The sequence below is a fragment of the Pseudomonas sp. CAM1A genome, from assembly GCF_047501685.1.
In the GTDB taxonomy this organism is placed as follows: Bacteria; Pseudomonadota; Gammaproteobacteria; order Pseudomonadales; family Pseudomonadaceae; genus Aquipseudomonas.
Genome location: NZ_JBFNXP010000010.1, coordinates 57,672 through 115,342 on the forward strand (window position 1 = coordinate 57,672; position 57,671 = coordinate 115,342).

Genomic DNA, 57,671 nt, shown 5'->3' on the forward strand with positions numbered 1-57,671 from the left:
ATCACCAGGCGCCCGCCGGTGGCCAGCGGCCAGAAGGTTTCCCAGGCCGAGGCGTCGAAACCGAACGGGATCTTGTGCAGCATCGCCCCGGCTTCGCCGCAGACGCCCAGGCACCACAGCAACAGGTTGCCCAGCCCGCGATGCGCGACCATCACGCCCTTGGGCAGGCCGGTGGTGCCCGAGGTGTAGATCACGTAGGCCAGGTGTTCGGGGGTGACGCCCACCTCATGGGTGGCGAGGTTGTCGGCAGCCAGGTGCGCCCAGCACGGCGCATCGGCCAGCAGGTCGAGTACCGGCGCCTCCCAGCCCGAGGCCTGCATGGCCTGGCCGAGGGTGGCGCGGGCCGCGCCCAGGGTCAGCAGTACGGCCGGGGTGCTGTCGCCCAGCATGTGGCCCAGGCGCCCGACCGGGTAGTCCGGGTCCAGCGGCACATAGGCGCCACCGGCCTTGAGCACCGCCAGCAGCGCCACCGGCAGCGCCGCGCAGCGCTCCACGCAGACCGCCACGCGCACATCCGGGCCGACGCCCAGGGTGCGCAGGTGGCGCGCCAGGCGGTTGGCCTGGGCATTGAGTTCGGCATAGCTCAGCGCCTCGCCCTCGAACACCACCGCGCAGGCTTGCGGGTTACGTGCTACCTGCGCCTCGACCAGGCGCTGCACGCAGTCGACCGGCATCGGCAGCGGGGCCGGCCGGTTCCAGCCGTGCAGCACCTGCTCGCGCTCGGCCGCCTCCAGCAGCGACAGCTCGCGCAACGGCCGCTTGGGATCGGCGGCGACCTGGGCAAGCAGATGGCGATAGTGGCCACTGAGGCGCTCGATGGTGCAACGGTCGAACAGGTCGGTGTTGTACTCGACCAGCAACTGCAGGGTACCGTCGCGCTCGCTCCACTCGAACGCCAGGTCGAATTTGGCGGTGGCGCTGCCGGTGCCGTGGTGCGAGAGTTCCAGGCCCGGCAAAGCGACGGCTGCGCCCGGGGTGTTCTGCACCACCATCATCACCTGGAACAGCGGTGAATGGCCGGGGTCGCGGGGTGGGTTGAGCGCCTCGACCACAAGGTCGAACGGCACGTCGTGGTGCGCGTGGATTTGCAGCATGTTGCCGCGCACTTCGCGCAGCAGTTCGGCGAAAGTCTGCGCCGGGTCGAGTTGCTGGCGGATCACCAGGGTGTTGACGAAGTGCCCGACCAGGGGTTCGAGCTCGGCCCTGCCGCGGTTGGCGAACGGCGTGCCCACGCACAGGTCGCGCTGCCCGCTGTAGCGCCACAACAGCACGTCGAGGGCTGCGAGCAGCACATTGAAGCGCGTGCCCTGGGTGTGCCGGGCCAAGGCGTCGAGCTCGGCCAGGGTGTCGGCGCCCAGTGTCGAGCTGAACGTCGCGCCGACGAACCGCTGCACGGCTGGGCGCGGGCGGTCGCCGGGGATTTCCAGCAGGGTCGGCGCGCCGGCCAGGGTGCGCCGCCAGAAGTCGAGCTGGCCCTGCAGCGCCGCACCGTCCAGGCGTTGGCGCTGCCAGCAGGCGTAGTCGGCGTACTGTATCGGCAGCGGCGCCAGGCGCGCCGGCTGGCCGCGCAGCAGTTCGGCGTAGACGTTGGCGACCTCGTGCAGGATCACCCCCATCGACCAGCCGTCGGCGACGATATGGTGCACGCTGTACAGCCACACATGATCATCCTCGCCCAGGCGCAGCAGCGTCGAGCGCAGCAGCGGGCCCTGGGCCAGGTCGAACGGCGCGCGGGCCTCGGCTTCGACGGCGGCGGCCAGGCGCTCCTGGCGCAGCGCTTCGGGCAACGGGCCCAGGTCCAGCACGGCCAGGGTCAGCGGCAGGCTCGCGTGCACCACCTGGCGCGGTTCGCCATCGACGCTGGCGAAGGTGGTGCGCAACATCGCATGGCGTTCGACCAGCACGTTCAGCGCGCGCTCCAGCAAGGCCAGCTCCAGGCGGCCCTTGAGCCGCAGCGCCGAGGGCACGTTGTAGAACGGGTTGCCCGGCGCCAGTTGGTCGAGGAACCACAATTGCCGCTGCGAGAAGGACAACGGGCAATCGACCTGCCCGTCCGGGCGACGTGGGATCGGCGCGCTGTCGTCTGGCGCTGCGAGCAAGGCGATCAACGCCTGTTTGTGGGTCTTCAGCGCCGCCATCAGGGCGTCATCGAGAAACCCCTTGGGTGCCTTGCAGCGCAGCTTGTCGCCGTCCACTTCGAGGGCCACGCCATGGCGATCGAACAACGCCAGCAGTTGATGGGCGTTCATACTTCGAATTCCTCCATGTCGTTGTCGTCCTGCGCCGTCACGGCGAGTACCTCAGGCTGCGTGGCTGGCGTTGCATGGGCCGCGCGCAGGCCGCCCACCATCGAATAGATCAGCGCATGGTCGGCGCCCAGCTCGAACAGCCCGGCCAACTGGCGCGCCTCCACCGAACCGACGCCGCACAGGCCCAGCCCCAGGTCGGCGGCGGCCATGGTCAGCAATTGCGCCATGGCGCCGGCCTCGATCAGGCAGAAGTCGCGGCTGCCGTCACCGTACAGCGGGCGGATCGCCGCCAGGTCGGCAACGAAGAACAGCGCGAACGCCGCGCCTTCGTAGACCGGCCGGTTGACGAAATAGTCGTAGGTGTCGGCATCCAGTGCGCCCTCGCCCATGGCCATCAGGCGATGAGCGACCGGGTCGTGGTAGTAGGTGCCGCCGGGTACCCCGAGCACCCGCCCGGGCTTGATGTACAGGTAGGTCTGCAGCGGATATGCGCCGCCGGCCGAGGGGAACAGGTACTTCGCCTCGCCGTCGAGCTGCCCCTGGGCCAGCATCGCCAGCAGCCCGGCAAAGGCCTGCGCGCTGATCGGCTGCTCCAGGTAATGGCGCACCGAGCGGTAGTCGCGATAACGCTGGATAAAGGCCGGATCGTCCGGCACCCCCAGGGGCACCTGCCGCGCATCGTCGGCGAAACGCCGCCGTGCGCGTTGCTCGGCCTTGAAACGTGCGCGTTGCTGGGGATCGTCCAGCACCTCGTCGGCCTGTGCCCTCGGCGCTTCCTGACGCTGGGGACGCTGGCGGTACAGCGCCAGCAGGTTGAGCAGGGTCGGCTGCGCCAGCAGGTGCGCCACATGGGGGCGGAAACCCAGCTCGCTGGACAGCGCGTTGCTGATGCGCACGATGTCGATGGAGGTGGCGCCGAGGCTCAGCAGGTTGGCATCGGCGGCGATGGCCGGCTGGCCCAGCACCTGCTCGACGATCGCCACCAGGCGCTGTTCCTGCGGGCCGTCGAGCAGCAGCTGCGGGCCGCTGGCCGGCGCCTGCTCGGGTTCGGGCAGGCGGCTCTTGTCGACCTTGCCGTTGGCCGACAGCGGCCAGGCCTCCACGAAGGTGAACGATGACGGCAGCATGTACGCCGGCAGCTTGTCGGCCAGATAGCCGGCGAAATCGCCGGCCTGCAGTGCCGGGTCGGCCTTGAGCACGTAGCCGGCCAGGCGTTTCTGCGCCTGGGCCTCGCCGAGGATGCGCACCACCGCGCTGTGCACGCCTGGGTGGCGATTGAGCACCGCTTCGATCTCGCCCAGTTCGATGCGATAGCCCTGGACCTTGACCTGGTTGTCGTCGCGGCCGAGGAACTCGATGTTGCCGTCGGGCAGCAGGCGCCCGAGATCGCCGGTGCGGTACAGGCGCTCACCGGTCAGCGGGTGGTCGAAGAAGCTCCTGGCGCTCAGCGCCTCGTCGCGCCAGTAGCCCTTGGCGAGGCCCATGCCAGCGATGTACAGATGGCCGGTGGCCCAGGTCGGGCGCACCTGCAGGGCCTCGTCCAGCACGTGGAAACGCTGGTGATCCAGGGCCTTGCCGTAGGGAATGCTGCGCCACGCCGGATCGACCTGGGTGATCGGGTAGCCGATCGACCAGATCGACGCCTCGGTGGCCCCGCCCAGGCTCATCAACTGCAACCCGGGGCGCAGTGCCCAAGCGCGTTCGGGCAACGCCAGCGGGATCCAGTCGCCGGACAGCATGGCCAGGCGCAGGCTTGCCGGCAGTGCCCTGCCCTCGCCCTCCAGGTACTCGACCAGCATGCCCAGCAGCGCCGGCACCGAATTCCACAGGCTAACCCGATGACGCTCGACCAGGGCGGCCCAGTGCGCCGGGTCGAGGCTCAACTGCGGTTCGAGCATCACCACCGCCGCGCCCGCCGCCAGGGTGCCGAAGAAATCGTACACCGACAGGTCGAAGCTCAGCGACGAGATGGCCAGCACGCGGTCCTGCGGGCCCACGGCGAAGCGCCGATTGATATCGAGCAAGGTGTTGGCCGCGCCCTGGTGGTCGATCACCACGCCCTTGGGCGTACCGGTGGAGCCGGAGGTGTAGATCACGTAGGCGAGATCGTCGGGGCGCACGTCCACTTCGCGCAGTGCTTCGGCCGGGCTGTGCGCCTGCTCGCTGACCGTCAGCGCGGTGATCTGCGCCGGCCACGCCACCTGCTCCAGCAGGCAAGGCTGAGTCAGCGCCACGGTAGCCTCGGCGCGTTCGAGGATGTGCTGCAAGCGGGCCTTGGGCAGGTTCGGATCAAGCGGCAGGTAGGCGCCGCCGGCATACAGGATCGCCAGCGTCGCCACCACCTGCTCCCATCCGCGCTGCATCACCACCGCGACCAGGCGATTGCGCTGCACGCCGCGCGCTTGCAGCTGCGCGGCCAGTTGCCGGGCCTCCTGGCGCAACTGGCCGTAGCTGAGCTCACGGGCGCCCAGCACCGCGACGGCCTCTGGCGTGGCCAGGGCCTGGCGCTCGAACAGCGCATGCATCAGCGGCAGATCCCGTGGCGCCGCCGGCGCTTGCGGCAAGCCGGCCTGGGGCAACAGCTGTGGCGTGGTCGCGGCCCAGGCCTCGGCGGCCAGCAGGCGATCAAGCAGCGCGTTGTAGGCGACGAACATCTGCCCGATCATGCCTTCGGGGAACAGTGCGTCGATGCTGTCCCAGTTGAACAGCAGGCGGCCTTCGAGCTCGAGCAGGGTGTGGTCGAGCCACACGTGCGGGGTCTGGGTGATGCTGTGTTCCAGCGTCGCGCCCAGGGCGTCGGCCAGGTTGAACTCGGCCAGCTCCGGCGCGGCTTCCGACAGGGTGCTGTTGAACACGATCGGCATCGCCGTCTGCTGCACGCCACGGGCCTGGGACAATTCGCGCAGCACACGCACGCCGCTGACCACCGAATGGTCGATGTCCTGCCACAGGCGTGCCTGCACGGCGCGGGCCTTGTCGGTGAAGCTGGCGGTGCCGTCGATGGCCACCTCCAGCAGCACCAGCGAGGTGAAATCACCGATGATCGCGTCCACCTGCGGGTGCAACGGCAGGCGGTTGAACAGCGGCAGGCTGAGGGTGAAGCGCGGTTGCCGGCTCCACAGCGCCAGTACCTCGCTGAACGCGGTCAGCAGCATCACCGACGGGGTCACGCCGAAGCGCCGGGCCATGGCCTTGAGCTGCGCCCACTGCGGCGCGGGCATGTCGCGATCGCGCCGGGTGAAGTGCGGGTTGGCGATGCTTTCCGGCTGGCATACCCGTGGCAGGTCCGGGGCCGGGGCCAGGTGCTCGATGCGCCCGCGCCAGTAGTCCAGGGCCTGCGCGTAGCGCTGGTCGGCGCGCAGCCGGCGCTCGGCCAGCACATAGTCGCGGAAAGTCACGCCCGGTTCGGGCAGCGCCCGTTCGGGATGGTGATAGAACCCCATCAGCTCGCGGGCCAGGATCTGCGTGCTGGCGGCATCGACCACCAACGCGTCGAGGCTGATATGCAGGTGGCTGATGCCATGCTCGAGCAGCGACACGCTGAAGTCGAACAGCGGCCATCGACTGGCATCGAGCACCTGGTGCGACTGACGCTCGCGGGTGGCCAGCAAGGCCTGGTTGGCCGCTTCGCCGTCCAGGCCACGCAGGTCGTGCACGGCCATGCTGTAGCGCGGGACCTGCTCCAGCACCTGCTGGCTGCCATCGCCGAGGAACACCACCCGCAGCATGTCGTGGCGCTGGATCATGCGGTTGAGTGCGGCCTCGAAACGCGGCACATCGAACGCCGGGATGCGCAGCTCCTCGTAGCCGTGGGCGCTGACGCCGCCGAGGCTGACGCTGGCTTCGCGGCCGAACCAGTAGGCCTGCTGGATATCGGTGAGCGGGAATGGCGCGTGGCGGTTCGCAGGATCGGCCTGCAATGCCTGCCCCTCGGGCGCGGCCTGCCCGTGCGCCGTGGCTTTGGCCTGGGCGGCCAGGTCCATCAGCACGGGCGCCTGGAACAGGCTGCTCAGCGACAGCTGCGTGCCCAGGCGCTGGTTGATCGCGTAGACCAGGCGCGTGGCCAACAGCGAATGCCCGCCCAGGTCGAAGAAATTGTCGTGGATGCCGACCCGCTCGCACTTGAGCACCTCGGCCCAGACCTGCGCCATGCGCCGCTCGGTGTCGTCGCGTGGCGCCTCGAAATGCGCCGCACCGCCGCGCTCGGGCGCCGGCAATGCCTGGCGGTCGAGCTTGCCGTTGCGGGTCAGCGGCAGTTGCGCCAGGCTGACCCAGGCGCTGGGCAGCATGTGCTCGGGCAACTGGCGCTGCAACGCGGCGCGCAGGGTCTGCGGCGCTTGTTCGCCGACCACATAGGCCACCAGGCGTGGGTCGCCGGCGACGTCCTCGCGCAACAGCACGGCGGCGTCGCGCACACCCGGTTGCTGGCGCAGCAGGCTGTCGATCTCGCCCAGTTCGATACGGAAACCGCGCAGCTTGACCTGCTGGTCGGCCCGGCCCAGGTATTCGAGGTTGCCGTCGGCCTGCCAGCGCGCCAGGTCGCCACTGCGGTACATGCGTGCGCCGGGCTCGGCGCTGAACGGGTCAGGCAGGAAGCGCTCGGCACTCGCTGCGCTGCGGTTGAGGTAGCCGCGGGCCAGGCAGGCGCCGGCGATGTACAGCTCGCCGGACACCCCCACTGGCAGCGGATTGAGGTCGCCGTCCAGCACGTAGAGCCGCGCATTGGCGATCGGCTTGCCGATCGGCGGCGCCTCCGGCCAGTGCTCGGCCTCGTCGCAGGCGAGGCTGAACTGGCTGACCACATGGGTCTCGGTGGGCCCGTACTGGTTGCGCAGGCGCGCGCCGCCCAGCCCGAGGACCAACCGGCGCAGCGCATCGTTGACCTGTAGCGCCTCGCCGGCGGTGACGATCTCGCAGCCAGCAACCGGCACGGGCGCGTCGGCCTCGGTCAGCGCGGCCAGCTGTTGCAGCACGGCGAACGGCAGGAAGGCGCGCCCCGCCTCCTGGGCCACCAGGGTCGGGCGCAGGGCGGCCAGGTCCTTGCGCCCGGCTTCGCTCATCAGCAGCAAGGTGCCGCCCTGGCACAGGGTGCTGCAGATCTCCTGGAACGACACGTCGAAGTTCAGCGAGGCGAACTGCAGTACCCGGCACGGCGCCGGGTCGTCGTCCAGTTGCCAGCCGATCAGGTTGTCCAGGGCGCGGCGGCTATGGGCCACGCCCTTGGGCCGGCCGGTCGAGCCGGAGGTGTAGAGCACATAACCGAGGTTCGCCGGGCTGACCGCCACCTGCGGATCGCTGGCCGGGCAGCCGGCCCAGCGGGCCGCGTCGCGGTCCAGGCACAGCAGCTCGACCGCCTGCGGCAGGCCCGGGCACAGCGAGGCCTGGGTCAACAGCAGGCTCGGCGCGGCGTCGGCGAGCATGAAGGCCAGGCGCTCGGCCGGATAGGCCGGGTCGAACGGCACATAGGCCGCGCCCGCCTTGAGGATCGCCAGCAGGCCGACGACCATCTGCGCCGAGCGTTCCAGGCACAGGCCGACCCGCTGCTCGGGGCCGACACCCTGGGCGATCAGGTGGTGGGCCAGGCGGTTGGCCGCGCGGTTCAATTCGGCGTAGCTCAGGGACTGCCCGTCAGCGACCAGCGCCACGCCGTCCGGTTCGCGCCAGGCCATGGCCTCCAGGCGCGCCATGCAGCCCGGCTGGCTGGCGGTGTCGCGGGCCGTGCGGTTGAAGGCCTCCAGGACCTGCCCGCGCTCAGCGTCGTCCACCAGTTCGAACGTGGCGATCGACTGCGCGGGTTCATCGACCATGGCCTGCAACAGGCGGCGCAGGTATTCGCCGAAGCGCGCCACGGTAGCGGGTTCGAACAACCCGCTGGCGTACTCCAGGCCGCCGACGACCTCCCCGTCGCGCTCGCTCAGCGCCAGTTGCAGGTCGAACTTGGCCACCCGCTGGCGCGCCGGCACGGTGCTGACTGCAAGGCCCGGCAAGGCCAGGGTCTGGCCCTGGTCCTGCTCCCAGGCGAACAGCACCTGGAACAACGGACTGTAGGCCAGGCTGCGCGACGGGTTGAGCAGTTCCACCAGCTGTTCGAAGGGCAGGTCCTGGTGGGCCTGGGCCTGCAGTGTCAGCTGGCGGACCTGGCGCAGCCATTGCGTCAGCGAAGGGGCGCCGCTGCGGGTGACGCGCAAGGCCAGGGTGTTGACGAAGAAGCCGATCAGCCCGTCCAGCGCCGGGTCCGGGCGGTTGGCCGAGGGCACGCCGATGACCACGTCGTCCTGGCCAGACAGGCGCATCAGCACCAGCGACCAGGCCCCCAGCAGGGCCATGAACAGCGTGGTGCCCTGGGCGGCGCACAATGCCTTCAGGCGTGCGGTCAGGGCGCGGTCCAGCACCAGCGGTACATAACCACCGCGATAGTCCTGCATGGCCGGGCGCGGGTGGTCGGTCGGCAGCGTCAACAGCGCCGGCGCGCCTTCCAGCGCCTGTCGCCAGTAGCGGCGTTGGCTGGCCAGGCGCTCGCCGGCGAGCCACTGCCGGTGCCAGGCGGCATAGTCCACGTACTGCACCGCCAGCGCAGGCAACAGTGCCTCATGGCCTTGCACGGTGGCGGTATACAGCGTCTCCAGGTCACGGGTCAGTACGCCTACCGACCAGCCATCGGAGATGATGTGATGCTGGGTCAGCAGCAGCACATGCTCATCCACCGCCAGGCGTACCAGGCAGGCACGCATCAGTGGCCCTTGGGCCAGGTCGAAAGGCCTGGTGCCCTCCTCCTCGATCAACGCCTCCAGGCGCGACTGCGCATCAGGCAGGTCATGCAGATCGACCTGCCTGAAGGCCATGCCCTGGTCCGCGGCGCCGATGAGCTGGCGACCCTCGCCCTCGATGCTGGTGAAGGTGGTGCGCAGCGCTTCGTGGCGGGCCACCAGGCGGTCCAGGCTCGCGGCCAATGCCGTCACCTGCAACGGGCCCTTGATGCGCAGGTTCAGCGGCATGTGGTAGGCCGCGTTGCCACCCTCCAGCTGGGCCAGGAACCACAAGCGCTGCTGGGCAGACGACAACGTTTGCGCGCCGGATCGTTCGATCGCGACGATCGGCATGCGCGCCTCGTCCCGGCTGGCCTGGAGCCGCTCGGCGAAGTCCTTGAGCCGCGGGTTTTCGAACAGCAGCGCCGGCGCCACTTCGCGGGCCAGGTCCTGGCGTATCCTGGCCAGGACGCGCATGACCAGCAGCGAGTGGCCGCCGAGGGCGAAGAAGTGGTCATCGCGCCCGACCTGCGCCAGGCCCAGCACCTCGGCCCAGATGGCCGCCAGGGTGGTTTCCAGCGCGCCCTGCGGCGCCAGGTAGTACGCTTGCTCGAAGTCACCGGCCTGCGGCGCGGGCAGGCCGCTGCGGTCGAACTTGCCATTGGCGGTCAGGGGCAAGGCCGGCAGCGCCACGTAGGCGGTCGGCAGCATGTAGTCCGGCAGATGCGCGCCCAGCTGTTCGCGCAGGGCCGCCGGGGTCAAGCCGGCGCCCGGCTGCGCGGCGTAGTAGGCCACCAGGCGCGGCTCGCCCGGAGGGTCCTGGCGCAGCAGCACCAGGCTTTGGCGTACGCCGGGCACTTGCGCCAGGCGTGCCTCGATTTCGCCCAGTTCCAGGCGCAGGCCGCGCAGCTTGGCCTGCTGGTCGCCGCGGCCGAGGAACTCGAGCTGGCCATCGGCGTTCAGGCGCGCCAGGTCGCCAGTGCGGTACAGGCGCTCACCTGCCACATAGGGGTTGTCGATGAAGCGTTCAGCGCTCAACTGCGGCAGGTTCAGATAGCCGCGCGCGACACCGACGCCGCCGAGGTACAACTCCCCCTCCTCGCTCGCCTGCCCCTGCGCGTCGAACAGGTAGACGCGGCAGTTGGCCAGCGGTCGTCCGATAGGCAGCACGGCGTTGGCGATATCGAGCGCCGGTACTTCGTGGCAGGTACTGTCGATACTGGCCTCGGTCACGCCGTAGGCCTGCACGATGCGCACCCGCTCGCCGCACAGGCGGCGCAGCTGGCGGGCGCTGTGGGCGGTCCAGACGTCCGAGCCGCACACCACGGTGCGCAGGAACGACAGGTCGCGACCGTTTGCCTCGGCCCAGTCCATCAGCGGGTTGAGCACCGCCGGCACGAAGTCGCCGAAGCCCACCTGCGCCTCGCTCAGCAGGCGGTACAGCGCGGGTGGGTCCATCAGCGTGTCTCGCGGGCACAGCACCAGGGTGCCGCCAAAGCCCAGCGCGCGGATCAGGTCGGCGCTGAACACATCGAACGAGAAACCGGCCATCTGCAGGTGATTCAACGGCGCCTGCAGCGCATAGAAACGGCCCCAGGCGGCGCTCAACGCGACCAGGCCACGGTGCTCGACCATCACCCCCTTGGGGGTGCCGGTGGAGCCGGAGGTATAGATCACATAAGCCAGGTGACGGGGCGTGAGGCCGACCGCCTGCGGGTCGGGGTCAAAGGCCGGCTGGTCGGCCCAGGCGTGCTCCTCGTCCAGGTCGAGCACCACCGCAGCCAGCTCCAGGCCCGCGAGCAGCGCCAGTGCCCGGCCGTGGCCAAGCAGCACCGCCGGCGCGCTGTCGGCCAGCATGTGCGCCAGGCGCGCCCGCGGGTAGGCGGGATCCAGCGGCACATAGGCGCCCCCGGCCTTGAGCACCGCGAGCACGGCCACCAGCATGTCCAGCGATCGCTCGAGGCACAGGCCGACCCGCACGTCCGGGCCGACACCCTGGGCGCGCAGATGATGGGCCAGGCGGTTGGCCCGGGCATTGAGCTCGGCATAGCTCAGCTCATCCTCGCCATGGCGCGCGGCGATGGCTTGCGGCGCCCGCCGCACCTGCGCCTCGAACAGGCCATGCACGCACTGATCGCTGTCGAACGGTGCGCCGTGGTGCCAGTTATCGGGTAAAAAAGCGGCTTGCGCGCCGGCCATGCCGCGCGTGGAGGGGGTGTCGAACATCGGGCTGCCATCCGTGAGTATTGTTTTTATTCGGTGCGCGCAGGACGACGGGCGTCCTGCCGGTCGGGTCGGTCATGCGGGGGAGATCAGGGGCCGGGCGCGGCGCGGGCGCGCGCAGCAGTGGGGCGCACAGCGTGCGACCGGGGGATGGCGCACGTGGAGGGACATGTGGCGAGCACGGGCGCATGGCCCGTCATATCGACGATTCCAGACTGCGTGACCAATTGAAACCTCACCATCCTTATGGGGGCATGCAAGGGCCACGAGCGTTGAGCCTGGGTGGTCCCTTCGGCTGCGGTACCGATGACCTGTGGGCCGTCGGCTTTCCAATTGCGCCGGGCTCCTGGCCCCGGGCGCTGGCGGATAATAACCATGAGGGTCCGCAGCTAGGCAACAAAAACAGAAAATTTAATGCTGGTTTGTCTACCTGGCGGCCTTCCCCACTTCCCGATCAGGCCGCCAGGCCCCCTTCACTGCGCAGGCGCCACCGCCGGCGGTGGCTCGTTGGTCACCCGCAGGATCCCCCACAGCCCCGAGGCATTGCCATACGCCGCATAGTCGCGGAACAGGTAGTCCCCCGGCACGGCGTTGGCACCCCCGGCGCTGGGCAGCATGAAGCTGAAGTGCGCCGCCGGCAGCACGCTTTCCTGCGCGCCTACGTACATCGCCATCGGGTTGTAGCCGTAGCGCACCGAGCCGATGCCCGGCAGGCCCATGGGGTAGCCGTTCACGTCGTTCTTCTCAGGCTGGTAGTTGTGCAGCGGCCACAGGTGCCCGTCGAGCTGGTAGGTGATGCCGCGGCTGCCGCCGCTGGGCATCAGCACATGGCTGCGCGCCGGCTGGCCGGGCTTGGCCCAGAGCACCGGAGTCTGCGGATCGCCGCCGACCAGGGCATTGCTGTAGGCCATGTGGGCGTTGGGCACGTCGGCGAAGCCGAAGCCGTCGGCATGGCCGAACGGCGCGTCCGGCGCCAGGCCGAAGCGCAGCCACAGCGGCTCGGTCTTGTAGTTCATCGCCATGTTGCCGTTGTCCTTCGGATCACCGGGCACGCCGTTGCCCTCGGTGGCGATACCCTCCACCGGCCGGCCATCGGCCCAGCGCATGTTCAGCGAGCGCTGCCACACGGTGACGAAGTCGCGGTAGTCGGGCTGGCCGCTGACCTTCACCGTGGCCTGGGCGCGGCTGGCGGTGTCTTCGGTCCAGGTCGCGCTTTGCGGCAACACGCTCATGGCGCCCACCAGGCCTTTCTGCGGTTGCTTGATGACATCCGCCGGGGTCAGGTTGAGGCCGCCGAACTCGATGGCGGTGGTGTTGATGTTGTCCACGGTGCGGCCCAGTTGCAGCACCGGCTTGCCTTCACGCTCCAGGTGCCCGGCGTAGTACTGGTACACCCGGCTCGGGTAGGCGCCGCTGCTGCCGCTGCGCGGCGGCACGGTCTGCACCGGGTTGAGGCCGACGTTGACGCCATCCGACTTGGTGATGTCGTAGGCCAGCAGCTGCGCATGCAGGCCGACATGGCTGGACGGGCGCATGAGGTTGTTGTTGAACGCCGTGGAGCCCTCGCCACCGGCGCGGTCGCGCTTGACCACGTTCTGCATCACCGCGCTGCTGGGCAGGTCGGGCATCATCAGCGGCAAGCGGTTCTCCAGGGTGATGCTGATGCAGTCGCCGGCGTTGGCGCGCAGCACCAGCGGCTCGACCGGCACGCCGGCCTTGAGCTTGCCAGTGCCGGCGTCGAGGTCGGCCTTGCGCACGTACAGCACCGCGGTCGGGTCGTGCAGCGGCGAACTGTGCCCGCCTACGGTAAACGTCGCGCCATCCTCCTCGTCGGTGACCGTGGCCATGGGGATATCGACCTTGCGGCTGTTGAACACCAGGGTGCCGCCATTGGCCTTGAGCGCGCCACCGACGTGCTGGCCAAGGCCGGCCGGGTCGTTGATGCTGACCCCGTGGCGGTTCTCGAGAATGTCGTTGGCCAGGGCCGCGACGATCTCGTAGCTGCGCTTGACCGTCGGCCGGGTGCCGATGCCATTGGCGTTGGCCGTGGTTTTCGGGCAGATGCCGTCGAAATTGACGGTGTTGCGCATGGCCACCGGCTGCGGATTGTTGGGCAGGGCAAACAGGTCGGCGCGTTGCGCGGTGTAGTTGCGCATGATGCCCCAGATGCCGTTCCAGTAGCCTTCCAGCGCGGCGTCCAGCGAGTACAGGTAGTCGCCGTTGGTGGCAGCGGCACTGGAGATCATCGATACCGGCGCCATGAACCCGAGCTGCTCGGAGATGCCCACCATCTGCGACGCTTTCCACCCTGAGTTGGAGCTGTTGCCGAAGCCCGAGCCGTTCTGCAGCCACTTCACGCCATGCAGGGTGACGTTGTGTTCCTCCTCATGGCCACCGGCATGCATGCGCAGGCGCACGTTGTCACCGGAGTAGGTGCGCAGCAGCGGCGTGAACGGGTCACCCGGCTCGCTGCCCTTGTTCACGTGCGGCGGGAACAGCGTGGTGCCGCCGGTGGGGCCGGTGGCCTGGGTGATCGCCGAAGGCGCCAGGTTCATCGCCGGGATGGCGCGGTCGGTGCGGCTCTGCATGGCGTAGGCCAGGTCGCCGCCGAGGCCGTCGGCCTGCATGCCGCGCTTGCCGTCCGGGCCGACCTTGTTCGGGTCGAACACGCGCAGGGCCAGCGGTTCGTTGCGGTAGTTGACGACGAACATGCCGGGGTCATCCACCGAGATTGCCTGTGGGCACGGCCGGGTCGGGCAGCCTGGGCTCAGCCCGCCACGGGACTCGACCACCGACTCGAGCAGCGTCGAGGCCTTTTGCCGCACGGGCGGGTTGATGGCGTAGCGGAAGCTGTCGGCGGTGGCCGGATAGGCCTGGCCGTCCGGTACGCCATTGGGGCCGGCGCCGACATACACGCCAGCTTCATAGGCATGCTGGAAGTCGCTGTACTCGAGGAAGAACTCGCGGTAGCTGTCGTTCCTGCCATCGCCGTCGTGGTCGCCGGTCTGGATCACCGCCTGCCAGGAGGTCGGACCGCCATCCTGGCGCGTTGCCGGGTTGTACAGCTGTTCGCCGGTCTCGGCGTGGTACCAGGTGGAGCCTGCGGGCTCGGCCAGCACGGTCGCATACAGCCCGAGCTGCTGGTGGGTCGATGGGCCGAGGTGGTCATGGGTGAAGATGGTGCCCAGGCCACGGTCGACGTTGTGCACGTTCACCAGGGGGTCGGCGAACCAGCGTTGCATGGCGCTGCGCGCGCCGAGCCAGTCAGCCCGGCCGAAACGCCCGAAGTACGGATGCTGCTTGGCTTTCGGGCAGGCAGCGGTGCCGTCGCGGGTATCACCCTCGGTGCAGTTGTTGAAGCTGCGGATGGCATGCACGCGCTCGACCACGCTGCCGGGCGAGAGGATGCCGTCTTCGTAGTTCCAGCCGTTGGCCGAGCCGTCGGCGGCGGTCAGGTCCCACTTGGGCAGGTGGATATGCTGGCCGATCACGTCGGTCGGGGTGCGTACCTGGTAGTCGTCCATCTCGTAGAACGACGGGATCAGGTTGGTGTGCACGTACTGGGTGCAGTCGAAGGTGTTCATGCGCATCACCAAAGGCTCTGGCGGGCGCTGCTTGGTGATCACCGGCCAGGCGTCTTCCCACAGGGCGAGGATGCGCGCCTGCGGGAAGTGGTAGCCGACCTTGTTGTACACCGCGTCGAACTGGATGTTGGCCGCCTTGTACATGCGCGGGCGGTCGGCGGTAAAGGTGGACGAACCGCGGAAACTCATGCCGGTGAGGTTTTCGCCGCTGAAGAACTCGCCGCCCCCCGAAGACTGGGTCAGGCGCTTGCCGCGGTCGTCCATGCACGGCTCATAGTACGGCGCGCCCGCCGTGGGCAAGGCGCCGTTGGTGCGGAAGGCCTTGGCCACCGGCGCGCTGCCGGGGATCAGGGCAAAGCTTGGATGTTCGGCCTTGGCGTGGAACTGCATGGCCGCCTGTTCGACCTCGGTGCCCTCTTCGGGCAGGTAGATCGGCTTGGCCTTGTGCACCACCTTGGAGAAGTCCAGCTTGGTGGTGGTGGTCACGGCGTCGCCACCGGCAGACACACCGTCGAGGGTGTGTCTGCCCAGGCCGCCGTCCCAGCCGTCGACCTGGTTGGGGTCGAGGTTGGCCCACAGCGCCTTGCCGCTGTCTTTCAATTGCCGAGCCAGGGCCGGATCGAGCATGTCCAGCGGCGGGGTCGGCGGACGCTGGCCGACGCTGCTTTCCATGCCACCGATCCAGAACGGGTAGCCGGGGTTTTTCAGGCTGCCGTCGGCGTTGCGATTGGTCTCGCTGCGATCGACCAACGCGAGGGAGCCAACCGCACGCGGCGTGGCCGGCGCGTCGGGGTGATCGTCGCCCTGCTCTTCTTCGTCATCGTCATGCCCGGCGACCAGGGTTTCGGCCAGTTTAGGCACGACGGTGACCTTGCCCGGCATCGGCGCCATGGCCTTGCCCGGCAACGGCACAATGGCTGGGATCGGCGTACCGGCGATGATCTCGCCGTCGGGTAGAGCCCGGGCACCCGGGGCGGGCTTGCCATTGCGCAGGGCGAACGGCGTGGTGTGGAAGCCGTTCTCGCCCTCGCCGCTGACCGCCAGGCGCGTGCCCGGCTCGAACACATCATGTACCCGCCACATGGCCCACATGCCCTGGGCGAAGTGCGGATAGAAATGGCAGTGGTAGATGGCGTCGCCCGCGACCCGGTTGCGGTTGCCGGAGCCGCCGTTGGCAATTTCGTAGGTGTAGCCCACGCCCGGGCCGATGCCTTGGGCGTCGATATAGTCGGAGTTGTCATCGTTGGGGTTGAACAGCCACTGGTGCCCGTGCAGGTGGAAGATGTGCTGCTCGTGGCCATTGTGGGTGTTACGGAACTTGGTGAAATCACCGATGTAGCTGTGGTGCACGTTGGCCGGTTCCGCCGGGTACAGGGCCATGGTCGCCTTGACCCCGGTGGCGCTGGCCGGCGGCGTTTCACCCGGGCGGATGTTCTCCAGCCCGACGTTGGCCGGGATGTCCACCAGGGTGCCGATATCGCCGACTGTGTGGGCACTGAGGAAGAATTCCTCGTAGGCGCACGACAGGCAGTCGTGCATCGGCCCCACGCCGAGACGGTTGGCCACCACCTCTGCGCCCATGCCGCCGGAGCCGTAGTTGATCATGAACGAGTCGCGAGTCGGCTCGAGCACATGGCCCATGACCGGGTCCGCCCAGTAAGCGGGGAAGGCCTGGGTCGCGGCGACCTCGTCGGCGAACTGCGAGGCGAAGTCGCGGAACGCATCCAGACGATTGGGCAGCGCCGGGTTGCGCTTGCCGACGCTTTCCAGCGGATAGGTACTGGCCGGAAAACTGCCGTCGGGGTTGGGGCCCATGACGATGGCGTCTGTCTCGCTGCTCTGGATCTCGTTGCCGTCGACCATGGCGATGATCGGCTTGCCAGCCTTGCCCTCGGCGATCCACGGCTCGACGTTGGGGTAGCGAGCCTGGTAGTCGATCACCGGCTGGCCGGTGGCAGTGCGCCCCGTGGTGGCCAGGCGCATCTCTTCCTCGGTCAGGGTGTTGCGGTAGGTGCGCCCGGCCTTGGGCACCACCACCACCTGGCCGAACAGGCCGTTGGCGACGTTGCCGCCGCCGCCCTGCCCGCCGAAGGTCGCGCCCAGGCTGGTGACGGCGAAGGCGCCTTCGCGCTCGGCGTACAGGGTGTAGCTGCGGGTGCCGCCGGGGGCGACCAGGAAGTTGCCGTTGCGCCCGGTGTTGGCGGCGATGTCGCCGATGCTGTTGACCGCCTGCAGACCGTTGACCTGGAAGCCCACATGGCGATCGGTGACCTGCTCGTCGGCGACGAAGTGCTCGTTGCCCTCGTTCTCGACCTCGGCGCCCTCTTCTTCCTCGCCTTCGACTTCGCTCTCGTCGTGATCGATGCCGTGCTTGTTGGGGTTGGCCTGGTAGGCCAGCAGGTTGCTCAGGTTGACCGTCAGGCAGTCCCCCGCCGCCACCCGCAGCACGATCGGCCGCGGGCGCTTGTCCGGGCGCAGGGTGACCTTGCCCGGCACAGCGGCGCCACCCTTGCTCAGGGGCACGCGGTGCTCGTCCACCACGTCCTGGCGCAGGGCGAACATCATGCCGTTGGCGTTCTGCGCGCCGAGGCGGTTGAACATCAGTGGCTGATCCAGCGCCACCACGTTGGCCACCAGCGTGCGCTGGCACTGCACGGCGGCCTCGCTGGAGACCTGCCAGCCCAGCAGGGCCAGCAGCAAGGTGGACAAGACCGGGCCTTTGCGAGGGGTCGACATGGGGCACCTCCGGGGACACAGGGATACTGCGGGGAAGTGAGCAAGTGCCATGCCATTAAATTAATTCAGTTTTTTCAATTGGTTATGAGTTCTATCGGTGCAAAACGGGGAAAATCCCCCATTGGCATACCCCGGATCAGGGTGCCGGGATGAGGCCACTACCGATCCACAATGACCCCGATAGCATTTAGTGATTGAACACGCGCGCAAAGGTGCAGTAAGCTCGGACCCAATCACTGGAGAGCAACATGTCGAAACAAACCCGCAACCACGCCAACCACACCGGTCGCTCCGCGCACCGCGTGCTGGCCGTTGCCGGTCGTAACGCCGTTGCCAGCTTTTATTTTGGGTATTGGTTTAGCCACTAGGCGCCGATTACCCATCCGGCGCCCACCTTCGAGGGGCCGCCGAACATGAGAATACTCAAACCCCCGGTCGGCTCCCCGACCGGGGGTTTTGCTTTTCCGGACCTACGAAACATACCGATTACCTTGAGGACAGCGACATGAACTACACCACCTATTACCGCACCTATGCATGGCGATTTAGCCAGTTCCGTTCGGGCCAGCCTGCCGCCTCCGTTCGGTCGATTTCCGGTGGCAATGCCGCACAGACACCCCATTTGACGATCAGTCGAACACCTCGATAGGGCCGACCGCGCGGGCCAGAACCCGCCGTCCGCCCAGGGAACAAACGCCATGCAAGCCTCGAATCTCGCCCTGCCCCTGACCCAGCCGCACGCTGCCAACACCACTGTCAGCCAGCGCCTGCCCAGCCCGCACCTGCTCAAGCAGCAGATGCCGCTGTCCAGCGAACTCACCCAGCAAGTCCATGCCCAGCGCCAGGCGATCCGCGCCATTCTCGAAGGCCGCGACGAACGCCTGCTGGTGGTGGTCGGCCCCTGTTCGATCCATGATCCGCGCTCGGCCCTCGAATACGCCGACCGCCTCGCCGCGCTCAGCCGCGAGGTCGACGACAAGCTGCTGCTGGTGATGCGCGCCTACGTGGAAAAACCACGCACCACGGTGGGCTGGAAAGGCCTGGCCTACGACCCGCACCTCGATGGCAGCGATGACATGCACGCCGGTATCGCCCTGTCCCGTGGCCTGATGCTGGGCATGCTCGAACGCGGCCTGCCGATCGCCACCGAGCTGCTGCAGCCGATGGCCGCCGGCTACTTCGACGACCTGCTGGGCTGGGCCGCCATCGGCGCGCGCACCACCGAGTCGCAGATTCACCGCGAGATGGTCAGCGGTCTGGAGCTGCCGGTCGGCTTCAAGAACGGCACCGACGGCGGTATCGGCATCGCCTGCGACGCCATGCGCAGCGCCGCCCACCCGCACCGTCACTTCGGCATGGACGCGCAAGGCCACCCGGCGATCATCGAGACCCTGGGCAACCCCGACACCCACCTGGTGCTGCGTGGCGGGCACAAGGGCCCGAACTACGACGCCCAGAGCGTCGCCCTGGCGCGCCAGGGCCTGGCCAAGGCAGGTCTGGCGCCACGCATCATGGTCGACTGCAGCCACGCCAACAGTGGCAAGGACCCGGCGCGTCAGCCGGCTGTGTTCGAGGACGTGCTGGCCCAGCGCCTGGCCGGTGACCGCTCGCTGGTCGGGGTGATGCTCGAAGGCCACCTGTTCGACGGCTGCCAGGCCCTGGGCAAGGGCGCGCTGAAGTACGGCGTGTCGATCACCGACGGCTGCCTGGGCTGGGACGCCACCGAGGCGCTGCTGCGCGACGCCGCCGCGCGCCTGTGAGTCTCTGCGGCAAGCCTGGCGAGACACGGCACGAGCAAGTGCGCTAGGCTTGCCTTTTTGACCCCAAGGAGCAGTACCCATGGCCAAAGCCACCGCCCGCCACATCCTGGTTGCCAGCGAAGAGAAGTGCAACGAACTCAAAGCGCAGATCGAAGGCGGCGCCGACTTCGCCGAAATCGCCAAGGCCAACTCCACCTGCCCATCCAGCCGCCAGGGCGGCGACCTGGGCTCGTTCGGCCCGGGCCAGATGGTTCGTGAGTTCGACACCGTGGTCTTCAGCGCGCCGCTGAATGTCGTTCAGGGCCCGGTGAAGACCCAGTTCGGCTACCACCTGCTGGAAGTGACCAGCCGCCAGGACTGATCCGGCATTGCCGTGGTCTTGCCCGTAGGAGAAGGTCTGCAGCAAGCAAGCTGCGTGGGAGTGAACTGCGTGGGAGCGGGCTTGCCCCGCGATGGCGTCTGCCCAGACAATGCTATCGCGGGGCAAGCCCGCTCCCACGATACACGCTCCCACCAGGCCCGTTCCCACGCCAGGCTTCGGGGTGTGCTGATAAGTTGCTTGTGCCTGATACTGCCCTTGTCAGCCCACGCCGCCCCCACCCACGCCCTCACCGTCTACGGTGAAGCGCCCCGCTACCCCGCGAACTTCCAGCACTTCGACTACGTCAACCCTGACGCCCCCAAGGGCGGCAGCCTGCGCCGCTCGGCCATCGAGATCGGCCAGTTCGACCATATCCTGCCCTACATCGACAAAGGCATCGGTGTCAGCCAGGTCGATGGCTGGCTGTACGCGCCGCTGGCCGTGCGTTCGCTCGACGAGCCCTACACCGTCTACGGCCTGATCGCCCAGCGCCTGGAGCGCGGCCCCGGCGACGCCTGGTTGCGCTTCTACCTCGACCCGCGCGCCACCTTCGCCGACGGCAAGCCGGTGCGTGCCGAGGACGTACGCTTCAGCTACGACCTGCTGATGAGCCAGGGCAGCCTCAAGTTCCGCACCCAGTTTGCCGATGTCGCCGGGGTCACCGTCGAAGGCCCGCGCCAGGTGCGCTTCGACTTCAAGCAGCCCCATGGCCGCACCCTGCCCCTGGAGCTGGCCGGCCTGCCGGTGCTGCCCGAGCATGACTGGCGCCAGCGCGACTTCGCCAACGGCGCCGGTTTCGACAAGCCCGTGGGCAGCGGCCCCTATCGCATCGGCCGGATCGACAACGGCCGCAGCATCACTTTCGAGCGCGATGCGAACTGGTGGGCGCGGGACCTGCCGGTCGCCCGCGGGCTGTACAACTTCGTCCGCATCGGCGTCGAATTCTTCGGCGACACCGAAGTGGCCCGCCAGGTACTCAAGGGCGGTGGCTACGACTACAACCGCGAGTACTCCGCCACTGCCTACACCCTCGGCTACAACGGTGCCTCCCTGGATGACGGGCGCCTGCAGCGCGCCCACCTGGGCCCGGCCAAGCCGCAGATCGCCCAGGGCTTCGTGTTCAACCTGGACCAGCCGCAGTTCAAGGACCGCCGCGTGCGCCAGGCCCTGGCCATGCTCTGGGATTTCGAGTGGAGCAACCGGCAGATGATGCGCAATATGTACATCCGCCAGCAGAGCCTCTATTCGAATACCCCCCTGGCCGCCCGCGCCCTGCCCGACGCCGAGGAGCTCAAGCTGCTTGAGCCGCTGCGCGGCCAGGTGCCGGATGAAGTGTTCAGCCAAGTGTTCATTGCGCCGACCACCGACGGCTCCGGCATCATCCGCCAGCAGCAGCTGCAGGCGCTGGCCTTGCTGCAGGATGCCGGCTGGCATCCCCAGGGCGATCGCCTGGTCAACGCCCAGGGCCAGCCGCTGAGCTTCACCTTTCTCAATGGCCAGTCGGGGCTGGAGCGCCTGCTGCTGCCGTGGAAGCGCAACCTGGCGCAGATCGGCGTCGAGCTGAACATCCGCAACGTCGACGCCGCCCAATACGTCAACCGCGTGATGGCCCGCGACTACGACATGATCGTCACCGGCTACCCGGTGACCCTGTCGCCGGGCAGCGAGCAGTACAACTACTTCGGTTCCGCCGCGGCCAACGACCCCGGCTCGAACAACCTGATGGTGCTCAAGGACCCGGCAGTGGACCGCCTGCTCGACGGCCTGGTGCGCGCCACCAGCCAGGCCGACATGCTGCGCCACGCCCGCGCCCTGGACCGGGTGCTGCAATGGAACTACTACTGGATCCCCAACTACTACCCGCCTGGCAGCTCGACGGTGTGGTGGAACCGCTTCGGCCTGCCCAAGGTGCAGGCCGCCTATGACGAAGGCCTGGACACCTGGTGGGAAGTCAGCCCGCGGGCACTGACCACCCAGCAGATGGCCGAGCGCCTGGGGAGCGCGCCATGACCGGCTACATCCTGCGCCGCCTGCTGCTGATCATCCCCACCCTGCTGGCGATCCTGCTGGTGAACTTCGCCATCGTCCAGGCCGCCCCCGGCGGGCCGGTGGAACAGGCCGTGGCGCGACTGCAGGGTATCGGTGGCGGCACGCCGGGCGCCCGGGTCGAGGCGGTGCAAGGCGGGTCCCGCGCCACCCGTGGCCTGGACCCCAAACTGATCGAGGAGATCAAGCGCCAGTACGGCTTCGACAAGTCCGCCCCCGAACGGCTATGGCTGATGCTCGGCCAATATGCCCGGCTGGACTTCGGCCAGAGCTTCTTCCGCGGCGCCAAGGTCACCGAGCTGATCGTGCAGAAACTGCCGGTGACCCTGTCGCTGGGCTTCTGGGCCACGCTGATCACCTACCTGGTGTCGATCCCGCTGGGCATCCGCAAGGCGGTCCGCCATGGCAGTCGTTTCGACGCCTGGAGCAGCGCGCTGATCGTGATCGGCTACGCCCTGCCCTCGTTCCTGTTCGCCCTGCTGCTGATCGTGCTATTCGCCGGCGGCACCTCGCTCAACTGGTTCCCGGTGCGCGGCCTGGTGTCGGAGGACTTCGACCAGCTCAGCCTGCTGGGCAAGGTCGCCGACTACTTCTGGCACCTGGTGCTGCCGGTCGGCGCCCTGGTGATCGGCGGCTTCGCCACCCTGACCCTGCTGACCAAGAACGCCTTCCTCGACGAGATCGCCCGCCAGTACGTGGTCACTGCCCGCGCCAAGGGCCTGAGCGAACGGCGCGTGTTGTATGGCCATGTGCTGCGCAACGCCATGTTGCTGGTGGTCGCCGGCCTGCCCCAGGCGCTGATCACAGTGTTCTTCGCCGGCTCCCTGCTGATCGAGGTGATCTTCTCCCTCGACGGCCTCGGGCGCATGAGCTACGAGGCGGCGGTGTCGCGGGACTACCCGGTGGTGTTCGGCACGCTGTTCATCTTCACCCTGGCCGGGCTGCTGATCCGCCTGCTGGGCGACCTGTGCTACACGGTGCTCGACCCGCGCATCGACTTCGACGCGAGGGGCCGCTGATGTTCTCGCCCATCGCCCGGCGCCGCCTGCGGCGTTTTCGCGACAACCGCCGCGGCTGGATCTCGCTGTGGCTGTTCGCCGGGCTGTTGCTGCTGAGCCTGGGCGCGGAGCTGGTGGCCAATGACAAGCCCTTGTTGCTCGGCTACCAGGGCGAGCTATACACCCCGGCGCTCAAGCGCTACACCGAGCAGCAGTTCGGCGGGCAACTGCCGTTCCAACCGGACTACCGCAGCCAATACGTACGCCAGCTGATCGAGGGCCAGGGCGGCTGGATGCTGTTCGCGCCGATCCCGTTCAGCGCCGACACCCCCAACTACAACCTGCAGGTGCCCACCCCCAGCCCGCCCAGCACGAGCAACTGGCTGGGCACCGACGACCAAGGCCGCGACGTGCTGGCGCGGGTGCTGTACGGCACGCGGGTCTCGCTTTTGTTCGCCTTCGCCCTGACCCTGCTCAGCGTGCTGATCGGTGTGACGGCCGGCGCCCTGCAGGGTTACCACGGCGGTTGGGTCGACTTGCTCGGCCAGCGCCTGCTGGAGGTGTGGTCGGGGTTGCCGGTGCTGTACCTGCTGATCATCCTGTCGGGGTTCGTCGAGCCGGATTTCTGGTGGTTGCTGGGGATCATGGCGCTGTTCTCCTGGCTGACCCTGGTGGATGTGGTGCGCGCCGAGTTCCTTCGTGGGCGCAACCTGGAATACGTCAAGGCCGCCCGCGCCCTGGGGCTGTCCGATACCCAGGTGATGCTGCGGCATATCCTGCCCAACGCCCTCAACGCGACCCTGACCTATGTGCCGTTCATGCTCACCGGGGCGATCACCACCCTGACCGCGCTGGATTTCCTCGGCTTCGGCATGCCCGCCGGCAGCGCCTCGCTGGGTGAGCTGGTGACCCAGGGCAAGCAGCACCTCGAGGCGCCGTGGCTGGGCTTTACCGCGTTCTTTGCCCTGGCGCTGATCCTGTCGTTGCTGGTATTCATCGGCGATGCGCTGCGCGAGGCGTTCGATCCTCGCAGGTGATCGCCTGTAGCGCCCTCACATCCAACCGCTGGACCAATGCATGCACGACAACCTCAAGGACTACCCCCAGGTCCGCCAACTGGCCATCCGCTCACTGTTCGAGATCATCGAGCAGTCCAGCGAAGGCACGGTGATCGTCGACCGCCAGGCGCGCATCGTCTGGATGAACGAGCGCTATGCCCGTCGCTTCGGCCTGGAGGATGCCGCCAGCGCCATTGGCAAACCGTGCGAAGCGGTGATCCCGGGCAGCCTCATGCGCGAGGTGGTGAGCAACGGCAAGCCGATCCTGCTGGACATGCTCGACACGCCGAACGAGCCGCTGGTGGTGATGCGCCTGCCGATCCACGACGGCCAGGGCACGCTGATCGGCGCCATCGGCTTCGCCCTGTTCGACGAGCTGCGCAGCCTGTCGCCGCTGCTCAAGCGCTACGCCAGCATGCAGCAGGAGCTGGCCTCGACCCGTTCGCAACTGCGCGCGCGCCAAGCCCGCTACAGCTTTGCCCAGTTCGTCGGCAGCAGCCCTGCCTGCCTCGAGGCCAAGCGCCGCGCCCGGCGTGGGGCCGGCAGCGACTCGCCGGTGCTGTTGCTGGGCGAGACCGGCACCGGCAAGGAACTGCTGGCCCACGCTATCCACGCCACCTCGGCCCGCGCGCACAAGGCCTTCGTCAGCATCAACAGTGCGGCGATCCCCGAGGCACTGCTCGAGGCCGAGTTCTTCGGCACCGCCCCGGGCGCCTTCACCGGCGCCGACCGCAAGGGTCGCAGCGGCAAGCTGCAACTGGCCGAAGGCGGCACGCTGTTCCTCGACGAGATCGGCGATATGCCGTTGACCCTGCAAAGCAAGCTGCTGCGTGTGCTGCAGGAAAAGGAATACGAGCCGGTGGGCAGCAACCAGATGCTGCGCAGCGACGTGCGGATAATCGCCGCTACCTCCATCGACCTGCAGGCGGCCATGGCCCGCGGTGCGTTCCGCGCCGACCTGTACTACCGGCTGAACGTGCTGCCGGTGCAGGTGCCACCACTGCGCGAACGCCTGGAAGACCTGCCGGCGCTGTGCGAGGCGATCCTCGCCGAGCTGGGCAGCCAGTACGAGCTGGAGGCCGAGGCCCAGGCGCTGTTGGGCCGCCATGCCTGGCCGGGAAATATCCGTGAATTGCGCAACGTGCTGGAGCGGGCGACCTTGCTGGCGGACCAGCCGCGACTGGGCGTGCATGACCTGGCGAACGCGCTGGGGCCGTTGAGCCCGGTGACCGAGACGGCGCCGCAATTGGGGTACCGGGAAGCCTGCGCGCAGTTTGAACGTGGGCTGATTGTGCAGGCATTGGCGCGCAGTGCCGGAAATGTGCCGGAGGCAGCGCAGGCATTGGGTCTGGGACGATCGACCTTGTACAAAAAGATGGTGGCGCTGGGAATGCAGTCTCAATAATGAGACTTAGATCTCAAAATAGGGATCGTGGGAGCGGGCTTGCCCCGCGATGGCGTAAGCCGCATAAAATCGAATCGCGGGGCAAGCCCGCTCCCACGCAGCCGTCTCAAGATAGAGATTGTTAATTTAAAGATTTTAATTTTCTACATATATATCAATAACTTAACAAGATGGCACGATTCCCGCTATCTCTATTTCCAACCATAAAAACAACAGTTGGAGATCCCCTTAGGATGACCGTGCTCATCGCCCTGGCCGCCCTGGCCCTGCTGATGCTCGCCGCCTACCGCGGCTACAGCGTGATCCTCTTCGCCCCCATCGCCGCCCTCGGCGCGGTACTGCTCACCGACCCCGCCGCCGTGGCCCCGGCCTTCACCGGGGTGTTCATGGAGAAAATGGTCGGCTTCATCAAGCTCTACTTCCCGGTGTTCCTGCTCGGCGCGGTGTTCGGCAAGCTGATCGAGCTGTCGGGCTTCTCGCGCTCGATCGTCGCCGCGGCCATCCGCCTGCTTGGCACCCGCCAGGCCATGCTGGTGATTGTGCTGGTCTGCGCCCTGCTCACCTACGGCGGCGTGTCGTTGTTCGTGGTGGTGTTCGCGGTGTACCCGTTCGCCGCCGAGATGTTCCGCCAGAGCGACATCCCCAAGCGGCTGATCCCGGCGACCATCGCCCTGGGCGCGTTCTCCTTCACCATGGACGCCCTGCCCGGCACCCCGCAGATCCAGAACATCATCCCCAGCACCTTCTTCAACACCACCGCCTGGGCCGCGCCCTGGCTGGGGTTGATCGGCACGCTGTTCGTGTTCTGCGCCGGCATGCTCTACCTGCAACGCCAGCGCAACAAGGCCCAGCGCAAGGGCGAAGGTTATGGCAGCAACCTGCGCAACGAACCGGAGACCGCCGACGACATCGCCCTGCCCAACCCCTGGCTGGCCCTGGCGCCGCTGCTGCTGGTAGGCGTGATGAACCTGCTGTTCACCCACTGGATCCCGCAGTGGTACGGCACCAGCCACACCCTGCAACTGCCGGGCATGGCCGCGCCGGTGCAGAGCGACGTGGCCAAGCTGACGGCAATCTGGGCGGTGCAGGCAGCGTTGCTGGTGGGCATCCTGATGGTGCTGGTGTGCGCCTTCGGCACCATTCGCCAGCGCCTGGCCGAAGGCACCAAAAGCGCGGTGAGCGGCGCCTTGCTGGCGGCAATGAACACGGCCTCGGAATACGGCTTCGGCGCCGTGATCGCCTCGCTGCCGGGCTTCCTGGTGCTGGCCGACGCCCTGCGCGGCATCCCCAACCCGCTGGTCAACGAGGCCATCACCGTCACCCTACTGGCCGGCATCACCGGCTCGGCCTCCGGCGGCATGAGCATCGCCCTGGCCGCCATGAGCGACAGTTTCATCGCCGCCGCCAACGCCGCCAACATCCCGCTGGAGGTGCTGCACCGGGTCGCCGCCATGGCCAGCGGCGGCATGGACACCCTGCCGCACAACGGCGCGGTGATCACTTTGCTGGCGGTCACCGGGCTGACCCACCGCGAAGCCTACAAAGACATTTTCGGTATTACCCTGATCAAGACCCTGGCCGTGTTCGTGGTCATCGCCACGTTCTACGCCACCGGCATCGTATGAAGGAGAATGGCATGACGCTCAAAGGCAAGACCGCACTGGTCACCGGTTCCACCAGCGGCATCGGCTTGGGAATAGCCCAGGTGCTGGCCGAGGCCGGCGCCGACATCCTGCTCAACGGTTTCGGCGACCCAGCCGCGGCCATCGCCGAGATCAGACGGTTCGGGGTCAAGGTTGCCCATCATCCGGCCGACCTGTCCGACGTGTCACAGATCGAACAGATGTTCGCCCTGGCCGAGCGCGAGTTCGGCGCGGTCGACATCCTCGTCAACAATGCCGGCATCCAGCATGTGGCGCCGGTCGAGCAGTTTCCGGTGGAGGCCTGGGACAAGATCATCGCGCTGAACCTCTCGGCGGTGTTCCATGGCAGCCGCCTGGTGTTGCCGGGCATGCGCGCGCGCGGCTGGGGGCGGATCGTCAATATCGCCTCGGTGCACGGCCTGGTCGGCTCCACCGGCAAGGCTGCGTACGTGGCCGCCAAGCATGGTGTGGTGGGCCTGACCAAAGTGATCGGCCTGGAAACCGCCACCAGCAATGTCACCTGCAACGCCATCTGCCCGGGGTGGGTACTGACGCCGCTGGTGCAGAAGCAGATCGATGACCGCGCCGCCAGTGGTGGCGATGCACAGCAGGCGCAACACGACCTGCTGGCCGAGAAGCAACCCTCCCTGGCCTTCGTCACCCCCCGCCACCTCGGCGAACTGGTGCTGTTCCTGTGCAGCGAGGCCGGTAGCCAGGTGCGTGGCGCCGCCTGGAACGTCGATGGCGGTTGGCTCGCCCAGTAACGGCTAGAGTGGAGCAAGACACGCCCGCTCCAGTACAGGAGCGGGCTCGCACCGCGACAAGACTCGCAGCCCTGACCGAGACTCCCGGCATGAACGACGTACTCTGGCGCCCCACCACCACCCAGATCGAAGCCAGCCGGATGGACGCCTTCCGGCGTCGCGTCAAGCGGCGCTTCAACCTTCAGCTCGACGACTACGCCGCCCTGCACCGCTGGAGCATCGAGCAGCGCCCACAGTTCTGGCAGACCCTCGCCAAGTACTTCCATGTGCAGTGGCACACGCCGCCTTCGAGCATCCTCGAGGAAGGCGAACACATGGCCGACGCGCGCTGGTTCCGCGGCGCCACCCTGAACTTCGCCGAACATCTGCTGCAGCGCCGCGACGACCGCCCGGCCGTGGTGGCCGTGCGCGAGGACGGCGGCCGCCACAGCCTCACCCACAATCAACTGGCCGCGCAGGTCGCCGGCTTGCAGCAGGCTTTTCGTCAGGCCGGAATCAAGCCGGGTGATCGGATCGCCGCAGTCATGCCCAACACCTGGGAGACCCTGGTGGCCATGCTCGCCGCCACCAGCCTCGGCGCGGTCTGGTCAAGCTGTTCGCCGGAGTTCGGCAGCCACGGCATTATCGACCGCTTCGGCCAGATCGCCCCTCGGCTGCTGGTGGTTTGCGCCGGTTATCAATATGCCGGCAAGGTCATCGATCAGGTCGAGAAGATCAACCAGGTCGTGGCCCAGCTACCCAGCGTCGAGCAGCTGCTGGTGGTGCCGCATACCCGGCCGCAGACCCGCGCCGATGAGTTCACCGGCACGCTGACGAGCCTGTGGGCCGACTACTTCACGCCCGGCGGGACGCCGACCTTCGCCGCGCTGCCCTTCGATCATCCGCTGTACATCCTGTATTCCAGCGGCACCACCGGCGTGCCCAAGTGCATCGTCCACCGCGCCGGCGGCGTGCTGCTGCAGCACCTCAAGGAGCACGGCCTGCACAACGACCTCAAGGCCGACGATGTGCTGTTCTACTACACCACCTGTGGCTGGATGATGTGGAACTGGCTGGCCAGCGGGTTGGCGGTCGGCGCCACCCTGGTGCTGTATGACGGCTCGCCGTTTCACCCCGGGCCCGAGCGTTTGCTCGATCTGATCGACGCCGAAGGCATCCGCGCCTTCGGCACCAGCCCCAAGTACCTCGCCGCCCTGGAGCAGGCCGCTGTGGAGCCTGCGAAGTCCCATGGCCTGGGCAGCCTGCGCCTGATCCTTTGCACCGGCTCGCCGTTGTCACCCCACAGCTACGACTATGTCTACGCCAAGGTAAAGGCCGACGTGTGCCTGGCCTCGATGTCCGGTGGCACCGATATCGTCGCTTGCTTCGTGGCCGGCAACCCGCTGCTGCCGGTGCGCCGTGGCGAGATCGCCGGCAAGGGCCTGGGCATGGCGGTGGAGGTCTGGGATGAACAGCGCCAGCCGATCAGCGGCGCGAAAGGCGAGCTGGTCTGCGTGCACCCCTTCCCCTCGATGCCGCTCGGCTTCTGGGGCGACGCTGACGGCCAGCGCTACCATGACGCCTACTTCAGCCAGTTCGAAGGGGTCTGGTGCCAGGGCGACTACGCCGAGCAGGTGCCTGGCGGCGGGCTGATCATCCATGGCCGCTCCGACGCCGTGCTCAATCCTGGCGGCGTGCGTATCGGCACCGCCGAGATCTACCGCCAGGTGGAAAAGGTCGAGGAGGTGCTCGAGAGCGTGGCCATCGGCCAGGACTGGCATGACGATGTGCGCGTGGTGCTGTTCGTGCGCCTGCGCGACGGTTTGCAGCTCGACGAGGCGCTCAGCCTGCGCATTCGCCAGGTGATTCGCCAGTTCACCACGCCGCGCCATGTGCCGGCGGTGATCGTCCAGGTCAGCGACATCCCGCGCACCCTCAGCGGCAAGCTGGTGGAACTGGCGATCCGCGACGTGGTGCATGGCCGGCCGGTGAAGAACACCGACGCCCTGGCCAACCCCGAGGCATTGCAGCAGTTCCGCGACCGCCCGGAGTTACGCTGAGGGCGACATCAGGCATAATGTCGCCCTTTTGCCCCGAAGCACAGGTAACCCCATGAAAGCCCAAGCCCGCCACATCCTGGTCAAGACCGCTGACGAAGCCGAAAAGCTCAAGCAGCGCATCGCCAACGGCGAGGCCTTCGACGTGCTGGCGAAGAAGTTCTCCACCTGCCCGTCCGGCAAGCGCGGCGGCGACCTGGGTGAAATACGTCCGGGCCAGATGGTCGGCGCCATCGACCAGGTGATCTTCAAGAAGCCCCTGCGGGTGGTGCACGGTCCGATCAAGAGCAAGTTCGGCTATCACCTGGTGCAGACTTTCTATCGCGACTGAGCCTCGCTCTCGCGCCGTCTCTGCAACAACGAAGGCGATTGCTCGCCACTGGCGACCACGCGCTCCAAACCCTCCTGCACGGCAAGGCTGGCACTCTCCATGTCGGCCACCGCCTTGAGCATCGTTGCCGTATCACCGCTGGCATGGGCATCGATGGCGTCGAATGCGCAGCGGTGCACGGCGGCATGGGGCGCGTCGATATCCTTGTACCCTGCAAGATGCGCATAGTGCAGGGCCCCATCCCCCTCGCGATACCACTTGCCCAGGCGACAGTGGGTATGGTCGGTAAAGTCCGAGCCGCGCTCCTGCGAGACCCCGAACAACACCTTGTAGACGCGGAACTTGTAGATCAGGTGGTCGAGCTTGGCCAGCTCGCAGAAGCTGCGCAGCGCCGATACCGATGCGGAACCTTCCGCCACCGTCGACATGTCGAGCAACTGGCGCATGGTACTGGCCGCGGACTGGCCGACACCGCTGTATGACGACGAATGCTCGGCCAGGCTGGCAATATGCCCACGGCTTTGCGCACTGTCGGCACGAATGGCCGAGACCAGCGTGCCAATTTCGGCAGTGGCGTCCGCCGTGCGCCTGGCCAGGGTCCTGACCTCATCGGCCACCACCGCAAAGCCGCGCCCGGCATCTCCCGCCCGCGCCGCTTCGATGGCCGCGTTCAACGCGAGCAGGTTGGTCTGGTCCGCCACCTCGCGGATGATCTCCAGCACACCGCCGACCTGCTGGGCTTGGTGATCGAGCCTGCCGACCTTCTCCGACGCCTCGCCGGAGGCATCGGCCAGCTGTTCGAGGTTGGTCGCGATCGCGTCGATGCTGGCCTGGTTGCTGCTGGCGATGCCCTGGATACGGATCGCGTACTGCCTTTCCTGCTCCATGCTGTGGGCGAGGCTGGCGAACGAGGTCTGAGTCATTTCCAGGGAATGCGAGAACGCCGAGAGGTTGCCGGCCAGGTGGGCGAGCACCTGGTTCTCCCGCGCCAGTTCCCCGGCCCTCGATTCCGCCTCACGGGCGCGCTGCTCAGATGCCGCCAACTGTGAACGGGAATGCTCCAGGGCGACGTTCAGCTCCTTGATCTGCGGGTCTTGCCGACCTGCCTTGCTCCACCACTTCACACCACGCTCCCGGGATAGACCCACCGCTTGTCACCCGGCCGAAGACATCCGGGCATAAACACCGAACATTCTCAGCAAGTCGAGGCCCGCACAAGGCTCAGTTGCGCAGGGAAATGGCGGATCAGCCGATGGCCCGGCGCGTCATTTTTCCTGGCATGGTGTACACGCCCGCGTCGACTAACCGATTGTTTCCAGAGGAGAAATATGGCTGGCCCGTGGCCACCTGATAGTTTTGTCAGTTGTCCTGTGTAGCGCATTTCCCTACAAGTCGCACAAGGCCGCGCCAGCACAGGCTTGCCGGCCTTCCCGATCGGAAATGGAGATCTGTCGATGCGCCCCACGTACCTGCTTGCACCTGCCTCCTTGCTGATGTTCATCATGCCTTCGCACGCATTCTGCGCCTCACTGACGGTGGCCCCAGGCGATACACTGGGCGCTGTCGTGCAAACCCAGGATATCGATACGTTCTCCATGACCGGCGGCACGCTTCAATCGCTGAACCAAGGTCAGGGATACGATGAATTCACCATGTCCGACGGGCACATCATCGGTGCCTTCGAAGACGGCGACAGGGCAATTTTCAGTGGTGGTCGTATCGGCCGGGTCGACCTGAAGCTCGCCGACAACTACTTCGAAATGTCCCAGGACTCCACAGTGCAAACCAGCATCGATGGCAACCTGGTGAGTGGTTTCGGCAACGACACCATCATCCTGCGCGGTGGCACTATCGGCGGCAACATCAGCACCAGTGGCGGCGTGGACAACATCAGCATCAGCGGCGGCAACCTGGTAGGCAGCGTCCTGGCGAGCGCCGGAGACGACATCTTCACCTGGTCCGGCGGCACCATCGGCGGGCGAGTCGACATGGGCATCGGCAATGACCAAGCGACCATCGACAGCCTGGGCCCAGCGACCCTCACCGCCACTCTCGATGGCGGCGAGGGTAGCGACGCGCTGCGCTTCGTCGGCAGCCGGATCATCAATGGCGAGCGCTATGTCAACTGGGAAACCATCGAACTCACCCGCGACAGCCACCTCGCGCTGGACGACACCCTGACGCTCGGCGACGCCGCCAGCGGCAGCGGTTTGCTGGATGTCGATGCGACGAGCACGCTGACTTCCCGGCAGGGCATCGTCTCGGCATTTACCGCCGGGCAGAATGCCTCGCTGCGCAACGCTGGCACCCTTGACCTCGGCACTGGCAACGACGCCCAGGGCCGCCTGACGATCACCGGCAATTACCAGGGCGACAACGGCCTGTTGCGACTCAACAGCGTGCTCGCCGGCGACGACGCACCCTCCGACCGTCTGGTGGTCAGCCAAGGCACCCTCACCGGCAGCACACGACTGGAAGTCAACAACCTCGGTGGCGCCGGTGCCGCCACCACGCAAGACGGCATCCAGGTGGTCGAGGCCCGCCAGGGCGCCACGAGCAGCAACGCTGCCTTCGTGCAAACGCAGACATTGTCGGCCGGTGCCTATGACTATCGCCTGTTCAAGGGTGGCGTGACCGCCGGCTCGGAAAACAGCTGGTACCTGCGCTCCTCACTGGTCGCGCCACCTGCACCAACTCCGGGCGAGCCATCCATTACGCCGCCAGTGGCGGCGCCGGCCCCCGGGCAACCCGAACTTCCCACCCCGGTGGCCGGCGAAACCCTCCCCCTGTACCGCCCGGAAGTGCCCGTATATGCCGCAGCGCCAAGGGGCGCCGCGATCATCGCACGGCAGGCACTGGGCACCTTCCACCAACGCCAGGGCGATCAGCGTCTGCTTTCCGGCCAGGGCCCCCTGCCGGCCAGTTGGGGCCAGGCCTACGGCGGTGCGTTGCGCCAGCAGTGGAGCGGTACCGTCAGCCCAAGCCTGGATGGCGACCTGTATGGCTTCAAGGTGGGCCAGGACCTCTACGCCAAGGTCGCTGAGAACGGCTATCGCCAGCAGGTAGGCGTGTATGTCAGCCACAGTCGCCTCGATGCAGACGTCAAGGGCTTCGCCCTGGCCAAGCAGGATCGCAGCGTCGGTGACCTGGAGCTCGACGGCGACAGCGTCGGCGTCTACTGGACGCTTGTCGGCCCCCAGCGCTGGTACCTGGACACCGTGTTGCAATACACCGACCTCGATGGCCGGGCCCGTTCGGACCGAGGCGACAAACTTGACCTCGACGGCCATGCCTGGACCGCCTCAGTGGAATCCGGCTACCCCATCGCCCTGTCCGAGCGCTGGACACTGGAGCCGCAAGCGCAACTGATTGCACAGAAAGTCGCGCTCGACAGCGCCGCCGACAGCGTCTCGCGTATCAGCCACGATGCCCAGGTGGAACTGACCGCACGCTTAGGTGTGCGCCTGGAGGGCGCCTTCAGCGGTGGCGGCACTCGACTTCTGCAACCGTACGCACAAATCAACCTGTGGCATGGCGACGGAGGCCGCGACACCCTGACCTTCGATGATGTGGACAAGATCAAGACCGATTACCGCTACACCTCGGTGCAGCTCGAAGGCGGCCTGGTTGCACAGGTGAACCAGGCATTGAGCCTACATGGCGGCGTGCAGTACAGCAGCAACCTGGACAGCCGCCAGCAGGAGGGCAGCGGTGTCAACCTGGGCGTGCGCTGGCAGTACTAGTGTGGTGTTTCACAAATAACGACCATAACTCGCGGCGCTTTATTGGTCGTATTTGCAAAACACCACACTAGCGCCGCGCCGCCAGCAACCCGAGCCCGGCGCAACCGAGCAGCGAAGCGCTGACCCGGTTGAACATGCGCCGTGGCCCGGGGCGCTCGAACCAGCGCTGCAGGTAGGCGCCGAGCCCGGCATAGATGGCGATGGCCGCCCACTCCAGCAACAGGAACAGCACGCCCAAGCGCAGGAACTGTTCACTGACCGGAGTGGCGCTGCCCACTGTGACGAACTGCGGCAGGAACGCGGTGAAGATCAGGATTGCCTTCGGATTGCCCGCCGCCACCCAGAACTCCTGGCGCGCCAGTTTCCAGGTGCCGCGAGGCTGCTCGCCGGCCACCGCTGCCTCGCCGACCGGTGCGCGCCACAGCTGCCAGGCGATATAGAACAGGTAACCCGCGCCCAGCACCTTGATCGCCAGGAACAGGTACTCGCTGGTGTGCAGCACCACGGCCAGGCCCATCGCGGCCAGGGCGATCATGCCGCTGAAGGCGAGCAGGCGCCCGGCACCGGCAACGCAGGCGGTGCGCAGGCCATAACGGCTGGCATTGTGCAAGGACAGCAGGTTGTTGGGGCCCGGCGCCATGTTCAGGGCGAAACAGGCAGGGATGAACAGCAGCAGGCTCGACAGGTCCATTCTTGTTCTCCTTGGACAGGACGCCAGCCTCGCGCCCGCCTGGCCTTTGCGTCAAGCACAGCCAGCAGGCAAATGGCCGGAACAGTGGCTAGCGGTTAGACTGGCGTTTTGCGCACACCCAGGCCGCCTGCCATGCCCACCTCCAGCAGCGAAATCTGGCACGATCCGGCCCTGCCCTATGTCGAGAGCAGGCGCGCCTGCCATAGCCGCGCCTGCTACAAGGCACACAGCCATCCAACCTTTTCCATCGGTGCAGTGGATGCCGGGGCCAGCCACTTCACCGGGGCCGGTGAAGGCCGGGTACGACTGATACCCGGAACCCTGGTGCTGGTGCCGGCGCAGCAGGTACACGCCTGCAACCCCGTGCCGGGACAGGCCTGGAGCTATCAGATGCTGCACCTGGACGCCACCTGGCTAGGCAGCCTGCGCCTGGAGTCGGGGGTTGGCGCAGGTGAACCGGGGGCACCGGCCCGTATCGTCCGGTCGAAGGCGATGTACCGGCAGTTCTGCGCCTTGAACGCGCTGTTGTTCTCAGGGGCAAGGCTGATCGAGAAAGAGGCTGCCCTGGTGGCGTTCATCGGCGATCATGATTTTGCCGCACATCCGCAACTGCTGCCGGCACCGGCGCTACGCCCGTCGCTGTTGCGCGAGCTGATCACACAGGTCGAGGCACATGACCTTGCCGGAGTGAACCTGGCGCTGCTCGCCCGGCAGGCGGGCATGGGGCGCTACCAGTTGATCCGCGCCTTCGCCGCCGCAACCGGGATGACGCCCCATGCCTACCTGCTCAATGCACGGGTCAACCAGGCACGCCGGCTGTTGCGCCAGGGCCAGGCCCTGGCGGATATCGCCTATACGCTGGGGTTCGCGGATCAGGCGCACTTCCAGCGGGTGTTCAAGGCCCATGCCGGGGTGACACCGGGCCTGTATCGCTCGGCATTGCCGCGCCGAGGCGATGCGGCGCACACCTGCGAATGCCTCAGGCCTTGATGACGATGGTGTGCGCCAGCATGTCACCGAGACGCTTGCGTGAACCGAAGAAGATGAAGATCCAGTCGAGAATGCTGAGGAACGGCGTAGTGATATTGCGCACGAAAGACTGGGCGATGGTGCAATTCAGGTAGCTGCGCTCATCGACCACGCAGATCCCCAGCAGTTTCTTGCCCACGCTCTGCCCATTGGGCAAGGCATCGGAAAGCAGATAGTAGGCCAGCGGCGCGCCAACGCTGATTAAGACGCTGATTTGCTCGGACAACTGGAGGAACTCGACGATCCTGAAGGTCACGAAGAAGATGGCATAGGTGACCAGCACATCGATCATCTGCCCGCCCCAGCGGCGTCCCAAGCCTGCGAGGTTGCTGGGTTTCTGATAGGTGGCCGGAGTTTCGGTAGTGGTCATGAATCCATTCCAGTGAAGTTGATGAGCCACTTTATCGGCGAGCCCCGGCAGATATTTAGCCCGCGTCCTGCCCTGCAATTTTCTTCAATACCACGACGACAGCCGGCGCCAGACTGCGCTTCTCCCAGTTCGGAAAGCGTCCCATGCAGCCGTTTCTCATCGTCGCCATTGCCCATTTCCTCGCCCTGCTCTCGCCCGGCCCGGACTTCTTCCTGGTCGCCCGCACTTCGGCCAATGCCGGTTGGCGAGTGGCCAGCGGCGCTTGCCTCGGCATCGCCCTGGCCAACGGCGCCTTCATCGTCGCGGCCTTCGCCGGGGTTTCGTTCCTGCGCGAGGGCAGCGCGTTGTTCATCGCCCTGCAGCTGGCCGGCTGCGCCTACCTGCTGTACATCGGGCAACTGTTCCTGCGCCATGCCGGGCGCAGCGCCCTGGTGCCGGCTGCCGATGGCGCGGCAACAGCGGCCGGCAACTGGCTGGGCAGCCTCGGCATGGGTTTCGCCTCGGGCATTCTCAACCCCAAGAACGCGTTGTTCTACGCAAGCCTCGCGAGCATGGTCGCCAGCAGCACGGTCCTGGTGAAGATGGCCTACGGCAGCTGGATGTTCAGCATCGTCCTGCTGTGGGACCTGCTGGTAGCGCTGGCTATCGGTAACCGCCAGGTACTGCGCCGCTTCGCCCATGCCCTGCCCTGGCTGGAGCGGGCGTCCGGGATGATGCTGATCCTGCTCGCCGCTGGCGTGCTCACTCGCCTGGCGTTGGGTTGACCAGCGTCAGGCTGGCGAGGTCCAGCAGGCTGAAGTGACCGCGGCTCCAGCCGCCGGTATCCAGGTGCCAGACGTTGCCCAGCACCTTGATCTCCAGCACCGGTGTATGCCCGACCAGCAAGGCGCGCAGGCCCTTTACCGGGCGGCTGTCGCCCTCCTTGAGGCGCCGGCGCGACCACTGGCACACCTCGCGCACCTGCACGTCATCTCCGGCCTGAAGGCTCGCGCACAGCTGCGCCCAGTCGTCGAACGGGCTGTCGGCATGCAGCAGGCCGATCGGCCCGCCCGCCGTGTCGACCTGCAAGGCGATCGGCAGGCGTTCGAACACCTCGACGAAACGCACCTGCTCGGCCTTTGGCAAATCGAGGAACCATCCGCCACCGGCCGCCCGGTACATGTCCAGGTCGATCCGGCCGCCGCGCAGGTGGTTGACCGCCAACGACTCGTGGTTGCCCTGCACCGCATGGAACCAGGGCTCGGCCAGCCATTGCAGCGCCTGGGCGCTGCCCGGCCCGCGGTCGACCAGGTCGCCGACGCTGAACAGCCGATCGACCAGGGGATCGAAACTGACGGCCTCCAGGCATTCACGCAGGCGCTCGAAATGCCCATGGATATCGCCCACGGCGAGGTCACGCCCGCGGCTGTTGGCGGCGATTCGCCTGAACGCGGTCATTGCATCATTCCTCTGCTTCTTTCCAGCACCGGCGTAAAATAAGCGGGTAAACCGCCCGAACCCGGAGGTGCATCATGCGAACCACCCTGGCCAGCGCCGTGCTGATGGTGCTGGCACTAGACAGCATGGCACAGGGCACCCCGACCGCGCAGGTCGAGGTGCGTTTCGACCATCCCGAGAAATACCGCGATGCCCGCCTCGACAACCGGGCCTACACCCGCGGCGCCGACCCGCAGGTGATGAAGGCCCTCACCCAGCACCTGCAGAAGCTCGGCCAGCGCTACTTGCGGCCCGGCCAGCAACTGGTCATCGACATCCGCGACATCGACCTGGCCGGCCAGTTCGAGCCCTGGCACAGCCAGGCCTACGATGTGCGTTTCATGCGCGAAGTCACCTGGCCCAGCATCGACCTCGACTACACTCTGCAGCAGCCTGGCCAGCCCGCGCTCAAGGCCCAGGAGCACCTGAGCGACAAGATGTACCTCAGCCGCCCCGGCCGCCTGGGCAACAACGACCGGCTATACGCGGAGAAGGCCATGCTCGGCGACTGGTTCCGCCAGCGCTTCGCCCAGCCGCCGTCTTGAGCGTCACCCCGCCAGGCGGCGCAGGGCGATGGGCGCGATCAGCCGATGGAACGGCGCCACCGGCAGCATGTACAGGCGGCCCAGCCGGTTGTGCGTGCGCACCACGGTGCTCACCAGCACCTCGCAACGGCCCTCGGCCGTCGGGCGTCGCAGCAGGGCGATGTGCACGTCCAGGTGCTGGTCGCGGTCGACCAGCAGCACCTCATCCTCGGTGTTGGCCACCAGGGTGAAAATCCCCACCCGTTCTCCGGGCTGGTAGCTGCCCGGGGTGCGGGCCGGGTCGATGGCGGTCAGGCGGCCCAGGTCCTTGAGGCCGAGCAGCGCGACCAGGCGGTTGCGCAGCACCATCAGTGAGTCGATCCAGCCAGGCATGCTTGTCATCAGGCGCAGGAAGTGCGCCATGGCAGGCCGCCCGTCGTCCGCAAGTTCAATTGCCCGACAATGGCGAAAACCCGCCTGTGCGGCATGCGCGGCGATCAGCGAGTCGACGGGTATGGTGGCGGCGTGGGTCATTGTGTGTTCGTCCATGAAATCGACACATCGGTACTGGGAGGGAACGGCCTTCGATTGTATCCTCGACAGCCGACGACATGCCAAGGACGGATGCTCCATGAAGATCTGCGCAGTACAACTGGCCTTGATCAAAGGCGATCTGGCCGCCAACATCGCGCACCATCTGCACGCCATCGAACAGGCCGCGGCCCTGGACGCCGAACTGCTGGTGTTCCCCGAACTGTCCTTGACCGGCTACGAACCAACGCTGGCCCGGCAACTGGCCATGCCCGCCGACTCGCCGCAACTGGTACCGCTGCAAGCCGCGTGCGACCGCTTCGGCGTGACGGCGGCGGTCGGGCTGCCGCTGCCGACCATGGCCGGCGTGCGCATCGGCATGCTGGTCGTGCGCCCGAAGCTGGCGCCGCTGGTGTATGCCAAGCAGCGTCTGCATGACGACGAACTCGACTACTTCGTGCCCGGCAACACCTCGCTGGTGTTCGCCGCCGGCAGCCACCAGGTGGCGCCGGCCATCTGCTATGAATCGATGTTCCTCGAGCACGCCGCGCACGCCCAGGCGCAGGGTGCCGACCTTTACCTGGTCAGCGTGGTCAAGACCGAGGAAGGCATCCGCGCGGGGGCTGCGCATTACCCGCAGGTTGCCCGGCGGCTGCGCATGCCGGTGATCATGAGCAACTGCGTCGGCCCCGCCGACAAGTATGTGGGGGCCGGGCAGTCCGCGGCGTGGGATGCCGAAGGCAACTTGCTTGCCTGCCTCGGCGATGCAGCGCCAGGCCTGCTGCTGCTCGACACCGCGACTGGCACTGCCCAGGCATGGCCGCTGGAGCCGCGCCCATGAAGTATGCGCTGGTGATCCTGGCCAGCTATGCCAGTGTCTGGTACCTGGTGGGCACCCTGATTCGCGGGCGCCTGGCCGATATCGCCGAAGGCCTGCGCCACCGCCCGGACGCCCCGCCTGCGGGGCAGTACCTGCGCGAAGTCGAAGCCCACTCCCGCCGCGCCCATCGCCACTACAGCCTGTTTGCCGGCACAGTGCTGGCGCTGGTGTTGACGCTATTGTGTGCCTGGCTCAACTGACCTAAAAGTCCAGCGCCAGGCTCTGGCGTCCTTCCAGCGCCAGCAGGTACTGCTTGGCCGGCAAGCCACCGGCGAAACCGGTGAGGCTGCCCGAGGCCCCGATCACCCGATGGCAGGGCGCGATGATCGAGATCGGGTTGCGGCCATTGGCTGCGCCCACCGCCCGAACCGCATCGGGCTTGCCGATCTGCCGGGCGATCTGGCCGTAGCTGCGGGTCTCGCCGAAGGGAATGCTCAACAGCGCCGCCCACACTTCGCGCTGGAACGCGGTTCCGGCAAAGTCCAGATCCAGCTCGAAACGCTGGCGTTGCCCGGCGAAGTACTCGCCGAGCTGGCGGGCGGTCTCGCGCAGCACGCCGTGCTGGTCGTCGCGGTGCAGCTCGCCCAAGCGTACCCGGTTCTCCCGCTCTTGCTCCCACAACACGGCGGCCAGCCGCTCGCCCCGCGCCACCAGGGTCAGTACGCCGACAGGCGATTGCATGAGGGTGAAGGCACAGGACATCGCAGGCTCCGGCAGAATGACGATCGCTGCACTGTACCCATCGCGGCGCGACCACGCATCCGCTTTCTTGCCCAACCATCGCCACTGGCCAGCCCGCGGCGGCGCCCCGTACACTGAAGCGCCACTCGTTTTCAAAGGACGGAAACACAGTGAACGACGCCTCACCCGACATCGTCATCGAACGCTTTGCCGAGCAGCACCTGCACGGCATCACCGCGCTCTACAACGAACCTGCGGTGTGCCGCCAGGTGCTGCAGATGCCCTACCAGGGCGTCGAAGTGTGGCGCGAGCGCCTGGCCGCCTACCATGACCGACAAATCCGCCTGGTGGCGGTGCACCAAGGCCAGGTGATCGGCAATATCGGCCTCGACCAGAGCACGCGCATCCGCCAGGCGCACCTGGGCGAACTGCTCATGGGCGTTGCCCAGGCCTGGCAAGGCAAGGGCGTCGGCTCACGGCTGATGACGGCCATCCTCGACATTGCCGACAACTGGATGAACCTGCGCCGGGTCCAGCTCACCGTCTACGCCGACAACGAACCGGCACTGGCGCTGTACCGCAAGTTCGGTTTCGAGGTCGAAGGCCGGTTGCGTGACTACGGCGTGCGCGATGGGGTGTTTGTCGATGCGCTGTGCATGGCGCGGCTGCGTCAGTCGTAGAACACCATGCCCGCATAAGGCTTCGCCCGGCAGGCCGCCAGCCGCGATTGCAGATCGCCGACATGGGCTTCGAGCTGGTGGCCATCCGGGTCGAGGAAGTACAGCGAGTCTCCTTCGCTGCTGTCCTGCTTCCACAGACGCACGCCGTGCTCGCGCAAGCGCTGGGCGAAGGCCGCGAAGTCGCTCTGGCGAATGGAAAACGCGTAGTGCGTGTAGGTGCGCTGCAGGTCGCCCGCCTCTACCTGATCGGCCGACAGGCACAGCCACAGCTCGCCCAGGCTCAGGTAGGCACCCCGCTCCCACCGTGCACTGAGCCTGAAGCCCAGGACCTGCTGGTAGAACACGATGCTGTCGGCGAGGTTGGAAACGGCCAGGGTGAGATGGTTGAATCCGTTCAACATGAGAATCGTCCGAGGTGAAGTAGGACAAGATTGTTTCGCGGGACGAGGCAAACAGCAGCGCCCCGCGAAGCGGCGATCATACCCTCGAACACATCTGCGCGGCATCGAGCAGGCGCCCCTTGTCATACCAGGCATCGCGTTGATAGGCGGAGTATTGTTGCCGCCCAGGGGAGCCCTGGACTTTCACCAGGCCGTCGGCCTTGTTCGGATCAAGGCTGGCGACAAACAGCTCCAGGGCGTCCTGGTTCTGCACGATAAAGGTCGTCGCGTTTGCGGGAAGCTCGGCCTTGACGCAGTTGAGGTAGTCCGGCGGGGCTTTCGCGGTCACGCCGAAGGTGTTGTCGCGCCCGGCCCGGATATCGGGATCATGCGCGCAACCGGCCAGCAGCAGGCTTGCGGCCAATGCCATCATCAAGCGATTCATACAGACTCCAACCACCCCAGCAGGATGCCCTGGACAGAGTCACACAGCTACCACCCTTTTTAATAGTCTGCTTACGATCTACAAGCCTAGCCCCAGGGTGACGGGCGCGGTATGCCGGTTCGCTATATCGCCTGGATGGGCCGGTCGATCCGGTAGAGCACGTGCGGTCGCAACGGATTGCCTTCAGGCACCGTCACGTCGCTGAAGTCCTCCTTCGGATCCGAACCCATCCCCAGCCTCTGCATCAATGCCCTGGAAGGTGTGTTGATGCTGGAGGTGTAACCGATGACCTGGGGCAAGCCAAGGGTCGACCAGGCGTAGGCCAGGCACGCACTGGCCGCCTCGAAGGCGTAGCCTTTGCGCCAGTGTTCACGCCCGAGGATCCAGCCGATTTCGACATGCGGGCCGCCCGGTATCTCGTCCCCGGTCGAGGACAAGCCAAGCCCGCCGATCAACGCGCCATCCGCCTTGCGCTCGACCGCGACAAAGCCGAAACCGTGCGCCTGCAAGTGCCGATCGCACTCGGCAAGCATCGTGCGGGTTTCAGCGGGCGTCAGTATTGCCGGGTAGTAGTAGCGCCTGACTTCAGGGTCGGCGTTGACGCGGGCAAAGGCTTCGATGTCCCGCTCGGCCCAAGGCCGCAGGACGAGACGTGGCGTGTCGATGAACATGAGTAAGACGCAGCTCCCTTCTGCCAGGCAGGACCGACATCGCCTTGCGATGCCTGCGAGGCATGGGAATCTAGCACATGCGCATGACCGCGGAACTCCGGCCCTCAATCGACCGGAGCCCGGACAGGTCAATCAATCGCGATCAAGCTTTGCCGAACACATAGAAGCTCAGGTTGGCCGAGCTCTTGCCCGCGGCGAACAAACCGCGCAGGTTGCTCATCGAAACGCTGCGAATGTTGAAGGTCTCCTGGGTGGAGTAGCTGTCATCGATGCTGACGTACTGCAGGTTCTTGTCGCTGCCACCGGAATAGTCCAGGCGAACCATGAAGGTGCCCGCGCCGGCGGTGGTCCTGAGGATGAAGGATTTGTACTGCTGGATCTGCGCTTCGACGAAGTTCACGCCGGCCCGCTCACCTTCCTTGCTCTTCACCTCGCAACGCCCGCTGCTCAGGAAGGTATAGCCTGGAGGTACCTGAATATCGGCGGCCAGTTCTTCTTTGAAAGCCTGTTGCTGTGTCATGACTCATGCTCCTTATGAGTAGGATTTGCGTACAGCAGTGATGAGTCTACAAGCGCCCGGCAAGTCGGCACTGCTGGCAGACAAGCGGAGCACGCAAATGAGTGCCACAGGCAAAATCAGGCATTCATCCGGCTATATGAACTGTTTCAGCTCTGCGCAGGGATCGGCAAAAGCGGATTTGGCCGGGTGTCGGCAAAGCCGCTGCCATGCAACCCAAGATCTCTCAGCGCCGCGTGTTGATCCGAACGGTCACCGCGCTGAAGAACATGAGCATGGAGGCGATATACAGCAAGACAAGATCGACCCCAGGGAACACGACAATTCCAACGCCCCAGGCAACCAGAAAGGCCCCACCGACAACGCAGCGTTGCCGGGCCGTGAATCGCTCAGTGGCAGCCTTTACACGCCCCATCAGCGCACGCCAGTAATTCGACAAAGTCTTGATGATGTTCTCCTTGAAATCGCAATCACCCCCTGGGCGATGTTCCTCAGCGCTTGCCTTTCGAAGCGGGCGACCAGGCCCCCATCAGGATGACGCTGGCAACGATTACGATATAGGTCAGGCTGGATGCACCAAAACACCTACCACCCAGACGGCAGCCAAGCCGCCCCCTATCTGGCGTCTGCACCGAGGCGTCAGCCATTCCAGCAACGCTGCATGCCTCTCACGCAAGCCCATACCACACTCCCTGTCTGGCAAACGGCAAAGTTTATCACCGCCAGCGAACCGAGCGACACCCATGCGCCCAGCCCCAGTTCCGGGGACGTATCCCCAGGCGTGGGGATCAGGCACTGGCCTGCAGGAACACGAAAACCGCCACCACATCCACGGCCAGCACGGCGGCCACCACGAAGCTCATGAAATAGAAGTCATCCTGGAACATGTCTGCACTCCCGCCTGGTGGGTTTGCTTGACTCAAGCAACTCCCGTTCCAGCCTGCCCGCTTCAGGATCATGGCCATTGGTCAGACATTGTGGGTCTATCGCGCAAACAGGCGCTTACTGATCACTCACTCCGGCTCTACGCAAGGATGCCAATCGAGGTGTGCCCCGATGAGACGCATCCAGAAGATCATTCAGCAGCGCCGTCGGCAGCTGCATGTGCACCTGCCGCCCAGCGAATTGGATACGTTGAGCCATGACGATGGACCCCGCACGGCGAAAGCCGCATGGCTGCCGCAGAGGCGCCAGACAACAAGTGATGCTAGGCTCCAGCGAACCTGGCCATCCAAGGTAGTGGACATGAGCTTCGACTGGCACGCTGGACCTATCACCCGCACGACCCAGCTCGACAAGAACTACCGCAATACGCAGAAGGTCCGGCAGTTCCTGCTCGGTGAATGCGGCGCGGCGTTCAAGTTCGATCGGACCTTCATGGCCTGGATCAAGAGCGGAGCACCCTGCACCATGGGTGATGTCGCGGATGAATGGATGCGTACGCGCAGGTGACCGTCAGGCAACGGTGTTACCCGGTGATCTGCATGGAATGGCTTTCAGACGAAAAAGCCCGCCAGATGGCGGGCCCTCTACCTGAGGCGCGAGATCAGTTTGGCTGAATGCCTTTGATCAACTGAAGACGCATTGGGTAGCCCTGGCCAGGCTGGACCACAGTCTCGGTTTCAACGGTCTGCACGACTTTTCCCTGGGCATCCTTGGTGACGGAAATGGTCTTGCTGTACGAGCTTTGGACAACGCAGCCGCTCAACGTGGCGCTGGCAGCGATAAGCGTCAGGAAAAGAACGTGTTTCATATCGAGCATCAATCCTTGGAAATTGGCGGGGCGCAATGTAGCAACATGCCATCATCAAAGGAAGCCGATGCCCTCAAAACTCGCGCGCAGCCCCGCTTCCAGATACCCGCCATCATCGCTCATCTTTTTCCCCAAGCCCATTTTGTGTTCCAGCCGGGCGAAGGTGGGCTGTGGATCAACGAACCAAGTGTTACAATCCGCCAATTGAAGTCAGCGCTCATGGCGCTGGACATCCGTGAACGCCGGCAGTACGACACCCGCCACACCTACGCAACCCTGTGCCTGATGACTGGGATGAACCGAAGCGTTCATCGCGAACCAGCTCGGCCATGGCGTCGAGATGTTGCCCTCTACCTACGCGAAATGGATCAGCTCCTCCTCGGACTGGAGGGAGCTGGAGAAGCTGCTGCCCTGCGTCGAATTGGCCCAAGATTGGCCCAAGACTGACGACAGGGCCTAAATACACCTCTGGAACCCCCGCAGGACAAGCACTTGATTTCTACCGCCAATATCACCATGCAGTTCGGCTCCAAGCCCCTGTTCGAAAACGTCTCGGTCAAATTCAACAACGGCAACCGCTACGGCCTGATCGGCGCCAACGGTTGCGGCAAGTCGACCTTCATGAAGATCCTCGGCGGTGACCTGGAGCCATCCGGCGGCCAGGTGATGCTCGAGCCGAACACCCGCCTGGGCAAGCTGCGCCAGGACCAGTTCGCCTACGAGGACTTCACCGTGATCGACACGGTGATCATGGGCCACGAGCAGCTGTACAAGGTCAAGGCCGAGCGTGACCGCATCTACTCGCTGCCGGAAATGACCGAGGAAGACGGCATGGCCGTCGCCGAGCTGGAAACCGAGTTCGCCGAGATGGACGGCTACACCGCCGACTCCCGCGCCGGCGAGCTGCTGCTGGGCCTGGGCATTCCCCTGGAACAGCACTTCGGCCCGATGAGCGAAGTGGCGCCAGGCTGGAAACTGCGCGTGCTGCTGGCCCAGGCGCTGTTCTCCGACCCGGACGTGCTGCTGCTCGACGAGCCGACCAACCACCTGGACATCAACACCATCCGCTGGCTGGAAACGATCCTCACGGCGCGTAACAGCACCATGATCATCATTTCCCACGACCGGCACTTCCTCAACAGCGTCTGCACCCACATGGCCGACCTGGACTACGGTGAGCTGCGCCTGTTCCCGGGCAACTACGACGAGTACATGACCGCGGCCACCCAGTCGCGCGAGCAACTGCTGTCGGACAACGCCAAGAAAAAGGCGCAGATCGCCGAGCTGCAGACCTTCGTCAGCCGTTTCTCGGCCAACGCCTCCAAGGCCAAACAGGCCACCTCGCGCGCCAAGCAGATCGACAAGATCCAGCTGGCCGAGGTCAAGCCATCGAGCCGTGTCAGCCCGTTCATCCGCTTCGAGCAGACGAAAAAGCTGCACCGCCAGGCAGTGATCGTCGAGAGAATGGCCAAGGCCTTCGACGACAAGGTGCTATTCAAGGACTTCAGCTTCACCATCGAAGCCGGCGAGCGCGTGGCGATCATCGGCCCCAACGGTATCGGCAAGACCACCCTGCTGCGTACCCTGGTCGGCGAGATGAAGCCGGACGCGGGCGCGGTGAAATGGACCGACAGCGCTGAAGTGGGCTACTACGCCCAGGATCACGCCCACGATTTCGAGGACGACGTGACCCTGTTCGACTGGATGGGCCAGTGGACCAGCGGCGAGCAGGTAATCCGCGGCACCCTGGGGCGCATGCTGTTCTCCAACGACGAGATCCTCAAGTCGGTGAAGGTGATCTCCGGTGGTGAACAGGGCCGCATGCTGTTCGGCAAGCTGATCCTGCAAAAGCCCAACGTACTGGTGATGGACGAACCGACCAACCACTTGGACATGGAATCGATCGAGGCGCTGAACCTGGCGCTGGAAAACTACCCGGGCACCCTGCTGTTCGTCAGCCACGACCGTGAGTTCGTGTCGTCGCTGGCCACCCGCATCATCGAGCTGACGCCCGAGGGCGTGGTGGACTTCAGCGGCACCTATGACGACTACCTGCGCAGCCAGGGTGTAGTGGTCTGATCCAGCGCTGAGTCATCTTCATCGCGGGGCAAGCCCGCTCCTGCAATGCCTTCGCAGCATTCGCAGGAGCGAGCTTGCCCCGCGATGCGTTTAATTAGTTAGCCTGCTTCCTTTTCCCTCGCGCCGCAGCCATGATGGGCACAGCCCCACCGCCCGCCCGCGAACGAGCCCATGACAGCCCCTCACGCTTCCAGTGTCACCCTGCAGATCCTCTCGATCGTCTTCTACACCTTCATCGCCTTCCTTTGCATCGGCCTGCCGATCGCGGTGTTGCCTGGCCATGTGCACGATCAGCTGGGCTTCGGCGCGGTGATCGCTGGCCTGACCATCGGCCTGCAGTACCTGGCCACCCTGCTCAGCCGGCCCTTCGCCGGGCGGGTGGCGGACACCCTCGGCGGCAAGCGCGCCATCCGCTATGGCCTGTACGGCATCGCCGGCTGCGGCGTGCTGACCCTGCTGTCGGCCTGGGCCCTCGCCCTGCCCTGGCTGAGCCTGGCGCTGCTGCTGGGCGGCCGGCTGCTGCTGGGCATCGCCCAGGGGCTGATCGGCGTCGCGACCTTGAGCTGGGGGATCGGCCAGGTAGGGACGGAACATACCGCCCGGGTCATTTCCTGGAACGGCATTGCCTCCTATGGCGCCATCGCGATAGGCGCGCCGGCCGGCGTGCTGCTGGTGGACGGCCTGAGCTTCGCCGTGCTCGGGCCGGCACTGTTGGTGCTGGCACTATTGGCCCTGCTGGTGCTGCGCACGCGCCCCGAAGTCGTGGTAGCCGGCGGCGAACGGTTGCCGTTCTGGTCGGCATTCGGGCGGGTGGCGCCCTGCGGCCTGGGGCTGACCCTGGCATCGATTGGCTACGGCACCCTGACCACCTTCGTCACCCTGTATTACCTGGAGCGCGGCTGGGTCGGCGCCGCCTGGTGCCTGAGCGCCTTCGGCCTGTGCTTCATCCTCTCGCGGCTGCTGTTCGTCAACGCGGTCAACCGCTTCGGCGGCTACAACGTGGCCATCGTCTGCATGGCCACCGAGGTCCTGGGCTTGACCTTGCTGTGGCTGGCGCCCTCGCCGCTGTGGGCGATGCTCGGCGCCGGGCTGACCGGCTTCGGCCTGTCGCTGGTTTACCCGGCCCTGGGCGTCGAGGCGATCCGCCAGGTACCCAGCAGCAGTCGTGGTGCCGGGCTGGGTGCCTACGCGGTGTTCTTCGACCTGGCGCTGGCCATCGCCGGCCCGGTGATGGGCGTGGTGGCGGTGCGCCTGGGGTATGCCTCGATCTTCGCCGTCGCCGCCCTGCTCGCCCTGTCAGGGGTGGGCCTGACCCTGCTGCTGGCCCGCCGCGGCTGAACGCTCGGCGGGCTCCGGTGCGCCCAGTGCCTGGCTGAAGAACGCCGTGGTCTCGCTGCGCAGCGAGCGATGGATATGTCGACGGTCGACACCCTCGGCGTCCTTGCACAGCACCGGCATGCGCAGGTGTTGCTCGTCGTCGCAGGGGGCCATGAACACGAAGTGCCCGGCACCGGCCAGCAGGCGGTAATCAGGCGTAACCGGCAGCTTGCGCGCCAGGGCATCGGCGTTGTGCTCCAGGGCCAGCAACTGGTCGTTGTCGCCGCTGTAGATCAGCGCCGGCACCTGCACGCCGGCCAGGGCGTGGCGGCCGAACATCAGGCTCAGCGGCGCCATCAGCATTACCGCGCCCACCCTGGCGTCGGCACGGGGCGCCAGCTCACTGTGGTCGGCGATCAGCACGCCATGGGTCTTGCAGGCATCGGCATCACCGGGGCGTTGCTCGCAGTAGCGGCGCAGGCGTTCGAGGTCGGGCCGCGCGCCAGAAAGGATCAGCGCGGTCTCGCCGCCGGCGGAATAGCCGATCACCCCGACCTTGCCATCATTCAGGTACGGCGCGAGCAGCTTGTCGTTTCGCGCTGCGGTGATCGCGGCGCTGATCTGCAGCGGTCGGCCATAGAGGTTGCTGAGAGTACCCAGGCGGCTATGGTCGCGGTTGTTGTCCCCGGGATGGACCACCGCCACCACCACGAAGCCCTGTCGGGCCAGGCCGTTGGCCAGGTCATGCAGGGCCATCGGGCTGCCGGTATTGCCATGGGAAATCACCAGCAGCGGGAACTGGCCCATGGCTACCGGCGCCTCTTCGGCGACACGGGTCTGGTAGCCCTCGATGCGCACCGGGCGCGCCTCGCCGCTGGAGGGGTAGAACGCCAAGGCCTGCATAGGCTTGGCGTCCACCGGATCGACCAGGGTCAGCCGATGCAATCCGGCCACCCACGGCGCTGCATCGGCGCGGGCCAACAGGCCGCCGAGCAGTAACAGCGCCAGCAGCAGGCGGGTTCGCTTCATCGCAGGGCGCTCCCTGGTTCAAGGCACTGCGCGGTACACGGGTATGGATGCCAGCATAGAACCCGGTGCGCTGGCGCCACATGAAAACTGGATGAAAAAAGCCGGCTGGCGCACGAGGCGACAACCGGCTTTGAGTCGATGGCAACGATCAGGCTGCGGCGAACAGCTCACCTGCGATCTGCGCCTGGGCGGCATCGATGGCCTTGGCGCGGTGCTCCGGGCCATAGGCCAGGCCGTGGGCGCGGACGATTTCCAGGTCGGTGATGCCGATGAAACCGAGGAACACCTTGAGGAAGTCCTCATGGCCGACACCGGTCGGCTGACCCTGATGCAGGCCACCGGCGGTGGACACCAGGATCACTTTCTTGTCACCGCACAGGCCTTGCGGGCCGGCTTCGGTGTAGCGGAAAGTCTGGCCGGCTACCGCCACGCGGTCGATCCAGGCCTTGAGCTGGGTCGGCACGGTGAAGTTGTACATCGGCGCACCGATCACCACCGCGTCGGCGGCGAGGAATTCTGCCAGGGTTTCGGCACTGAGGCTGGCTTCATGAGCCTGGGCGGCATCGCGCATTTCCTCGGGGGTACCGGCGGCCACCAGGGTGGCCGCGGAGAAGTGGCTGATGGCATCGCTGGCTAGGTCGCGGTAGACCACCTCGATGCTCGGGTCGGCGGCCTTCCAGGCCTCGACCACTTCGCGGCTCAGCTGGCGAGAGGCGGAATTGTCGCCCAGGATGCTCGAATCGATATGCAACAGTTTCATGGGACTCTCCTGTGAATGAAGACCGCGGCGGTGGGCGATCACAATGGAGAGAATCCTATCGACACATCGAATAGCTGATAAGTCGGCAAAAACGCGTTAGTTTGTTCCATTGATGGAACAATGAGACTGTCAAATGCAAGACCTCAACGACCTCTTCTACTTCGCCCGGGTGGTCGAAGCCGGCGGCTTCGCTGCCGCCGGGCGCCAGCTGGGCATACCCAAGTCGCGCCTGTCGCGGCGCATCGCCGAGCTGGAGGAGCGCCTGGGCACGCGCCTGCTGCAGCGCACCACCCGGCAACTCAAGCTGACCGCCGTGGGCGAGCGCTACCTGAGCCATTGCCAGGCCATGCTGCTGGAGGCGGAGATGGCCGACGAAGTGGTGGCCAGCATGTCCAGCGAGCCCCGCGGCCGGCTGCGGGTATCGTGCCCCGTCGCCCTGGCCCATGCATTCCTGCCGGATATCATCAGCCGCTTCCTCGCCCAGTACCCCTTGGTGCAACTGGACATGGTGCTGCTCAACCGCCGGGTCGACCTGATCTCCGAAGGCATCGACGTGGCCCTGCGCGTGCGCGATCTAGGCGATGAGGACCCGGCCCTGGTCACCCGACGCCTGCGCCAGGCGCAGATGCAACTGGTGGCCGCGCCCGGTTTTGCCGAGCATATCCGCGAACCCGCGCAACTGGCGACCCTGCCGGTGCTGGGCGCTGCCGAGGCCGACCGGCTCGTGCATTTTCGCCTGCATGGCCCCAACGGCCGGCAGGAGGAAATCGCCCTGGAACCGCGACTGGCCATCGACGACTTCGTCGTGCGCAATGCCGCGGTACGCGCCGGCCTGGGCTTCACCGCCCTGCCGTCGATGTTCTGCGAGGAGGAACTGGCCCGTGGCGAACTGGTGCGCCTGCTTCCAGACTGGTCGCTGCCTGGAGGCTACCTGCAGGCGGTCTACCCGCATCGGCGCGGCCTGCTGCCGGCGGTACGCGCCTGGATCGATCACCTGGCAACCTCGTTCGAGGCCTGTGGAGAGCGTTATGTCTGAGAAAAGGATGACCGAGGAGCAAGTTGCGGCGCTGTGCCTGGCCCTGCCGGGCGCACAGGAAGACTACAAGTGGGGTGGCATCCGCGTGTTCTCGGTGGCCGGCAACAAGATGTTCGCGGTACAGGACCTGGGCGGCGCGGGCCTGTCGTTCAAGGTGGCTGATGAGTTGTTCCTGGGCTATTGCGACCGCCCCGGAATCCGCCCGGCCCCCTACCTGGCACGGGCGAAGTGGATCAGCATGCTGCCGCCCTATCCCATGTGCCACGACGAGCTGAGCGACCTGCTGCGCCGCTCGCACCAACTGGTGGTGCGACGCTTGCCGAAGCGACAGCAGGTTGGGTTGCTGCTGGAGCCGGGCAAAGCCTAGGCTTCAACCCGGCAATGGCGGCCCCTTGAGCTCGACCCGGTTGCCGTCCGGGTCGAAGCAGTACAGCGACATGCCCTCACCCTCGGCCCCGTAACGCTTCTCGGCAGCCTCCACCCTGACGCCGGCCTCACCCAGCATTACGCTCAGCGCCTGCTCGTCGAACGGCTCGATGCGCAGGCAGACATGATCGACATTATGCCCACACTGGCCGGGTGCCTCGCCGCCCTGGCGCCCCAGCGGGCCGTCGACTGCCACCAGGTCGATCAGGCCGTCACCGGCGCCGAGGTGGATCATTCCCAGCGTGTCCCGACGTTTGCGCACCGGGCAGCCGAGCAGCTCGTGATAGAAAGCCAGGCTGCGGGTCAGGTCGCTGACGCGCAGGACGACATGGTCGATGCGAAGTATGGCGAAAGCTGGCATGGCGAAGCTCCACGATCAGGCTTTGTCTAGACCATAGCAGCCGCTCTGCGAAGATACCCTAGGCCGTTGGCGTCAATGACCGACGGTGGGTACACCGCAGCCGCTGTGGGGCAAACGGCCGTGGGCGTGTCAGCCATTACCCTGATGGCGGCAGCAATCATGTACCGCCCCAGGCGCCACCCCCTGCCCTTGAATGGCCGCTCCCACTCTTTGGAATGCGACCATGCACCACAGCGAACCGCCCTACCACCGGCAACAAATCCTGCGCAGCCTGCCGGGCTGGACCAGACACCTGCACCGCCACCACGTCAGTCGATTGCTGCAGCGCGCCCACCGCGAACACGTCCAGCAGGACGGGCAACCCACCCCCTGGTTCGCCCAGGCCTGCGCTGACCGGCAGGCCGAGTTGCGCCAGGCCATCAAGCGGCGCACAACGAGCCACCAGGCACTGGCCAAGGCATTGCAGGGTCTACGCGGCATTACCGAGTTCTGCGAACCGCTGCTGCAGGCACGGCTGGGCATCCAGGTGGCGCTGACACAGGCCCAGTTCAGGCATCAGCCGTTCACGTCGAGCCTGGGCGGCGCATTCCCCGACCCGGACGCGTCCCATCATGCCCCTCGCACACCGGTCGCGACCGAGGAACCCGCCGGCACTGCCAGTCTCACCAGCCTGCTCGAAGCGGCCCTGCACAATTTCGAAGGCGTGGCCGATGCCGGCCCTTTCAGCGCCCTGCAAGTCAGTGCCGACGACAGCAGCGCACTACCCGGCCTGAGCGCCACTGCGTTTGTCACCCATTGCCGTCTACTCGACCTGGGTCGACGCTATCAGGAGCACCTGCAGGATATCTACGGCGGTCAGCGTGAAACACTGTTGCGCGCCCTGTGGAGCCAGGTCCGACGCGATGAGCTGACAGTCCAGGCATTGATCGCGCGAATGCGCGGACACCTGACAGACGACGGCCTCCAGGCCCTGCAACAGCTCTGTAGCACGGACTCGACGCCCTGCTATCGAGGCGCACCGGCCAAGGTAGCGGTCTTGCGCATGCTGGATATCCAGTTGCACAATCTGTTGCTGCTGACATCCAGCAGCCAGTCCACGCCGAACTGCATCGCCTACCTGCCTTTCGACGACGGGCAACCGGTGCAGGAGTTCAACAACCGCCTGGCCTTCGGCAGGTACCTGCGCCGTCGCTTGCTGGAGCCCGCCTACCGCGAACGCTTCCTGGAGCATGTCGCCCTGAAGGACCGCCCGCGAATGGCGAGCAAGCTCAGGGCCAGGCTGTTCGAAGCCACCGCAGGCGGCGCTAGCCCAGTGGAAACACCGTCTCCCGCCTTCGGCGAAACCGAACCCGGCACACATCCCTGGCAAGGGTTGCCGGCCACCTCCTCGCGACAGGAGCAGGATTCGCCCCGTCCCGCCCGCTTTCCAGCACTGGCGATCCACGAGGTCGCGGTCGACTTCCCGGTATGGCCCAAGCTGTTCAATGACCATGTCCAGCGCCTGCATGAGGACGCCCGCTGCATTGCGGTACCAACGGCGGACATCGATGCCAAGGCCCGCCGTGAGCGCCTGGCGTTGTGGGGCGAGCGTGGCCTGACCCTGCTTGGCGTGGCGGCCATGTTCATCCCCGGCCTGGACGTCGCCATGCTGGCCGTGGGCGCGGGCCAGGTCATGGCCAGCATTTTCCACGGCTTCGAAGCCTGGTCCGAAGGTGACAACGCCGAAGCGGTGAACCAGGTCGAGTCGCTGCTGATCAACCTGGGCAGCGTGGCCGCCATTGCCGGTGTTGCCAAGCTGGCCAACGCCTCCGGCTTCATTGACGGGATGCAAAGCGTCTGTCTGGATGGCAAGGAGCTGCTCTGGCACCCCCAGCTAGAGCAGTACCGAAGCCCGGTCGAGTTGCCGGCTGACCTGCAGCCGGACGAGCGAGGCATCTTCCATCATGACGACCGGCACTTCCTCGACCTGGACAATACGCGCCACGAGATCCGCCAAGATCCCGAGGGACACTGGCGTGTGGTTCATCCGGCCGACACACGGGCCTATCAGCCACGGCTGCACGGCAACGACAGCGGGGCCTGGCGCATGGCGCACGAGCGGCCCCAGGACTGGGGGCGGGTCAAGCTGATGCGAAGGCTAGGCCCGCTTGCCAGCGGTTTGACCGATGAGGAGTTGATTGCGTTACTCGATAGCACCGGCCTGGAGCGCGGAGTGCTCGAGCAGATGCACGTTGATGGCAAACACCCTCCCGCGCTGCTCGAGGACGCCCTGCGTCGCATCAAGGCCGACAGCCCCCATCTCGATCCATCCGCGCCAGCTTCCGCTGCGGCGCTGACGCTCGGGCGCGCGTTCCCCCGCCTGCCCAGTCAGGCACTGGAAGAACTGGCGGGCGCGGCCAACGGCGCCGAACGGCGGGCCCTGAACAGTGGACGGGTGCCTCTGCGAGTGGCCGAAGAGGCGCGGCTGATGCAGGCCCGATGCCGACTGGACCGGGCGATTCTGGGCTTGTACCGCCCCAGCCTGGCCAATGACGACAGCCGGCTCATCAGCGACAGCCTGTTGGCCGCACACCCACAATGGACGGCCGAACAGCGTTATCACGCCGCTGTGGCCAACCGCCCGGCGACAGCACGCCTGCTCGGCCAGCAACCCGTACAGCCGGGCTGGCGCTCGCCCTTGCGCCTGAGCGAAGGGCGTTACGGCTATCCGCTGAGCCCCGGTATATTCGCCTCGCGGGCAGAGCGCGAGCTGCATGCCCTGTACCCTGGGCTGAATGGTCGTGAGATCCGCCAATTACTGGCCACCCTACGTGTCCGGGGAAGTGCGACCGAGCAGATACAGGCACTGCGCACCCAGCTGTCCGCGCTACGCGAACAGCTTCACGCCTGGGCGACCAGAGGCGTCCACGACTGGGGTGAAGAAGTCGGTGCCTATTACACCAGAACCGCCGACCTGCTCGTCCGGGCCTGGCAACGCCTGGACGGCGACATGCTGAGCCTTGCCGATGTCGCCCTCGACGCCCTGCCGCCCCTCACGGCACGCTTCGACCACATCACCACGCTGTCGCTGGAGAATCTCAACATGATCGAGATGCCTGCCGACTTTCTGCAGGCCTTCCCTTCACTCAGGCGCGTCGATGTACGAAGCAGTCCCCAGTTGAGCACCAGCTCGGTCCTGCAGGCGTTGCGCAATGCCCCGCAGTTGCGGGAACTGCACCTGAGCGGCACACACCTTGGCGAGCTACCCGCCGTTGCCCATGAAGTGCTCCCCACTCTGCAGGACCTGCGTAGCCTGGAAATGCCCCATCACCGGCTGACGCTCACCTTGCATGACCTGCGAATGCTCGGCGGCCTGCCGCTGGAAACCCTGGACCTTCGAGCCAATCGTATTGCGCTGGACGCCGACACAGCGGATACGTTCGGTTCGATGCGAACCCTGCGCCACCTGCTCCTGAGCAACAATCCCCTCGCCATCAGCCCCAACCTGGCCGGCCTGGACAACCTCGCCACCTTGCGCCTGGACAACAGCCAACTGCGCCTGTGGCCCACTGGCTTGAGCGGCCTGATGCAGCGCAATCCCTGCATGTTGCGGGAGGTGGACCTGAGCATGAACAGCATCGAACAGGTGCCGGAGCTGCCCACGCTCTTGTCATCGCCCTATCTGGGCGAACTGTTGGCCAGGCGTGCGCAGTACCGCTGGCGGTTCAACTACAACCCGTTGGACGAGGCCACCCGCGAAAGCCTGCAGATTGTCGGTGCTTCGGTCGCACAACGTATAGAAGGCATCGACGCCACAGCGCCAACGCCGCGAATCGACTGGTTGCGAAACGCCAACCCGCAACAGCGGGCAACCTGGGAAGCGCTGTTCGACGCGGAAGGCAATACCAGTCTGCGCCAGGTTGTCGAACAGGCCGGCATGTCGGCCAGTGCCCGTCGCCAGCCCCAAGCATTTGCCCGTCAAGTATGGACACTCCTCGAGCGCGCAAGCGCCAGTACCCGACTGCGCACGCGCCTGGACGAAGTGGCCGGCGAGTTCCCGGTGAGTTGTGGCGATGCCGGTGCCGATGGTTTCGGCACCTTGCAGATCGAAGTAATGGCCTACGATGAAGCCGCAGGCATGGAGGTAACCACGCCACCGCTGTTCCAGTTCTTCCGGCGCCTGTTCCGCCGCGACCAGGTGAACAGGCTGGCCCAGGAGGTGTTCAACGCCCGCGTGGCCCGGCGCGATGCCCTGCGCGCACTGGATGCCTGGGCCGCCCGGCCGCTGGCCGAGCGCGGCGTCAGGCCCCTGCTGCCGGAGCTGCATCGTGTAGACACATTGTCGGACGACGTACTGCACAATGGCCTCGGTGAAGGCCTGGACCTGATCGAGATCCGCCTCGCCTTGCGCAGCGGACTGGCCAGCCGCCTGGACTTCCCCGAACCTCAGCAGGCCATGTTGTATCGGCACACTGCTGAAATCTCATGGAGGACCGAAGAAGCGGTGTTCGAAGAGGTCGATGCCCGGGACGAGGACGCCGAGGCGCGCCGCCAGTGGATCGCCCGACAACCGGGCTGGCGGCGCCTGCTGCGCCGGGAGAACAGTGCCCGTTTCGCGGCGCTCAGAAAACGCTGGGACATCGGCATGAACTACCTCGATGGCAACGACCTCGATGGCCCACTCGAGCCGCCGGTGATCGAAGCGCTGACCCAGGCCCTGGGCCGCAGCCCGCTGGCCGAGGATGGCCAGCCCCTGCGCGAGGCTATCGCCAGCGACGGCTACGTCGCGGGCATGAACCGCATGGCGTTGGGCCTGGAACAGGACGAAGACGCCCTCTACCTGCGCCTGACCCGCCGCCGCGACCCCAACAGCTGAGCCTACTGGCCGCGCAGGTCTTCGAAGAAGGCCTGCCGCCCCTGCACCTGGCTCGACGCACGCGGCTGTGCGGCAGCCTCGCCGCTGGCTCTTTCCACGTGCCAGTAGCAATGCCGGACCGCCCGCGTCACCGCCACGTAGACCAGGCGCTGCACCTCTTCCTTCTGCGCCGTGTCGAACGCCTGGGCGTCCCCCGGCTTGCCCAGGCCGGCCAGGCGATACGCCTGGTTCTTGTAGGGCGAGCTGGTCAGGTACTGGCAATCGCCGAGCATGAACACCGCGTCAGCCTGCAGCCCCTTGGCGCTGTGATAGGTGAGCTGGCGTAGCCGGCGCTGGTCAGGTGGCAAGCTAGAATCAGCTTTAACTATTGGTGACAAATACTGATCTATCAACAACTTATCGCTAGTCTTTCGAAACAGCATCATAACCGTTTCACCCCGTTGATAATGCTCGATCACGGTTTCGGCCAGCGCCGCCTCGTCCCGGTCGAAAACCTTCACCGGCGACAGCGGCAGCTCAGCCGCCAGCCCGCTGGCCCTGGCTTTCTTGCCGGTGATGGCGGGGGTGCCTTTGACCAGGTGCTCGGCGGCCTCGATGATGTGTTGCTGGCTGCGGTAGTTCTCCACCAGCATCACCCGCGTGTTGGCCGGCGACGGAAAGGCCTTGCTGAACTCCATGAAGTATTTCGGCGAACTGCCGCGCCAACCGTAGATCGACTGCCAGTCGTCGCCCACGCACATCAGCGATGAGTGTTGCGCCACTCGCCCGCTGTGCATGGCCGGCCCACGCCGGCGGATTTCGGCGAGGCAGGCACGCAGCCAGCTGACGATCTGCGGCGAGACGTCCTGGAACTCGTCGATCATCAGGTGCGCCAGTGGGCGCAGCAAGGGATCGGGCAGCAACGCGAGATTCTCCGGGTTGTTCTCGCCGAACAGGGCAAACATGCGGTTGTAGGTCATCACCGGCGGCGACTGCGTCAGCAGGTGGGCTTCCAGCGCCTTCCAGAACAGCGCGAGGGCCTCGAAGAATGCCGCGTCGCTGTCGCCGGAGGGGAAACTCATGGCGGCCACGGCGCTGTTGACGTCCAGGCCGAGGTTCTCGATGAAGCTCGCAGCGCTGACGAAAGCGTCGAGCAACGGCGCCGGGGCCAGCTCGCCCTTGACCTTGTACTCGAAGCCTGGGCCGGCTACAGCATCACCCGCCAAGGACGTGGCAAGTCGCTTTGCTGAGGCATAATTATCTAGCCATATCAAAGGCTTATCACAGAAAGCCTGAAATAGGGTGCGCTTTACCGCCCATTCCGCGCGCACCGCGAGCTTGGCGCCCGGGCGCTGGTACTGGGCGCTTTCGGACGGGTCGAAGCCCAGCACCACCCAGGCGTCCAGCCCTTCCAGGCGGCCATGCACATGAAAACGGCTGCCGCGGATCTGCACCGTGTCCCGGCAGGGTTCGATACCCTTGATCGGCCAGGCACCGGCGGCGAACCACAGGTCCTCG

The 57,671-nt window shown here is 66.4% G+C and carries 42 protein-coding genes and 2 pseudogenes (2 of these 44 cut by a window edge); 25 read left to right on the plus strand and 19 right to left on the minus strand.

Features of this window, described 5'->3' with window-relative positions; genetic code table 11:
• The 3 genes from ABZO33_RS21280 to mnxG all read right to left on the minus strand — a co-directional run.
• Positions 1 to 2,249, minus strand: the 5' portion of a protein-coding gene (locus ABZO33_RS21280; RefSeq protein WP_414537655.1) for an amino acid adenylation domain-containing protein. Its footprint begins 1,867 nt before the window's first position; the window shows 2,249 of its 4,116 coding nt (coding positions 1-2,249); it begins with the start codon at positions 2,247 to 2,249; its stop codon lies off the left edge, out of view.
• Entirely contained in the window at positions 2,246 to 11,221 is an 8,976-nt protein-coding gene (locus tag ABZO33_RS21285) for an amino acid adenylation domain-containing protein (RefSeq protein ID WP_414537656.1), read from the minus strand. The genes ABZO33_RS21280 and ABZO33_RS21285 overlap by 4 nt, the downstream gene beginning before the upstream one ends.
• Before the next feature lie 470 nt (positions 11,222 to 11,691).
• Positions 11,692 to 17,538, minus strand: a complete 5,847-nt coding sequence (gene mnxG / locus ABZO33_RS21290; protein WP_414537657.1) for a manganese-oxidizing multicopper oxidase MnxG — start codon at positions 17,536 to 17,538, stop codon at positions 11,692 to 11,694.
• 698 nt (positions 17,539 to 18,236) lie between these two features.
• Between mnxG and ABZO33_RS21295 the strand changes: the two genes are divergently transcribed.
• The 10 genes from ABZO33_RS21295 to ABZO33_RS21340 all read left to right on the plus strand — a co-directional run bounded on the left by ABZO33_RS21295 (position 18,237) and on the right by ABZO33_RS21340 (position 29,940).
• Complete coding sequence (locus ABZO33_RS21295; protein ID WP_414537658.1) at positions 18,237 to 19,298, plus strand: 3-deoxy-7-phosphoheptulonate synthase; 1,062 nt, start codon at positions 18,237 to 18,239, stop codon at positions 19,296 to 19,298.
• A 79-nt stretch (positions 19,299 to 19,377) separates the two neighbouring features.
• Positions 19,378 to 19,659: a peptidylprolyl isomerase gene (locus ABZO33_RS21300; RefSeq protein ID WP_414537659.1), complete on the plus strand. Its 282-nt coding sequence runs from the start codon at positions 19,378 to 19,380 to the stop codon at positions 19,657 to 19,659.
• A gap of 210 nt (positions 19,660 to 19,869) precedes the next feature.
• Entirely contained in the window at positions 19,870 to 21,669 is a 1,800-nt protein-coding gene (locus tag ABZO33_RS21305) for an extracellular solute-binding protein (protein ID WP_414537750.1), read from the plus strand.
• Positions 21,666 to 22,724: a microcin C ABC transporter permease YejB gene (locus ABZO33_RS21310; protein ID WP_414537660.1), complete on the plus strand. Its 1,059-nt coding sequence runs from the start codon at positions 21,666 to 21,668 to the stop codon at positions 22,722 to 22,724. The genes ABZO33_RS21305 and ABZO33_RS21310 overlap by 4 nt, the downstream gene beginning before the upstream one ends.
• Positions 22,724 to 23,740, plus strand: a complete 1,017-nt coding sequence (locus ABZO33_RS21315; RefSeq protein ID WP_414537661.1) for an ABC transporter permease — start codon at positions 22,724 to 22,726, stop codon at positions 23,738 to 23,740. Before ABZO33_RS21310 ends, ABZO33_RS21315 begins: the two co-directional genes overlap by 1 nt.
• Positions 23,741 to 23,780: 40 nt before the next feature.
• Positions 23,781 to 25,166: a sigma-54 interaction domain-containing protein gene (locus tag ABZO33_RS21320; RefSeq protein WP_414537662.1), complete on the plus strand. Its 1,386-nt coding sequence runs from the start codon at positions 23,781 to 23,783 to the stop codon at positions 25,164 to 25,166.
• 233 nt (positions 25,167 to 25,399) lie between these two features.
• Entirely contained in the window at positions 25,400 to 26,791 is a 1,392-nt protein-coding gene (locus tag ABZO33_RS21325) for a GntP family permease (protein WP_414537663.1), read from the plus strand.
• A gap of 11 nt (positions 26,792 to 26,802) precedes the next feature.
• The gene (hbdH, locus tag ABZO33_RS21330; RefSeq protein ID WP_414537664.1) at positions 26,803 to 27,573 is read left to right on the plus strand and encodes a 3-hydroxybutyrate dehydrogenase; all 771 of its coding nucleotides are present in this window, start codon (positions 26,803 to 26,805) and stop codon (positions 27,571 to 27,573) included.
• A gap of 89 nt (positions 27,574 to 27,662) precedes the next feature.
• Positions 27,663 to 29,612, plus strand: coding sequence for an acetoacetate--CoA ligase (locus tag ABZO33_RS21335; protein ID WP_414537665.1), 1,950 nt, complete (start codon positions 27,663 to 27,665; stop codon positions 29,610 to 29,612).
• 52 nt (positions 29,613 to 29,664) lie between these two features.
• Positions 29,665 to 29,940, plus strand: a complete 276-nt coding sequence (locus ABZO33_RS21340; RefSeq protein WP_013972552.1) for a peptidylprolyl isomerase — start codon at positions 29,665 to 29,667, stop codon at positions 29,938 to 29,940.
• Here the strand turns inward: ABZO33_RS21340 and ABZO33_RS21345 are convergent.
• Both ABZO33_RS21345 and ABZO33_RS21350 read right to left on the minus strand, forming a co-directional pair.
• Positions 29,928 to 30,386: a CZB domain-containing protein gene (locus ABZO33_RS21345; RefSeq protein WP_414537751.1), complete on the minus strand. Its 459-nt coding sequence runs from the start codon at positions 30,384 to 30,386 to the stop codon at positions 29,928 to 29,930. The two genes, ABZO33_RS21340 and ABZO33_RS21345, sit on opposite strands and share 13 nt — an antisense overlap.
• A 36-nt stretch (positions 30,387 to 30,422) precedes the next feature.
• Positions 30,423 to 30,662, minus strand: a pseudogene (locus tag ABZO33_RS21350) (methyl-accepting chemotaxis protein); the annotation flags it as partial.
• 771 nt (positions 30,663 to 31,433) lie between these two features.
• Between ABZO33_RS21350 and ABZO33_RS21355 the strand changes: the two are divergent.
• On the plus strand, positions 31,434 to 33,683 hold the full coding sequence (locus ABZO33_RS21355; RefSeq protein ID WP_414537752.1) for an autotransporter outer membrane beta-barrel domain-containing protein: 2,250 nt from the start codon (positions 31,434 to 31,436) through the stop codon (positions 33,681 to 33,683).
• A 67-nt stretch (positions 33,684 to 33,750) separates the two neighbouring features.
• On the opposite strand, the gene ABZO33_RS21360 is transcribed toward ABZO33_RS21355, so the two are convergent.
• On the minus strand, positions 33,751 to 34,374 hold the full coding sequence (locus ABZO33_RS21360) for a LysE family translocator (RefSeq protein WP_046855513.1): 624 nt from the start codon (positions 34,372 to 34,374) through the stop codon (positions 33,751 to 33,753).
• A 132-nt stretch (positions 34,375 to 34,506) separates the two neighbouring features.
• Here ABZO33_RS21360 and ABZO33_RS21365 point away from each other — a divergent pair, with 132 nt between their 5' ends.
• Entirely contained in the window at positions 34,507 to 35,364 is an 858-nt protein-coding gene (locus ABZO33_RS21365; RefSeq protein WP_414537666.1) for an AraC family transcriptional regulator, read from the plus strand.
• On the opposite strand, the gene ABZO33_RS21370 is transcribed toward ABZO33_RS21365, so the two are convergent.
• Entirely contained in the window at positions 35,354 to 35,773 is a 420-nt protein-coding gene (locus ABZO33_RS21370; RefSeq protein WP_414537667.1) for an RDD family protein, read from the minus strand. The two genes, ABZO33_RS21365 and ABZO33_RS21370, sit on opposite strands and share 11 nt — an antisense overlap.
• 143 nt (positions 35,774 to 35,916) lie before the next feature.
• Here ABZO33_RS21370 and ABZO33_RS21375 point away from each other — a divergent pair, with 143 nt between their 5' ends.
• Positions 35,917 to 36,537, plus strand: a complete 621-nt coding sequence (locus ABZO33_RS21375) for a LysE family translocator (protein ID WP_414537668.1) — start codon at positions 35,917 to 35,919, stop codon at positions 36,535 to 36,537.
• On the opposite strand, the gene ABZO33_RS21380 is transcribed toward ABZO33_RS21375, so the two are convergent.
• The gene (locus tag ABZO33_RS21380) at positions 36,515 to 37,210 is read right to left on the minus strand and encodes a metallophosphoesterase (RefSeq protein WP_414537669.1); all 696 of its coding nucleotides are present in this window, start codon (positions 37,208 to 37,210) and stop codon (positions 36,515 to 36,517) included. The genes ABZO33_RS21375 and ABZO33_RS21380 overlap by 23 nt on opposite strands.
• A gap of 74 nt (positions 37,211 to 37,284) precedes the next feature.
• Between ABZO33_RS21380 and ABZO33_RS21385 the strand changes: the two genes are divergently transcribed.
• The gene (locus ABZO33_RS21385; RefSeq protein WP_414537670.1) at positions 37,285 to 37,794 is read left to right on the plus strand and encodes a DUF3016 domain-containing protein; all 510 of its coding nucleotides are present in this window, start codon (positions 37,285 to 37,287) and stop codon (positions 37,792 to 37,794) included.
• Between the two features lie 3 nt (positions 37,795 to 37,797).
• On the opposite strand, the gene ABZO33_RS21390 is transcribed toward ABZO33_RS21385, so the two are convergent.
• A complete protein-coding gene (locus ABZO33_RS21390) occupies positions 37,798 to 38,322 on the minus strand; it encodes a DUF2867 domain-containing protein (RefSeq protein ID WP_414537671.1) in 525 nt (174 codons plus the stop codon).
• Between the two features lie 82 nt (positions 38,323 to 38,404).
• On the opposite strand from ABZO33_RS21390, the gene ABZO33_RS21395 reads away from it, so the two are divergent.
• Both ABZO33_RS21395 and ABZO33_RS21400 read left to right on the plus strand, forming a co-directional pair.
• Complete coding sequence (locus ABZO33_RS21395; RefSeq protein WP_414537672.1) at positions 38,405 to 39,145, plus strand: carbon-nitrogen hydrolase family protein; 741 nt, start codon at positions 38,405 to 38,407, stop codon at positions 39,143 to 39,145.
• Positions 39,142 to 39,384 (plus strand): hypothetical protein, encoded by a 243-nt coding sequence (locus ABZO33_RS21400; protein ID WP_414537673.1) that lies wholly within the window; start codon positions 39,142 to 39,144, stop codon positions 39,382 to 39,384. Before ABZO33_RS21395 ends, ABZO33_RS21400 begins: the two co-directional genes overlap by 4 nt.
• A 1-nt stretch (position 39,385) precedes the next feature.
• Here ABZO33_RS21400 and ABZO33_RS21405 read toward each other — a convergent pair whose 3' ends face one another.
• On the minus strand, positions 39,386 to 39,886 hold the full coding sequence (locus tag ABZO33_RS21405; RefSeq protein ID WP_414537674.1) for a methylated-DNA--[protein]-cysteine S-methyltransferase: 501 nt from the start codon (positions 39,884 to 39,886) through the stop codon (positions 39,386 to 39,388).
• Positions 39,887 to 40,035: 149 nt separating this feature from the next.
• On the opposite strand from ABZO33_RS21405, the gene ABZO33_RS21410 reads away from it, so the two are divergent.
• Positions 40,036 to 40,545, plus strand: coding sequence for a GNAT family N-acetyltransferase (locus ABZO33_RS21410; RefSeq protein WP_038706187.1), 510 nt, complete (start codon positions 40,036 to 40,038; stop codon positions 40,543 to 40,545).
• Here ABZO33_RS21410 and fos read toward each other — a convergent pair.
• The 4 genes from fos to ABZO33_RS21430 all read right to left on the minus strand — a co-directional run bounded on the left by fos (position 40,536) and on the right by ABZO33_RS21430 (position 42,561).
• On the minus strand, positions 40,536 to 40,946 hold the full coding sequence (fos, locus tag ABZO33_RS21415) for a fosfomycin resistance glutathione transferase (protein WP_414537675.1): 411 nt from the start codon (positions 40,944 to 40,946) through the stop codon (positions 40,536 to 40,538). The two genes, ABZO33_RS21410 and fos, sit on opposite strands and share 10 nt — an antisense overlap.
• A 76-nt stretch (positions 40,947 to 41,022) precedes the next feature.
• Positions 41,023 to 41,370, minus strand: a complete 348-nt coding sequence (locus tag ABZO33_RS21420) for a hypothetical protein (RefSeq protein WP_414537676.1) — start codon at positions 41,368 to 41,370, stop codon at positions 41,023 to 41,025.
• A 122-nt stretch (positions 41,371 to 41,492) separates the two neighbouring features.
• Positions 41,493 to 42,041, minus strand: coding sequence for a GNAT family N-acetyltransferase (locus ABZO33_RS21425; RefSeq protein WP_414537677.1), 549 nt, complete (start codon positions 42,039 to 42,041; stop codon positions 41,493 to 41,495).
• A 142-nt stretch (positions 42,042 to 42,183) separates the two neighbouring features.
• Entirely contained in the window at positions 42,184 to 42,561 is a 378-nt protein-coding gene (locus tag ABZO33_RS21430) for a hypothetical protein (protein ID WP_414537678.1), read from the minus strand.
• Positions 42,562 to 42,658: 97 nt separating this feature from the next.
• Here ABZO33_RS21430 and ABZO33_RS21435 point away from each other — a divergent pair, with 97 nt between their 5' ends.
• Both ABZO33_RS21435 and ABZO33_RS21440 read left to right on the plus strand, forming a co-directional pair.
• Positions 42,659 to 43,096, plus strand: coding sequence for a hypothetical protein (locus tag ABZO33_RS21435; RefSeq protein WP_414537679.1), 438 nt, complete (start codon positions 42,659 to 42,661; stop codon positions 43,094 to 43,096).
• 707 nt (positions 43,097 to 43,803) lie between these two features.
• Positions 43,804 to 44,010 (plus strand): DUF6434 domain-containing protein, encoded by a 207-nt coding sequence (locus tag ABZO33_RS21440; RefSeq protein WP_414537753.1) that lies wholly within the window; start codon positions 43,804 to 43,806, stop codon positions 44,008 to 44,010.
• Between the two features lie 94 nt (positions 44,011 to 44,104).
• Here the strand turns inward: ABZO33_RS21440 and ABZO33_RS21445 are convergent, their stop codons facing one another.
• Positions 44,105 to 44,311, minus strand: coding sequence for a hypothetical protein (locus tag ABZO33_RS21445; RefSeq protein WP_414537680.1), 207 nt, complete (start codon positions 44,309 to 44,311; stop codon positions 44,105 to 44,107).
• Between the two features lie 102 nt (positions 44,312 to 44,413).
• On the opposite strand from ABZO33_RS21445, the pseudogene ABZO33_RS21450 reads away from it, so the two are divergent.
• The 3 genes and pseudogenes from ABZO33_RS21450 (at position 44,414) to ABZO33_RS21460 (ending at position 47,728) form a co-directional block, all read left to right on the plus strand.
• Positions 44,414 to 44,771, plus strand: a pseudogene (locus ABZO33_RS21450) (integrase).
• A gap of 32 nt (positions 44,772 to 44,803) precedes the next feature.
• On the plus strand, positions 44,804 to 46,390 hold the full coding sequence (locus ABZO33_RS21455) for an ABC-F family ATPase (protein ID WP_414537681.1): 1,587 nt from the start codon (positions 44,804 to 44,806) through the stop codon (positions 46,388 to 46,390).
• 171 nt (positions 46,391 to 46,561) lie between these two features.
• Positions 46,562 to 47,728, plus strand: coding sequence for an MFS transporter (locus tag ABZO33_RS21460; RefSeq protein WP_414537682.1), 1,167 nt, complete (start codon positions 46,562 to 46,564; stop codon positions 47,726 to 47,728).
• Here the strand turns inward: ABZO33_RS21460 and ABZO33_RS21465 are convergent.
• Positions 47,687 to 48,736 carry an alpha/beta hydrolase family protein gene (locus ABZO33_RS21465; RefSeq protein WP_414537683.1) on the minus strand — a complete coding sequence of 350 codons (1,050 nt, stop codon included), beginning with the start codon at positions 48,734 to 48,736 and terminating at the stop codon, positions 47,687 to 47,689. The two genes, ABZO33_RS21460 and ABZO33_RS21465, sit on opposite strands and share 42 nt — an antisense overlap.
• A 148-nt stretch (positions 48,737 to 48,884) precedes the next feature.
• Positions 48,885 to 49,496: an FMN-dependent NADH-azoreductase gene (locus tag ABZO33_RS21470; protein WP_046855491.1), complete on the minus strand. Its 612-nt coding sequence runs from the start codon at positions 49,494 to 49,496 to the stop codon at positions 48,885 to 48,887.
• 133 nt (positions 49,497 to 49,629) lie between these two features.
• Between ABZO33_RS21470 and ABZO33_RS21475 the strand changes: the two genes are divergently transcribed.
• Entirely contained in the window at positions 49,630 to 50,532 is a 903-nt protein-coding gene (locus ABZO33_RS21475) for a LysR substrate-binding domain-containing protein (protein ID WP_414537684.1), read from the plus strand.
• Positions 50,525 to 50,899, plus strand: a complete 375-nt coding sequence (locus ABZO33_RS21480; RefSeq protein WP_414537685.1) for an MmcQ/YjbR family DNA-binding protein — start codon at positions 50,525 to 50,527, stop codon at positions 50,897 to 50,899. Before ABZO33_RS21475 ends, ABZO33_RS21480 begins: the two co-directional genes overlap by 8 nt.
• A gap of 3 nt (positions 50,900 to 50,902) precedes the next feature.
• On the opposite strand, the gene ABZO33_RS21485 is transcribed toward ABZO33_RS21480, so the two are convergent.
• On the minus strand, positions 50,903 to 51,319 hold the full coding sequence (locus tag ABZO33_RS21485; RefSeq protein WP_046855488.1) for a VOC family protein: 417 nt from the start codon (positions 51,317 to 51,319) through the stop codon (positions 50,903 to 50,905).
• Positions 51,320 to 51,542: 223 nt separating this feature from the next.
• On the opposite strand from ABZO33_RS21485, the gene ABZO33_RS21490 reads away from it, so the two are divergent.
• The gene (locus ABZO33_RS21490; RefSeq protein WP_414537686.1) at positions 51,543 to 56,174 is read left to right on the plus strand and encodes an NEL-type E3 ubiquitin ligase domain-containing protein; all 4,632 of its coding nucleotides are present in this window, start codon (positions 51,543 to 51,545) and stop codon (positions 56,172 to 56,174) included.
• 2 nt (positions 56,175 to 56,176) lie between these two features.
• Here ABZO33_RS21490 and ABZO33_RS21495 read toward each other — a convergent pair whose 3' ends face one another.
• Positions 56,177 to 57,671, minus strand: the 3' portion of a protein-coding gene (locus tag ABZO33_RS21495; protein WP_414537687.1) for a UvrD-helicase domain-containing protein. The gene runs 1,010 nt beyond the window's last position; the window shows 1,495 of its 2,505 coding nt (coding positions 1,011-2,505); its start codon lies beyond the right edge, outside the window — the gene reads right to left on this strand; the stop codon is at positions 56,177 to 56,179.

What these genes read in the sequence shown, in the direction of transcription:
- mnxG (WP_414537657.1), bottom strand. Translation starts at nt 17,538, where the DNA reads ATGTCGACCCCTCGCAAAGGCCCGGTCTTGTCCACCTTGCTGCTGGCC.
- ABZO33_RS21465 (WP_414537683.1), bottom strand. Translation starts at nt 48,736, where the DNA reads ATGAAGCGAACCCGCCTGCTGCTGGCGCTGTTACTGCTCGGCGGCCTG.
- ABZO33_RS21395 (WP_414537672.1), top strand. Translation starts at nt 38,405, where the DNA reads ATGAAGATCTGCGCAGTACAACTGGCCTTGATCAAAGGCGATCTGGCC.
- ABZO33_RS21480 (WP_414537685.1), top strand. Translation starts at nt 50,525, where the DNA reads ATGTCTGAGAAAAGGATGACCGAGGAGCAAGTTGCGGCGCTGTGCCTG.
- ABZO33_RS21460 (WP_414537682.1), top strand. Translation starts at nt 46,562, where the DNA reads ATGACAGCCCCTCACGCTTCCAGTGTCACCCTGCAGATCCTCTCGATC.
- ABZO33_RS21405 (WP_414537674.1), bottom strand. Translation starts at nt 39,886, where the DNA reads ATGTCCTGTGCCTTCACCCTCATGCAATCGCCTGTCGGCGTACTGACC.
- ABZO33_RS21355 (WP_414537752.1), top strand. Translation starts at nt 31,434, where the DNA reads ATGTTCATCATGCCTTCGCACGCATTCTGCGCCTCACTGACGGTGGCC.
- ABZO33_RS21400 (WP_414537673.1), top strand. Translation starts at nt 39,142, where the DNA reads ATGAAGTATGCGCTGGTGATCCTGGCCAGCTATGCCAGTGTCTGGTAC.
- ABZO33_RS21435 (WP_414537679.1), top strand. Translation starts at nt 42,659, where the DNA reads ATGAGTGCCACAGGCAAAATCAGGCATTCATCCGGCTATATGAACTGT.
- ABZO33_RS21335 (WP_414537665.1), top strand. Translation starts at nt 27,663, where the DNA reads ATGAACGACGTACTCTGGCGCCCCACCACCACCCAGATCGAAGCCAGC.
- ABZO33_RS21285 (WP_414537656.1), bottom strand. Translation starts at nt 11,221, where the DNA reads ATGTTCGACACCCCCTCCACGCGCGGCATGGCCGGCGCGCAAGCCGCT.
- ABZO33_RS21340 (WP_013972552.1), top strand. Translation starts at nt 29,665, where the DNA reads ATGAAAGCCCAAGCCCGCCACATCCTGGTCAAGACCGCTGACGAAGCC.
- ABZO33_RS21375 (WP_414537668.1), top strand. Translation starts at nt 35,917, where the DNA reads ATGCAGCCGTTTCTCATCGTCGCCATTGCCCATTTCCTCGCCCTGCTC.
- ABZO33_RS21320 (WP_414537662.1), top strand. Translation starts at nt 23,781, where the DNA reads ATGCACGACAACCTCAAGGACTACCCCCAGGTCCGCCAACTGGCCATC.
- ABZO33_RS21485 (WP_046855488.1), bottom strand. Translation starts at nt 51,319, where the DNA reads ATGCCAGCTTTCGCCATACTTCGCATCGACCATGTCGTCCTGCGCGTC.
- ABZO33_RS21315 (WP_414537661.1), top strand. Translation starts at nt 22,724, where the DNA reads ATGTTCTCGCCCATCGCCCGGCGCCGCCTGCGGCGTTTTCGCGACAAC.
- ABZO33_RS21345 (WP_414537751.1), bottom strand. Translation starts at nt 30,386, where the DNA reads ATGCGCCAGTTGCTCGACATGTCGACGGTGGCGGAAGGTTCCGCATCG.
- ABZO33_RS21490 (WP_414537686.1), top strand. Translation starts at nt 51,543, where the DNA reads ATGCACCACAGCGAACCGCCCTACCACCGGCAACAAATCCTGCGCAGC.
- ABZO33_RS21360 (WP_046855513.1), bottom strand. Translation starts at nt 34,374, where the DNA reads ATGGACCTGTCGAGCCTGCTGCTGTTCATCCCTGCCTGTTTCGCCCTG.
- ABZO33_RS21380 (WP_414537669.1), bottom strand. Translation starts at nt 37,210, where the DNA reads ATGACCGCGTTCAGGCGAATCGCCGCCAACAGCCGCGGGCGTGACCTC.
- ABZO33_RS21475 (WP_414537684.1), top strand. Translation starts at nt 49,630, where the DNA reads ATGCAAGACCTCAACGACCTCTTCTACTTCGCCCGGGTGGTCGAAGCC.
- ABZO33_RS21430 (WP_414537678.1), bottom strand. Translation starts at nt 42,561, where the DNA reads ATGACACAGCAACAGGCTTTCAAAGAAGAACTGGCCGCCGATATTCAG.
- hbdH (WP_414537664.1), top strand. Translation starts at nt 26,803, where the DNA reads ATGACGCTCAAAGGCAAGACCGCACTGGTCACCGGTTCCACCAGCGGC.
- ABZO33_RS21300 (WP_414537659.1), top strand. Translation starts at nt 19,378, where the DNA reads ATGGCCAAAGCCACCGCCCGCCACATCCTGGTTGCCAGCGAAGAGAAG.
- ABZO33_RS21385 (WP_414537670.1), top strand. Translation starts at nt 37,285, where the DNA reads ATGCGAACCACCCTGGCCAGCGCCGTGCTGATGGTGCTGGCACTAGAC.
- ABZO33_RS21440 (WP_414537753.1), top strand. Translation starts at nt 43,804, where the DNA reads ATGAGCTTCGACTGGCACGCTGGACCTATCACCCGCACGACCCAGCTC.
- ABZO33_RS21365 (WP_414537666.1), top strand. Translation starts at nt 34,507, where the DNA reads ATGCCCACCTCCAGCAGCGAAATCTGGCACGATCCGGCCCTGCCCTAT.
- ABZO33_RS21390 (WP_414537671.1), bottom strand. Translation starts at nt 38,322, where the DNA reads ATGGACGAACACACAATGACCCACGCCGCCACCATACCCGTCGACTCG.
- ABZO33_RS21370 (WP_414537667.1), bottom strand. Translation starts at nt 35,773, where the DNA reads ATGACCACTACCGAAACTCCGGCCACCTATCAGAAACCCAGCAACCTC.
- ABZO33_RS21310 (WP_414537660.1), top strand. Translation starts at nt 21,666, where the DNA reads ATGACCGGCTACATCCTGCGCCGCCTGCTGCTGATCATCCCCACCCTG.
- fos (WP_414537675.1), bottom strand. Translation starts at nt 40,946, where the DNA reads ATGTTGAACGGATTCAACCATCTCACCCTGGCCGTTTCCAACCTCGCC.
- ABZO33_RS21470 (WP_046855491.1), bottom strand. Translation starts at nt 49,496, where the DNA reads ATGAAACTGTTGCATATCGATTCGAGCATCCTGGGCGACAATTCCGCC.
- ABZO33_RS21445 (WP_414537680.1), bottom strand. Translation starts at nt 44,311, where the DNA reads ATGAAACACGTTCTTTTCCTGACGCTTATCGCTGCCAGCGCCACGTTG.
- ABZO33_RS21295 (WP_414537658.1), top strand. Translation starts at nt 18,237, where the DNA reads ATGCAAGCCTCGAATCTCGCCCTGCCCCTGACCCAGCCGCACGCTGCC.
- ABZO33_RS21420 (WP_414537676.1), bottom strand. Translation starts at nt 41,370, where the DNA reads ATGAATCGCTTGATGATGGCATTGGCCGCAAGCCTGCTGCTGGCCGGT.
- ABZO33_RS21325 (WP_414537663.1), top strand. Translation starts at nt 25,400, where the DNA reads ATGACCGTGCTCATCGCCCTGGCCGCCCTGGCCCTGCTGATGCTCGCC.
- ABZO33_RS21425 (WP_414537677.1), bottom strand. Translation starts at nt 42,041, where the DNA reads ATGTTCATCGACACGCCACGTCTCGTCCTGCGGCCTTGGGCCGAGCGG.